47 protein-coding genes and 4 tRNA genes are annotated in these 54,043 nt (G+C 64.3%); 35 read left to right on the top strand and 16 right to left on the bottom strand.

Annotation, left to right across the window (positions count from 1 at the left end):
- The coding region (locus Q1Y33_RS04575) for a DUF5043 domain-containing protein (protein ID WP_300798574.1) at window positions 1-697 on the top strand (697 nt) is incomplete at its 5' end.
- A 173-nt stretch (window positions 698-870) separates the two neighbouring features.
- Here the strand turns inward: Q1Y33_RS04575 and Q1Y33_RS04580 are convergent.
- Window positions 871-1,599 (bottom strand): biotin--[acetyl-CoA-carboxylase] ligase, encoded by a 729-nt coding sequence (locus tag Q1Y33_RS04580; protein WP_300798575.1) that lies wholly within the window; start codon window positions 1,597-1,599, stop codon window positions 871-873.
- Window positions 1,600-1,606: 7 nt separating this feature from the next.
- A complete protein-coding gene (locus Q1Y33_RS04585; protein ID WP_300798576.1) occupies window positions 1,607-2,434 on the bottom strand; it encodes a 2,3,4,5-tetrahydropyridine-2,6-dicarboxylate N-succinyltransferase in 828 nt (275 codons plus the stop codon).
- Between the two features lie 168 nt (window positions 2,435-2,602).
- Between Q1Y33_RS04585 and Q1Y33_RS04590 the strand changes: the two genes are divergently transcribed.
- A complete protein-coding gene (locus Q1Y33_RS04590) occupies window positions 2,603-4,738 on the top strand; it encodes a prolyl oligopeptidase family serine peptidase (protein ID WP_300798577.1) in 2,136 nt (711 codons plus the stop codon).
- A 91-nt stretch (window positions 4,739-4,829) separates the two neighbouring features.
- Window positions 4,830-6,086 (top strand): aspartate kinase, encoded by a 1,257-nt coding sequence (locus Q1Y33_RS04595; protein WP_300798578.1) that lies wholly within the window; start codon window positions 4,830-4,832, stop codon window positions 6,084-6,086.
- Between the two features lie 227 nt (window positions 6,087-6,313).
- Here Q1Y33_RS04595 and Q1Y33_RS04600 read toward each other — a convergent pair whose 3' ends face one another.
- Window positions 6,314-7,399, bottom strand: coding sequence for a DUF4435 domain-containing protein (locus Q1Y33_RS04600; RefSeq protein WP_300798579.1), 1,086 nt, complete (start codon window positions 7,397-7,399; stop codon window positions 6,314-6,316).
- A gap of 106 nt (window positions 7,400-7,505) precedes the next feature.
- On the opposite strand from Q1Y33_RS04600, the gene Q1Y33_RS04605 reads away from it, so the two are divergent.
- The 4 genes from Q1Y33_RS04605 (at window position 7,506) to Q1Y33_RS04620 (ending at window position 14,332) form a co-directional block, all read left to right on the top strand.
- Window positions 7,506-7,853, top strand: coding sequence for a translation initiation factor (locus tag Q1Y33_RS04605; protein WP_300798580.1), 348 nt, complete (start codon window positions 7,506-7,508; stop codon window positions 7,851-7,853).
- A gap of 1 nt (window position 7,854) precedes the next feature.
- On the top strand, window positions 7,855-10,806 hold the full coding sequence (locus Q1Y33_RS04610) for a hypothetical protein (RefSeq protein WP_300798581.1): 2,952 nt from the start codon (window positions 7,855-7,857) through the stop codon (window positions 10,804-10,806).
- Window positions 10,807-10,840: 34 nt separating this feature from the next.
- Complete coding sequence (locus Q1Y33_RS04615) at window positions 10,841-13,258, top strand: transglycosylase domain-containing protein (RefSeq protein ID WP_300798582.1); 2,418 nt, start codon at window positions 10,841-10,843, stop codon at window positions 13,256-13,258.
- A gap of 81 nt (window positions 13,259-13,339) precedes the next feature.
- Window positions 13,340-14,332 carry an aspartate-semialdehyde dehydrogenase gene (locus Q1Y33_RS04620; RefSeq protein ID WP_300798583.1) on the top strand — a complete coding sequence of 331 codons (993 nt, stop codon included), beginning with the start codon at window positions 13,340-13,342 and terminating at the stop codon, window positions 14,330-14,332.
- Window positions 14,333-14,441: 109 nt separating this feature from the next.
- Here the strand turns inward: Q1Y33_RS04620 and Q1Y33_RS04625 are convergent, their stop codons facing one another.
- Window positions 14,442-15,818, bottom strand: coding sequence for a tryptophanase (locus Q1Y33_RS04625; RefSeq protein ID WP_300798584.1), 1,377 nt, complete (start codon window positions 15,816-15,818; stop codon window positions 14,442-14,444).
- Between the two features lie 179 nt (window positions 15,819-15,997).
- Here Q1Y33_RS04625 and Q1Y33_RS04630 point away from each other — a divergent pair, with 179 nt between their 5' ends.
- The 12 genes from Q1Y33_RS04630 to Q1Y33_RS04685 all read left to right on the top strand — a co-directional run bounded on the left by Q1Y33_RS04630 (window position 15,998) and on the right by Q1Y33_RS04685 (window position 27,093).
- Entirely contained in the window at window positions 15,998-16,606 is a 609-nt protein-coding gene (locus Q1Y33_RS04630) for a superoxide dismutase (protein WP_300798585.1), read from the top strand.
- Between the two features lie 203 nt (window positions 16,607-16,809).
- The gene (locus Q1Y33_RS04635) at window positions 16,810-17,151 is read left to right on the top strand and encodes a hypothetical protein (protein WP_300798586.1); all 342 of its coding nucleotides are present in this window, start codon (window positions 16,810-16,812) and stop codon (window positions 17,149-17,151) included.
- A gap of 109 nt (window positions 17,152-17,260) precedes the next feature.
- Window positions 17,261-17,611, top strand: a complete 351-nt coding sequence (locus tag Q1Y33_RS04640) for an NADH-quinone oxidoreductase subunit A (RefSeq protein WP_295907063.1) — start codon at window positions 17,261-17,263, stop codon at window positions 17,609-17,611.
- Entirely contained in the window at window positions 17,602-18,258 is a 657-nt protein-coding gene (locus tag Q1Y33_RS04645; protein ID WP_300798587.1) for an NADH-quinone oxidoreductase subunit B, read from the top strand. The genes Q1Y33_RS04640 and Q1Y33_RS04645 overlap by 10 nt, the downstream gene beginning before the upstream one ends.
- Window positions 18,251-19,870, top strand: coding sequence for an NADH-quinone oxidoreductase subunit C (locus tag Q1Y33_RS04650; protein ID WP_300798588.1), 1,620 nt, complete (start codon window positions 18,251-18,253; stop codon window positions 19,868-19,870). Before Q1Y33_RS04645 ends, Q1Y33_RS04650 begins: the two co-directional genes overlap by 8 nt.
- A 17-nt stretch (window positions 19,871-19,887) precedes the next feature.
- A complete protein-coding gene (nuoH, locus tag Q1Y33_RS04655; RefSeq protein ID WP_300798589.1) occupies window positions 19,888-20,964 on the top strand; it encodes an NADH-quinone oxidoreductase subunit NuoH in 1,077 nt (358 codons plus the stop codon).
- Window positions 20,965-20,966: 2 nt separating this feature from the next.
- Complete coding sequence (locus Q1Y33_RS04660) at window positions 20,967-21,404, top strand: NADH-quinone oxidoreductase subunit I (protein WP_300798590.1); 438 nt, start codon at window positions 20,967-20,969, stop codon at window positions 21,402-21,404.
- 3 nt (window positions 21,405-21,407) lie between these two features.
- On the top strand, window positions 21,408-21,917 hold the full coding sequence (locus Q1Y33_RS04665; RefSeq protein WP_300798591.1) for an NADH-quinone oxidoreductase subunit J: 510 nt from the start codon (window positions 21,408-21,410) through the stop codon (window positions 21,915-21,917).
- A gap of 14 nt (window positions 21,918-21,931) precedes the next feature.
- Window positions 21,932-22,240 (top strand): NADH-quinone oxidoreductase subunit NuoK, encoded by a 309-nt coding sequence (gene nuoK, locus Q1Y33_RS04670; RefSeq protein ID WP_300798592.1) that lies wholly within the window; start codon window positions 21,932-21,934, stop codon window positions 22,238-22,240.
- 24 nt (window positions 22,241-22,264) lie between these two features.
- Window positions 22,265-24,160 (top strand): NADH-quinone oxidoreductase subunit L, encoded by a 1,896-nt coding sequence (gene nuoL / locus Q1Y33_RS04675; RefSeq protein ID WP_300798593.1) that lies wholly within the window; start codon window positions 22,265-22,267, stop codon window positions 24,158-24,160.
- Window positions 24,161-24,173: 13 nt separating this feature from the next.
- Window positions 24,174-25,658, top strand: coding sequence for an NADH-quinone oxidoreductase subunit M (locus Q1Y33_RS04680; RefSeq protein ID WP_300798594.1), 1,485 nt, complete (start codon window positions 24,174-24,176; stop codon window positions 25,656-25,658).
- 7 nt (window positions 25,659-25,665) lie between these two features.
- The gene (locus Q1Y33_RS04685) at window positions 25,666-27,093 is read left to right on the top strand and encodes an NADH-quinone oxidoreductase subunit N (RefSeq protein ID WP_300798595.1); all 1,428 of its coding nucleotides are present in this window, start codon (window positions 25,666-25,668) and stop codon (window positions 27,091-27,093) included.
- 103 nt (window positions 27,094-27,196) lie between these two features.
- Here the strand turns inward: Q1Y33_RS04685 and Q1Y33_RS04690 are convergent, their stop codons facing one another.
- From Q1Y33_RS04690 to Q1Y33_RS04700, 3 genes are all read right to left on the bottom strand, one after another.
- Window positions 27,197-29,284 carry a S9 family peptidase gene (locus Q1Y33_RS04690; protein ID WP_300798617.1) on the bottom strand — a complete coding sequence of 696 codons (2,088 nt, stop codon included), beginning with the start codon at window positions 29,282-29,284 and terminating at the stop codon, window positions 27,197-27,199.
- 119 nt (window positions 29,285-29,403) lie between these two features.
- Window positions 29,404-30,090, bottom strand: coding sequence for a hypothetical protein (locus tag Q1Y33_RS04695; RefSeq protein ID WP_300798596.1), 687 nt, complete (start codon window positions 30,088-30,090; stop codon window positions 29,404-29,406).
- A 25-nt stretch (window positions 30,091-30,115) separates the two neighbouring features.
- Entirely contained in the window at window positions 30,116-31,117 is a 1,002-nt protein-coding gene (locus Q1Y33_RS04700) for a glucosaminidase domain-containing protein (protein ID WP_300798597.1), read from the bottom strand.
- 122 nt (window positions 31,118-31,239) lie between these two features.
- Here Q1Y33_RS04700 and Q1Y33_RS04705 point away from each other — a divergent pair, with 122 nt between their 5' ends.
- Both Q1Y33_RS04705 and Q1Y33_RS04710 read left to right on the top strand, forming a co-directional pair.
- Window positions 31,240-31,845 (top strand): DUF4254 domain-containing protein, encoded by a 606-nt coding sequence (locus tag Q1Y33_RS04705; RefSeq protein WP_300798598.1) that lies wholly within the window; start codon window positions 31,240-31,242, stop codon window positions 31,843-31,845.
- Complete coding sequence (locus Q1Y33_RS04710) at window positions 31,829-32,863, top strand: glycosyltransferase family 9 protein (protein ID WP_300798599.1); 1,035 nt, start codon at window positions 31,829-31,831, stop codon at window positions 32,861-32,863. The genes Q1Y33_RS04705 and Q1Y33_RS04710 overlap by 17 nt, the downstream gene beginning before the upstream one ends.
- A gap of 92 nt (window positions 32,864-32,955) precedes the next feature.
- Here the strand turns inward: Q1Y33_RS04710 and Q1Y33_RS04715 are convergent, their stop codons facing one another.
- The 4 genes from Q1Y33_RS04715 to Q1Y33_RS04730 all read right to left on the bottom strand — a co-directional run bounded on the left by Q1Y33_RS04715 (window position 32,956) and on the right by Q1Y33_RS04730 (window position 37,047).
- On the bottom strand, window positions 32,956-33,522 hold the full coding sequence (locus Q1Y33_RS04715; protein ID WP_300798600.1) for a lipocalin family protein: 567 nt from the start codon (window positions 33,520-33,522) through the stop codon (window positions 32,956-32,958).
- 12 nt (window positions 33,523-33,534) lie between these two features.
- Window positions 33,535-34,923, bottom strand: a complete 1,389-nt coding sequence (gene gltA / locus Q1Y33_RS04720; protein ID WP_300798601.1) for an NADPH-dependent glutamate synthase — start codon at window positions 34,921-34,923, stop codon at window positions 33,535-33,537.
- 3 nt (window positions 34,924-34,926) lie between these two features.
- Entirely contained in the window at window positions 34,927-35,808 is an 882-nt protein-coding gene (locus tag Q1Y33_RS04725) for a sulfide/dihydroorotate dehydrogenase-like FAD/NAD-binding protein (RefSeq protein WP_300798602.1), read from the bottom strand.
- A 165-nt stretch (window positions 35,809-35,973) separates the two neighbouring features.
- Entirely contained in the window at window positions 35,974-37,047 is a 1,074-nt protein-coding gene (locus tag Q1Y33_RS04730; protein ID WP_300798603.1) for a DUF1573 domain-containing protein, read from the bottom strand.
- Window positions 37,048-37,179: 132 nt separating this feature from the next.
- Between Q1Y33_RS04730 and Q1Y33_RS04735 the strand changes: the two genes are divergently transcribed.
- The 4 genes from Q1Y33_RS04735 (at window position 37,180) to Q1Y33_RS04750 (ending at window position 37,737) form a co-directional block, all read left to right on the top strand.
- Window positions 37,180-37,253: transfer RNA gene (locus Q1Y33_RS04735), tRNA-Asn, on the top strand.
- A gap of 112 nt (window positions 37,254-37,365) precedes the next feature.
- A tRNA-Val gene (locus tag Q1Y33_RS04740) sits at window positions 37,366-37,440 on the top strand.
- An 86-nt stretch (window positions 37,441-37,526) separates the two neighbouring features.
- A tRNA-Val gene (locus Q1Y33_RS04745) sits at window positions 37,527-37,601 on the top strand.
- Window positions 37,602-37,662: 61 nt separating this feature from the next.
- Window positions 37,663-37,737, top strand: a tRNA-Val gene (locus tag Q1Y33_RS04750).
- 114 nt (window positions 37,738-37,851) lie between these two features.
- Here Q1Y33_RS04750 and Q1Y33_RS04755 read toward each other — a convergent pair.
- Window positions 37,852-38,388: a GNAT family protein gene (locus tag Q1Y33_RS04755; protein WP_300798604.1), complete on the bottom strand. Its 537-nt coding sequence runs from the start codon at window positions 38,386-38,388 to the stop codon at window positions 37,852-37,854.
- 1 nt (window position 38,389) lies between these two features.
- Entirely contained in the window at window positions 38,390-39,091 is a 702-nt protein-coding gene (locus tag Q1Y33_RS04760; protein WP_300798605.1) for a nitroreductase family protein, read from the bottom strand.
- A 161-nt stretch (window positions 39,092-39,252) separates the two neighbouring features.
- Between Q1Y33_RS04760 and Q1Y33_RS04765 the strand changes: the two genes are divergently transcribed.
- Entirely contained in the window at window positions 39,253-41,394 is a 2,142-nt protein-coding gene (locus Q1Y33_RS04765; protein ID WP_300798606.1) for a Tex family protein, read from the top strand.
- Window positions 41,395-41,438: 44 nt separating this feature from the next.
- Window positions 41,439-43,805 carry a TonB-dependent receptor gene (locus Q1Y33_RS04770; protein WP_300798618.1) on the top strand — a complete coding sequence of 789 codons (2,367 nt, stop codon included), beginning with the start codon at window positions 41,439-41,441 and terminating at the stop codon, window positions 43,803-43,805.
- A gap of 602 nt (window positions 43,806-44,407) precedes the next feature.
- Here the strand turns inward: Q1Y33_RS04770 and Q1Y33_RS04775 are convergent.
- Entirely contained in the window at window positions 44,408-44,731 is a 324-nt protein-coding gene (locus Q1Y33_RS04775; protein ID WP_300798607.1) for a DUF3784 domain-containing protein, read from the bottom strand.
- A 24-nt stretch (window positions 44,732-44,755) separates the two neighbouring features.
- On the bottom strand, window positions 44,756-46,114 hold the full coding sequence (gene purB, locus Q1Y33_RS04780) for an adenylosuccinate lyase (protein ID WP_300798608.1): 1,359 nt from the start codon (window positions 46,112-46,114) through the stop codon (window positions 44,756-44,758).
- Between the two features lie 106 nt (window positions 46,115-46,220).
- Between purB and Q1Y33_RS04785 the strand changes: the two genes are divergently transcribed.
- From Q1Y33_RS04785 to gap, 4 genes are all read left to right on the top strand, one after another.
- A complete protein-coding gene (locus Q1Y33_RS04785; protein ID WP_300798609.1) occupies window positions 46,221-46,661 on the top strand; it encodes a DUF4834 domain-containing protein in 441 nt (146 codons plus the stop codon).
- Between the two features lie 2 nt (window positions 46,662-46,663).
- A complete protein-coding gene (locus Q1Y33_RS04790) occupies window positions 46,664-47,407 on the top strand; it encodes an ABC transporter permease (RefSeq protein WP_300798610.1) in 744 nt (247 codons plus the stop codon).
- A complete protein-coding gene (locus Q1Y33_RS04795; protein ID WP_300798611.1) occupies window positions 47,404-48,156 on the top strand; it encodes an ATP-binding cassette domain-containing protein in 753 nt (250 codons plus the stop codon). The genes Q1Y33_RS04790 and Q1Y33_RS04795 overlap by 4 nt, the downstream gene beginning before the upstream one ends.
- Window positions 48,157-48,480: 324 nt before the next feature.
- Window positions 48,481-49,497 (top strand): type I glyceraldehyde-3-phosphate dehydrogenase, encoded by a 1,017-nt coding sequence (gap, locus tag Q1Y33_RS04800; protein ID WP_300798612.1) that lies wholly within the window; start codon window positions 48,481-48,483, stop codon window positions 49,495-49,497.
- 475 nt (window positions 49,498-49,972) lie between these two features.
- On the opposite strand, the gene Q1Y33_RS04805 is transcribed toward gap, so the two are convergent.
- The gene (locus tag Q1Y33_RS04805) at window positions 49,973-50,377 is read right to left on the bottom strand and encodes a hypothetical protein (RefSeq protein WP_300798613.1); all 405 of its coding nucleotides are present in this window, start codon (window positions 50,375-50,377) and stop codon (window positions 49,973-49,975) included.
- Between the two features lie 210 nt (window positions 50,378-50,587).
- Here Q1Y33_RS04805 and Q1Y33_RS04810 point away from each other — a divergent pair, with 210 nt between their 5' ends.
- The 4 genes from Q1Y33_RS04810 to Q1Y33_RS04825 all read left to right on the top strand — a co-directional run bounded on the left by Q1Y33_RS04810 (window position 50,588) and on the right by Q1Y33_RS04825 (window position 53,540).
- Window positions 50,588-51,178: a DUF177 domain-containing protein gene (locus tag Q1Y33_RS04810; RefSeq protein ID WP_300798614.1), complete on the top strand. Its 591-nt coding sequence runs from the start codon at window positions 50,588-50,590 to the stop codon at window positions 51,176-51,178.
- 42 nt (window positions 51,179-51,220) lie between these two features.
- Window positions 51,221-51,406 (top strand): 50S ribosomal protein L32, encoded by a 186-nt coding sequence (gene rpmF, locus Q1Y33_RS04815; protein ID WP_019131261.1) that lies wholly within the window; start codon window positions 51,221-51,223, stop codon window positions 51,404-51,406.
- Window positions 51,407-51,528: 122 nt separating this feature from the next.
- On the top strand, window positions 51,529-52,476 hold the full coding sequence (gene plsX / locus Q1Y33_RS04820; protein ID WP_300798615.1) for a phosphate acyltransferase PlsX: 948 nt from the start codon (window positions 51,529-51,531) through the stop codon (window positions 52,474-52,476).
- A 26-nt stretch (window positions 52,477-52,502) separates the two neighbouring features.
- Window positions 52,503-53,540, top strand: a complete 1,038-nt coding sequence (locus tag Q1Y33_RS04825) for a beta-ketoacyl-ACP synthase III (protein ID WP_300798616.1) — start codon at window positions 52,503-52,505, stop codon at window positions 53,538-53,540.
- Window positions 53,541-54,043: the final 503 nt, after the last annotated feature.

Consider the following 54,043-nt stretch of genomic DNA (forward strand, 5'->3'; position numbering starts at 1 on the left):
GAATAGAAACGTTGAACCGCAACCACATACGGACATGAAAAGATTGGTTATTTTGTGCGGCCTGCTGCTTGCTGTGGCGGGTTACGGCCAGACGCCGGATCCGGTGACGAACTACTATGCGAAGGATGGCACCGTTAGTGCGACGGACGGAACCGTTTATTGCATCGATGGGGCGGATTCTCCGACCATTACCATCTGCAATGCTGAAAATCGCTACACGGCGGCAGATGCGTCTTCCTCTCTTTATTACAAGGATGGTCGGAGGTTGGAGACCTTGGAAGAGTATGGTCGTGTGGACGGAGCGGTGGCGGATCAAGAGGCCTTTACCCGGATATTCCGGGATATGTTTACCGATGAGCAGATCGTCGCGCTGCGCAACCTGCGCCTGCCGTTGGCGGTTGGATGTGCGGTGAATCCGGAGGATGGTGTCCAGTTGGAAGTGTCGTTCGTTATTGGAAACTATCCGGAACTGACATCGCTGTCGCCCGACTTCTATCGGACGCTCGAGAAACGGCTGAAAGAGGAGGTTCGGTGGAATGTCAATGATTTTGCGAAACAGCTGAAATATATGTTTGGGTTGACTGTTTTGAATTTCAGGAAGCTGCCTCTGACGAGCGAGCTCCATCAGATCAAGCCGGGGCTCGGACGAAATGATCGGAACCTCAATCAGGGCGAGGATGTCGGATCGTTTCACTGACAGAAGAAGGACTGGCCGCGGGTGACGCGGACCGATATAACAAGGAGGACCGGCGGCAGTTCCGTCGGTCCTCCTTTGTGCTGTGGCCCGCAACGGGTGCGGGTCGGATCGTTGCGTATTCCCGCGGCGGGGTATCGGTCGGGCTTTTGTGTGACCTCGCGGCGGGTTGTCGGTCAGCCCTTTGCGGCGATGACGAACTCCACTTCGCGGAAGAGGTATTCGCCGAGCGAGCCGTCCGTGCGGCGCAGCAGCAGCGCTCCCGAGGGGCGGACCCCCTCGATGGCGGCCTCGAAGAGAGTGCCGTCGGGCAGCCGGTAGGGGTGGCGCTCCCCGAGGCGGTACATCCGCAGCCGGTAGTCGTGCTGGATTGCCTCCTTCTCGCCACGCTCCAGCTGGGCGTAGCGCGCTATGAACAGCTCGTGGAAGCGGCCGAGCACCTCCTCGCGGTTGAACGTGCGGCCCGTGGCCGTGGCCATCGACACGGGGTTCGGCAGCGAGGGGTCGAACCGGGTCTGGTTGACGTTGATGCCGATGCCGGCAAGCGTGCGTGCCAGCCGCCCGCCCGCAAGGTCGTGCTCGATGAGCATGCCCACCAGTTTGCGGTCACCCGTGTAGATGTCGTTCGTCCACTTGATGCGCGTGTCGATGCCGTAGCGGTCGAAGAGCTCCGTGAGGGCCAGCGTCACGATCTCCGAGAGCAGGAACTGCTCGCCCGCGGGCAGGAAGTGCGGTTCGAGTACCAGCGTGAAGGTGATATTCTCGCCCTTGGGGCTGAGCCACGTGTGGCCCCGCTGCCCGCGGCCGGCGGTCTGCCGCTCGGCCCAGACGATGTCGCCGTGGCGGTAGCGCGCGTCGCGGGCGTCGTCGTTCGTCGAGGTGGTTTCGTCGATGCGGTAGATCATGGCCGGATCAGATCGAGACGCCGAAGTCGCGCAGGGCGTCGTTGAGCGAGGTTTTCTTGTCGGTGGACTCCTTGCGGCGGCCGATGATCAGGGCGCACGAGACGCTGTATTCGCCCGCCGGGAACTGCTTGCGGTAGCTGCCCGGCACGACCACCGAGCGGGCCGGGACGTAACCCTTGTAGGTGACGGGCTCCGGTCCCGTGACGTCGATGATGTGCGTCGAGCCGGTGATGACGGTGTTCGAGCCGAGGACCGCCTCGCGGCAGACGTGCGCCCCCTCGACGACGATCGAGCGCGAGCCGATGAAGCAGTTGTCCTCGATGATGACCGGCGCCGCCTGCACGGGCTCCAGCACGCCGCCGATGCCCACGCCGCCCGAGAGGTGAACGTGGCGTCCGATCTGGGCGCACGAACCGACCGTGGCCCACGTGTCGACCATCGTGCCCGTGTCGACGTAGGCCCCGATGTTGACATACGACGGCATGAGGATCGCCCCCGGGGCGATGTAGGCGCCGTAGCGGGCCACGGCGTGCGGCACGGCGCGCACGCCCAGCTCCTCGTAGCCGTGCTTGAGCTCCATCTTGTCGTACCACTCCAGTTCGCCGGCCTCCATCCTGCGCATGGGGCGGATCGGGAAGTAGAGGATGATGGCCTTCTTGACCCATTCGTTGACCCGCCACTCGCTGGCGGCCTCATCGACGGGCTCCGCCGTGCGGAGCTCGCCGCGGTCCACGAGTGCGACGACGCGCTCGATGGCCTCGCGCACCTGCTTCTTTTCGAGCAGCGTGCGGTCCTCCCACGCCTGCCCGATTATCGTTTCGAGTTCGCTGTACATTTTTTTGTCGTGTTTGGGCAGCCGCACCTGCGGGCCGGACGGCCGGGGCGCGCCGGGCGCTTCGGCCTGCTCCGCCGGCGGCGGGCTGAAAGTTTGTTCCGGACAAAGGTATGCAAAATCGCTTATTTTTCCTAACTTTGCCCCGACCATAACCCAAAAGGTACGCGTATGAAACACTCATTCACCACCGCCGCCCTGCTCGCGGGCATGGCGGCCCTTGCAGCATCCTGCAGCGACATGAAGCAGATAAAACGGATGCCCTACCCCGAAACCGAGCGCGGCGGGGTCGTGGACAACTATTTCGGCACCGAGGTGCCCGATCCCTACCGCTGGCTCGAGGACGACAATTCGGAGGCGACGGCTGCCTGGGTGGCGGCCGAGAATGCCGTGACGGAGAACTACCTCTCGCAGATCCCCTTCCGCGGTGCGATCCGCGAGCGGCTGACCGAACTGTGGAACTATCCCAAGGAGGGGGCGCCGGTCAAGCACGGCGACTGGTGGTACTACTATTATAACGACGGCCTGCAGAACCAGGCGGTGCTCTACCGCACGCAGCAGCCGGGCACGCCGGGCGAGGTCTTCCTCGATCCGAACACCCTTTCGGAGGACGGGACGGTGGCGCTGGCCGCGGCGTCGTTCTCGAAGGACGGGCGCTACTTTGCCTATGCGGCCGCCGCATCGGGTTCGGACTGGGTCGAGATCCGCGTCAAGGACACCGCGACGGGTGAGCTGACCACCGACAAAATCAACTGGGTGAAGAACTCCGGCGCCGAGTGGGCTCCCGACTCCAAAGGCTTCTACTACAGCGGCTATGAGGCTCCCGACGGAAGCGTCTATTCGTCGCAGAACCAGTATCAGAAGGTCTACTACCATGCGCTGGGCACGCCGCAGTCGGCCGACCGCCTCGTCTACGAGGACCGCGAGCACCCGCTGCGCTACTTCTGGGCCTGGCCCTCGGAGGACGGCAAGTGGCTCTTCGTCCTTGCGTCGGAGGGTACCTCCGGCACGGAGGTGCTCTATCGCCGAAGCTCCGAGACGCAGTTCCGCACGCTGCTCAAGGGCTTCGATGCCGACTATGCCCCCGTCACGGTGAAGGACGACGCCCTCTACTACGTGACCAACCGCGACGCCATGAACTATGCCCTCTGCCGCATCGACCTGAACAGCCCGAAGCGGATCGAGACCGTCATCCCGGAGCATGAGACGACGCTGCTCGAAGGGGTCTCGTCGGTCGGCGGCTACCTCTTTGCCTCGTACCTCGAGAATGCGCAGGACAAGATCGTGCAGTTCGACTTCGACGGCCGCCGCGTGCGCGACGTGCAGCTCCCGGCCATCGGCACCGTCGGCGGCTTCTCCGGCGACGACGAGACGACCGAACTCTACTACACGCTCACGAACTATACCTCTCCCGCGACCGTCTACCATTACGACGTCGCCTCGGCGGAGTCGACCCTCTACAAGGCTCCGGAGGTGAACTTCGACCCGTCGCTCTTCGTCACCGAGCAGGTCTTCTACCCCTCGAAGGACGGAACGCGCGTGCCGATGTTCATCACCCACCGCAAGGACATGAAGCTCGACGGCCAGAACCCCTGCCTGCTCTACGGGTACGGCGGCTTCCAGATCAACCTCACGCCGGGCTTCAGCCCCTCGGCGCTGATGTTCGTCGAGCAGGGCGGCATCTACTGCGTGGCTAACCTGCGCGGCGGCTCGGAGTACGGCGAGGCCTGGCACCGCGCCGGCATGCTCGAGAAGAAGCAGAACGTCTTTGACGACTTCATCGCCGCGGCCGAGTACCTCATCGCCGGGAAGTACACCTCGTCGGAGCGCCTGGCCATCAACGGCGGCTCAAACGGCGGTCTGCTCGTCGGCGCCTGCGAGGTGCAGCGTCCCGACCTCTTCGCCGTCTGCCTGCCGCAGGTCGGCGTGATGGACATGCTGCGCTACCACAAATTCACCATCGGCTGGGGATGGGTCGTGGAGTACGGCTCGTCGGACAACGCCGAGCAGTTCCCCTACATCTACGCCTACTCGCCCGTGCACAACATCCGCGAGGGTGTGAAGTATCCCGCCACGCTGGTGATGACGGCCGACCACGACGACCGCGTCGTTCCGGCCCACTCGTTCAAGTTTGCCGCACAGATGCAGCACTGCCAGGCGGGCGACGCCCCGGTGCTGATCCGCATCGAGTCAAAGGCGGGTCACGGCGCCGGCAAGCCGACGTCGAAGCGTATCGACGAGGCGGCCGACATGTACGCCTTCCTCTTCCAGAACATCGGCGTGCCGTACCGTCCGGTCGGGAAGTAGGACTCTCATGAAATCCGCGGGACTGGCGGGCCACCGCTTCGGCGGCGGCTCCGCTGCCCGATGTAAAGATGGTTAGGTTAACAGAAAAAATATGAAGGTATACAAATTCGGAGGTGCCTCGGTGCGCAACGCCGACGGCGTGAGAAACCTGCGCAAGATCATCGACGACGAGCAGCACCTCTTCATCATCGTCTCGGCCATGGGCAAGACGACGAACGCCCTGGAGCGGGTCTTCGCCGGGCTGCAGCAGGACGACCGCGAGGCGGCGCTGGGCGAGGTGGCCGCGCTGCGCAGCTACCATGCGGAGATCATCGACGACCTGTGGCACGGCCACAGGCGCCTTGAGCGGGTCGATGCGCTCTTCGACGAGCTGGAGCATGTCGTCACCGGGACGGCCTACCGTCCGGAGGATGCCGAGCTGCGCTACGACGAGATCGTCGCCTACGGCGAACTGGTCTCGACGACGATCATCTCCGAGTACCTGAACCATGCCGGTGTCGCGAACCGCTGGATCGACATGCGCCGCTGCCTGCTGACGGAGCAGCGCCACAAGGATGCCGGCGTCGACATCGAGGCCTCGACGCCCCGCCTGCGCGCCGCGCTGGCCGGTTGTGGGGAGACGATCTTCATCGGGCAGGGCTTCATCGGCGGAGCGCCCGATGGCACGACCACGACGCTCGGCCGCGAGGGCTCGGACTACTCGGCGGCCGTTGTGGCCAACATCCTCGACGCCGAGTCGATGTCGGTGTGGAAGGATGTCGACGGCATCCTGAACGCCGATCCGAAGATCTTTCCCGACGCCGTGCAGATTGCCGAGCTGAATTACCTCGATACGATCGAACTGGCCTACAGCGGCGCGCAGATCATCCACCCGAAGACGATCAAGCCGTTGCAGAACAAGAATATCCCGCTCTATGTCCGTCCCTTCGGCGACAAGCGCAAGCCCGGCACGGTGATCCGCGCCATGTCGGCGCCGGTCGACGTGCCGATCCTGATCCTCAAGAAGGACCAGGTGCTGCTGACGATCCGTTCGCGCGACTTCTCGTTCGTGCTCGAGGAGAAGTTCGCCACGATCTTCTCGCTGCTCGAGCGCTTCCGCATCAAGGCCAACCTGATCCACAATTCGGCCGTGAATCTGAGTCTCTGCGTCGACAAGTCGTGGCATATCGACGAGGCGGTCGGTGCGCTGCGCGAGGCGGGATTCGACGTGATGCGTTCCGACAACATGGAGCTGCTCACCGTGCGCGGCTACACCGACGAGCTGTGGCGGCGCTATGCCCGCGGCCCGCAGGTCTTCATCCGGCAGGCCACGCAGGCGACCGTGCGCGTGGTCCGCAAGCGCGGCTGACGGACGGTTTTCCTTCATGCCCGGTCCCGGAACCGGGACTTGGCAACAACAAAGCGGCGGCCCTTCCGAAGAGGGGCCGCCGCTGTTTTTTTGCCGCCGGGGTTACCGCTGGGGTTGCTGCCGGGGTTGCCGCCGCCGGGGCCGCAGCGTGTTTCCGCTGCCGTTTTTCCGCCGCCGTCCCTGCCGCGGGGCCAACATCCCTGCGGCGGTCGATATGCCGCCGGGCGTCAGCGCTGGACCTCGCGCAGGTTGCGCAGCACGGTGAGGTAGGAGTCGCCCTGGATCTCGCCGCGGCGCTTCATGTCGAGGATCGTGCGCGTGATGTAGCGCGTGATGTCACGCTGCAGCCGCTTGTAGAGCGGGCAGCGGACGTAGTTCTCGTTGTCGAGCAGCACGTCGCGGATCGAGCGCAGCGAGTTGGTGTAGTTCGACATCTCGTTCTTGAGCGCCACGCCCCGCTTGTCGGAGGCCGTGATGCGGGCGATGGACATCTGCCGCAGCTTCTCGCACACGGAGTTGAGCATGACGAGCACGACGTTGTCCATGAGCGTGTGGCCGTGCATGAAGAGGTAGGTGTTCCCGGGCGTGAGGCCCCGGTCGCGGAGCTGTGCCTCAAAGGTCTTCATCGGCTCGAGCATCTTCGGGTTGCGCTGCTCGAGCAGCCGCTCGCGCTTGGCGACGTTGCGCCGCAGCCATTCGATCGTCTTCGCGCCGTTTTCGGCGAGGTCGAGGTAGCCGAGGCGCACCGACGACTTGAAGTCGATGAGCGGAAAGACGTTCTCCGACGCGAGCTGCGCCGAGAAGGCGTACCAGACGAAGAGCGGGTAGATCGTGCACGAGTATTCGTGCATGAACTTCACGAAGTCGAAGATGCGCGTGTCGTTCTTCGTGGCCTTGACGCAGACGTTGTGCAGCGAGGGGGCGTAGCAGAGGTAGTTTTCGGTGGCGTAGGCGTAGGTGTGGAACATGAACTTCGCGTCGTTGACCTCGCGCGACTGCTCCGTGCGCCCGGCAAAGAGGTAGTCGAAGTCCGAGTCGACGCACAGCAGCATCTCCTCGCCTGCCTGGGGGATCATCGAGAGGAGCACCTTCTTGCCCTTGGGCAGGTCGCCCCGGTCGGGCACCGAGATTTCGAAGCGCAGGTAGGGGTTATGGAAGTGGTCGAAGATGCCGCGCCAGAAGGCCACGTCCTCGTACCCCTCGACGTAGACCTTCACCAGCCGCTGGTCGGGGTTGGCCGGCAGCGGGCGCGGCAGTTCGTCGAGTGTCGGCTGCCGCGCGAAAGGATTGAGTTTGCGCAGTTTTTCTCGCATCTTCATCGCCTGTTACGCAAACAAAGATAATAATTTATTATTTTTGTGCAAAATATCGCGTCCGACCGGGCGTTAGGATTCCGACATAAGCAACCAAACTGAAGAGATGGCAGACAACGATTGGAAATCGCGTCTGGGAATGGTCTATTCGACCGATCCCGACTACAAATACGTGACCGACGAGGAGCCGGAGGCGGAGACGCTGCCCCCGGCGCGGCAGCAGCTGCGCGTGTGGCTCGACCGCAAGCAGCGCGCGGGCAAGGTTGTGACGCTCGTGCGGGGCTTCGTGGGCCGCGAGGCCGACCTCGCGGAGCTGGCGCGCCTGCTCAAGACCCGCTGCGGCGTGGGCGGCGCGGCCAAGCAGGGCGAGATCATCATCCAGGGCGACCACCGCGACCGCGTGGTCGCGATACTCACGGCGGCCGGCTACGGCTGCAAGAAAGCCGGCTGCTGACGTGCGACGCCTGTTGTTTGCCCTGATCCTTGTCTGGGCGCTGTGTGCGGCGGAGCGCGCGGCGGCCCAGTACTACACGTGGGGTTCGGACGCCCCGCAGAAGTGGTCGACGATCCGCACGCCCGACGTGCGGATGATCTATCCCGACACGGTGGCGGGGGTGGCCGCACGCACGCTCTTCTACATCCGCACCGTGCAGCCCGACATCTCCTACGGATTCCGCCACGGCCCGATGCGCATCCCCTTCGTCATGCACCCCGAGAACTTCCTCTCGAACGGACTGGTCATGTACCTGCCGAAGCGCGTGGAGTTCCTCACCTCGCCGGCCATCGAATCCTATTCGATGCCGTGGTACAAGCAGCTCGTGGCGCATGAGTACCGCCACGCCGTGCAGTACAACAACCTCGACCGGGGGCTGATCCGCGTGTTGAGCTACCTGCTCGGACAGCAGGGCTCGACCGTCGGCCTGCTCTTCATGCCGCTGTGGGCCATCGAGGGCGATGCCGTGATGTCGGAGACGATGATGTCGTCGTTCGGCCGCGGGCTGCAGCCCTCCTTCTCGATGGGTTACCGCGCCATGGGAAAGGTGGGGTATGAGCGGGGCCGCCGCCGGCGCAACATCGACAAGTGGTTCTGCGGCTCCTACCGCGACTACATCCCCGACCATTACGAGCTGGGCTACCAGATATGCTCCTATGCCTGGGAGCGCTACGGCGAGAACATCTGGGACAAGGTGGCGTGGTACAGCTCGCGCAACCCCTACATGATTTTCACGACGAGCATCGCCCTGGAGAAGTTCTACGATACGGATGGCGACCGGCTCTTCCACGAGACGTTCGACACGCTGGAACGCTTCTGGGCGGCGCTGCCGCCCGTCGAGGAGCGCACCGCGACGCTGACGCCGCTGCCCGACGGAAACTATACGACCTACCGGTGGCCGCTGCGGCTCGACGACGGCTCGGTGCTGGCCCTCAAGAGCGATTACGACCGTCCGTCGCGCTTCGTGCGCATCGACCCCCGGACGGGTGCGGAGCGTGTGGTGGCCTACACGGGCAACGTCTCGACGCGCCCGACGCTCCGCGGCGACAGCGTCTGGTGGACCGAGTACCGGCGTTCGGCGCTCTTCGAGCAGCGGGTCAATTCGCAGCTGTGCGCCATGTCGCTCGCGCAGGAGCGCCCGCGCACCGTCGCCGGCGCACGGCGCGTGCTCTATCCGACCGCGGCCGAGGGAGCCTTCGGCTGGGTGGAGTACAATCCCGACGGGTCGTATGCCGTCGTGGTGCGGTCGGAGGGCGGTGAACTCCGCCGCACGCCGGCCCCCGCCCGGGCCGAGCTGCACGGGCTGGCGTGGGACAATGCGACGCGCGGCTGGTACGTGCTGGTGACCGACGACTCGGGCATGTGGCTCGGCCGCGTCACGCGGGAGGGGGTTGAACCCCTGACGCAGGGGGCCTACATCACGCTCTCGGACCTGCGGGCCGCCGACGGACGCCTCTACTTCGGGTCGATCGCCTCGGGCCGCGACGAGGCGCACTGTTACGACCTGGCCACGGGACGCGAATACCGCATCACCGAATCGGAATACGGCTCCTTCTCGCCCGTGCCCGGCGGCGAGGGGGTGCTGGTGACCTCCTACGACCGGCACGGCTACCGTGTGGCGACGCAATCCGTCGCGGACAGCCTTTTGACGCCCGTCGCGCCGTCGCGCCTGCCGCGCAACCTGGTCAACCCGCCGCGCCGCCGCTGGGATGTCGTCAACCTCGACACGGTGCGCTTCACGGCGGCCGACTCGCTGCGGCAGCGGGCAGATTTCCGCGAGAAGCGCTACCGCAAGCTGCCCAATCTGGTCAACGTCCACAGCTGGATGCCCGTGGCGTTCGACCCCTTCCTGGCGGTCGACGAGCAGATCATCGACCTGAACCTCGGCGTGACGTTCCTCTCGCAGAACCTCCTGTCGAACACCGAGGCCTACGCCTCCTACGGCTGGAACCGCAACGAAGGTTCGTTGTTCAACCTCGGCGTGCGTTATTTCGGGCTGGGGCTGCGTTTCGACCTCGACGCCTCGTTCGGCGGCAACCAGCTCATCTACTCGCTGGCGCAGTATGATCCCGAGACGGGCAATCCGGTCTATCAGGAGCGGCCCGCCCCCGACAAGTACTACTCCGTGGGGCTGACGGCCTCGCTGCCGCTCTACCTCCAGCGCGGCTACCATACGCGGCAGCTCTCCCTCTCGGCCGGGTGGAACTACTCGAACGGCATGGTCGCCAACCTCAACCGCATCGAGTGGGGCGAGGACGGCTGGATTTCGAACATGCAGCGCATCGGCTTCCGCCGCGGCCTGCACAAACTCTCGTTCGGTGCGGGCTTCTCGGACCAGGTGGCCCTCGCGCACCGCGACTTCGCACCCCGCTGGGGCTACGTTGTGAGCACCTCCTACACGTTCAATCCGGCGGATGCGTACTTCAGCGACCTCGTCTCGTTCTACGGACAGGCCTACCTGCCGGGCGTGGCGCCGCACCACTCGCTGCAGCTGGCCGCGACCTACCAGACCTCGATCGGCGGCTACAAGTTCCCGTCGGGCTATGCGCCGTTGAGCTACCGCTCGACGCGCCTCATCCCGCGCGGCTTCACCTCGTCGGATATCGTGGCGAACAGCTACACGGGCCTCTCGGCCGACTACCAGCTGCCGGTGTGGTATCCCGAGGGGGGCATCGGCTCGGTGCTCTACGTCAAGCGCGTGCGGCTGAACGTCGGCGGCGACTATGCGCAGTTCCGCGACATCGCCCGCGTGGGGATGGACTGGCGGCGCATCTGGTCCGTGGGCGGCGACCTGCTCTTCGACATCAACCTCTTCCGGCAGCCGGCGTCGGCTACCACGACCGTGAAACTCTCGCTTTACCATCCTTCGAGCGGCGGGGTGTGGTTTACCGCCTCGCTGGGGCTGCCATTCTGATATTTTTCGTACCTTTGTCCCAAATTCCGGTTTTATGACACAGCGCAAAACGTCGGGCATCGGCCCGAAAACGATAAGATGGATCTGGGTGGTGGCCTTCGCCCCCTTCGTGCTCGTGGGCGTGATGCTGCTGCTCACGGCCTTCGGGGTCTTCGGCCGCATGCCCTCGTTCGAGGAGCTGGAGAACCCCCGCAGCAACCTCGCCACGGAGATTTATTCCGAGGACGGCAAGGTGCTGGGCACCTTCTTCGTGCAGAACCGCTCCTACGTGCAGTATGCCGACCTCTTCCCGTCGGACTCGACGCTCCACATCCGGCTCGACGGCCACGACGTGCCGCCGATTGTCGCGGCGCTCGTCGCCACGGAGGACGTGCGCTTCCGCAGCCATTCGGGCATCGACATCCCGTCGCTGGCCCGCGTGGCGGTGAAGACCGTGCTGCTGCAGAACACCTCGCAGGGCGGCGGCTCGACCATCACGCAGCAGCTGGCCAAGAACCTCTTTCCGCGCGACACGGCCCGCAACCGCAGCCGCGTGGCCCGCATGGCGAAACTCGTGACGGCGAAATTCAAGGAGTGGATCACGGCCCTGAAGCTCGAATACAACTACACGAAGGAGGAGATCGCCGCCATGTACCTCAATACGGTCGAATACGGCTCGAACGCCTACGGCATCAAGGCCGCGGCCCACACCTTCTTCAACAAGGAGCCCGACGAGCTGAACGTGCAGGAGGCCGCCGTGCTCGTGGGCGTGGTCAATGCGCCGACGCGCTACTCGCCCGTGCGCAATCCCGACAATGCGCTGGCGCGCCGCAACCTTGTCCTCTCGCGCATGGCCGAGGCCGGGGCGCTGACGCGGGGGCAGTGCGACTCGATTTCGGCACTCCCGATTGTGCTCAACTACAAGCCCGTGTCGCATAACGAGGGCATCGCGACCTACTTCCGCGAGATGCTCCGCCTGGTGATGAACGCCGACCGCCCGAAGCGCAGCCAGTTCTACACGCAATGGGACTACGAGCAGGCGGTGCGCGAGTATGAGGAGAACCCGCTCTACGGCTGGTGCCGCAAGAACGTCAAGGCCGACGGCACGCCCTACAACATCTACCGCGACGGCCTGAAGATTTATACGACAATCAACTCCTCGATGCAGCGCTACGCCGAGCAGGCCGTGCAGAAGCAGCTCGAGACGGTGATCCAGCCCGCGATGGACGCGCAGTACCGGCGCACGAAGGTGCTCTTCGTGGATGCCGACCGCGAGGAGCGCGAGCGGATCATGCGCCACGCCATCCGCTATTCGGACCGCTACCGCGAGATGAAGAACGCCGGGGCCAGTGCGCGGGAGATCGAGGCGGCGTTCGACCGCCCCTGCTCGATGAAGGTCTTTACGTTCAAGGGCGACCGCGACACGCTGATGACGCCGCGCGACTCGATCCTCCACCACAAGCGCATCATGCGCGCCGCCTTCGTGGCGATGGACCCCCGCACGGGCTACGTGAAGGCCTATGTCGGCGGCCCGAACTTCCGCTACTTCAAGTATGACATGGCCAAGCAGGGCAAGCGGCAGATCGGTTCGACGATCAAGCCCTTCGTCTACACGTTCGCCATCGACCACCTCGGCATGACCCCCTGCACGATGGTGCCCAACCTGCCGACGACTATCGAGACGGCCAACGGCACGGCCTGGTCGCCCAAGGAGGCCGGGAAGGTCGAGTACGACGGTGTGCTGCACCCGTTGAGCTGGGGCCTGGCCCGCAGCCGCAACAACTACTCGGCCTGGATCATGAAGCAGGCCAAGCAGCCCGAGGCCGTCGCCGACTTCATCCACAACATGGGCATCCGCAGCTACATCGACCCCGTGCCGGCGCTCTGCCTCGGCACCTCCGAGTCGAACGTCTACGAACTGGTGAGCGCCTTCTCGACCTTCGCGAACGAGGGCGTGCACAACGACCCGATTTTCGTCACGCGCATCGAGGACCGGCAGGGCAACCTCATCGCCAGCTTCATCCCGCAGTCGCAGGACGCCATCAGCGAGCGCACGGCCTACACGATGCTGACGATGCTGCAGGGCGTCGTCAAGTCGGGCACGGCCGGACGCCTCAACTGGATGTACAACATGAAGGATGTCGAGCTGGGCGGCAAGACCGGCACGTCGAACAAGAACCGCGACGCCTGGTTCATGTGCGTGGCCCCGCGGCTGGTGGCCGGTGCGTGGGTCGGCGGCGAGGACCAGTCGGTGCACCTGCTCGCGCGCGGCGAGGGCAGCGTCGTGGCGCTGCCCATCGTGGGCGACTTCCTGCAGCGGGTCTACGACGACGGACGCCTCGGCGTGACGCGCGAGGACCGCTTCGTGCGCCCGACGCTCATGCCGCAGTACGACTGCGACGAGGAGGGCGAGCCGGACGACCGCCGCGCCTCGGAAACGGGCATCGACGAGGACGACGCCTTCTTCGACTGACGGGCCGCGGCCCGCACGGCGGGACCTCGGGCATCGGATTTGCCACAACAGGAAACCGTAACATAATATTGTATTGAAAAGATGAAAATTGCAATCGTGGGGGCCAGCGGAGCCGTTGGCCAGGAGTTTCTGAAGATTCTGGAGGAGCGTGCGCTGCCGATCGACGAACTGCTGCTGTTCGGGTCGGAGCGCAGCGCCGGCCGATCCTATACGTTCCGCGGCAGGGAGATCAAGGTCCGCCTGCTGCAGCACAACGACGACTTCCGCGGGGTCGACTACGCCCTGACGTCGGCCGGGGCCGGCACGTCGCGCGAGTTCGCGGAGACAATTACCAGGTACGGCGCCGTGATGATCGACAACTCGAGCGCCTTCCGCATGGATGCCGACGTGCCGCTGGTCGTGCCGGAGGTCAATCCCGAGGATGCGAAGAACGCCCCGCGGCGGATCATCGCCAACCCCAACTGCACGACCATTCAGATGGTCGTGGCGCTGAACGCCATCGAACGGCTCTCGCACATCACGCGCGTGCATGTATCGACCTACCAGTCGGCCAGCGGCGCGGGTGCCGCGGCGATGGCCGAACTCGAGACGCAGCATGCCGAGCTGTGCGCCGGCAAGGAGCCGACGGTCAGCAAGTTCGCCTTCCAGCTCGCCTACAACGTCATCCCGCATATCGACGTCTTCACCGAAAACGATTACACGAAGGAGGAGATGAAGATGTACAACGAGACGCGCAAGATCATGCACTCGGATGTCCGCGTCTCGGCGACCTGCGTGCGCGTGCCCGTCATGCGGGCCCACTCGGAGAGCATCTGGCTCGAGACCGAGCGTCCCGTCACGGTCGGGGAGGCCCGTGCGGCCTTCGCCGCGGCGCCCGGCGTGGTGCTCATGGACGATCCCGCCGCCAAGGTCTATCCGATGCCGCTCTTCATCGCCGGCAAGGACCCCGTCTACGTGGGCCGCATCCGCCGCGACCTGACCTCGGACAACGGACTGACCTTCTGGTGCGTGAGCGACCAGATCAAGAAGGGCGCGGCGCTCAATGCCGTGCAGATTCTCGAGACGCTCCTCTGACGGCGGAGCCCCGGAAAATGAAAAGGGCCGGAGAAGACTCTCCGGCCCTTTTGTCGTATGCGGCGGGGACCCTGCCAAAGCCCCCCGTCATTAGAACGCCCCGCGGGCGTCAGATTTTTTCGAGCTCCACGGTGAAGTGGCGCAGGATCGGTGCCTCGAACGAGATGCGGTAGCCCGTGGTAATCTCGTTGCGGCGCTCGTAGATGTTGCGGCACGCGGCGGCAATCACGCGGATGTGGTTGTCCGTGTAGACGCGGCGCGGGATGGCCAGGCGCAGCAGCTCGAGGGCCGGGTAGCGGTTCTCGTGCGTCTCGGGATCGCGGTCCGCGAGAATCGAGCCGATCTCCACGCCGCGGATGCCTGCCTCGATGTAGAGCTCCACACCCAGCGTCTGGGCGATGAACTGCTCCTTCGGGAGGTTCGGCAGCACCTTCTTGGCGTCGATGAAGATGGCGTGTCCGCCCGCCGGACGCTGGTACGGCACGCCGTACTCGTCGAGCAGGTCGCCCAGCAGCTTCACCTGGCGGATGCGGGCGTCGAGCTGCTCGAACTCCGTATTTTCGTCCAGACCCACGGCCAGGGCATCCATGTCACGGCCCGACATGCCGCCGTAGGTGACGTAACCCTCGAACATGATGTTGAACGACATGGCCTTGCGGTAGAGCTCCTCGGAGCGCATTGCCACGAAGCCGCCCATGTTCACCACGCCGTCCTTCTTGGCCGAGATGGTCATGATGTCGGCATAGGTGTAGATCTCGCGCACGATCTCCTTGATGCTCTTGTCGGCGTAGCCCTCCTCGCGCGTCTTGATGAAGTAGGCGTTCTCGGCGAAGCGCGCCGAATCGAGCAGCAGGGGCACGCCGTAGCGGCGGCACACCTCGGCCGTCTCGCGGATGTTGCGCATCGATACGGGCTGTCCGCCGGCCGTGTTGTTGGTGATCGTCAGCACGACGCACGGCACCTTTTCGCGGGGGTTCTCCTTGAGTATCTTCTCCAGCTTCGCCGTGTCCATCTCGCCCTTGAAGGGAATTTCGAGTTGCGTGTCGGCTGCGGCGTCGATCGTGCAGTCGACGGCATGGCAGCGGCGGAACTCGATGTGGCCCTTCGTGGTGTCGAAGTGCGAGTTGCCCGGGACGATGTCGCCCTCCTTGAGCAGTGCCGAAAAGATCACGTTCTCGGCGGCGCGGCCCTGGTGCGTGGGCAGGAAGTAGGGCATGCCGAAGATGCGCTCGATGGTCTGCTTCAGACGGAAGAACGACGACGCGCCCGCGTAGCTCTCGTCGCCGGTCATCATGGCCGCCCACTGCCGGTCGGACATCGAGCCCGTGCCGGAGTCGGTCAGCAGGTCGATCGTCACCTGGTCGGCGCGCAGCTTGAAGAGGTTGTAGTGCGCCTCGCGGATCCAGGCTTCGCGCTCCTCGCGCGTCGAGGTGCGGATGGCCTCGGTCATCTTGATCTTGTAGGGTTCACAATAAGGAAGTGTCATAGAAATGGTTTTTTAGGTTATGGATTGTTACTCTTTCCGGTAAAATTACAAAAAATATTTCAGATTTCCGCTTCGGGCATCCTATTTGTTTCTCATAACGAAGAATTTTGATTCCGGGAAACCGCTTTTTTCTTATCTTTATGCAACCATTGATCGTTTCACTTCTAATTCTTTCGTTTATGGCAAACGATTCGACATCCGGGGCCCGTTTCACCGTGCGTGAACTGCCCTATGCCTACGACGCCCTGGCGCCGCAGCTCTCCGAAGAGACGCTCCGCTACCACCACGACAAGCACTATGCGGGCTACGTGGCCAAACTCAACGAACTGATCCTCGATACGCCGTTCGCCCGGCAGCCCCTCGAGGACATCGTCCTCGCGGCCGACGGCGCCGTCTACAACAACGCCGCACAGGCCTGGAACCACGAATTCTATTTCGAAGAGCTCTCACCGAACCCGCAGACGGCCCCGACGGGCGCCCTGCTCGATGCCGTTGTCCGCACGTTCGGATCGGTCGATGCGCTCAAGGAGCGGATGAACCGTGAGGCCGTCGGACTGTTCGGTTCGGGGTGGGTGTGGCTTGCGGCCGACCGCCAGGGCGATCTTGTGATCGTCGCAACGCCCAATGCGGGCAACCCCCTGCGGCAGGGGCTCGTGCCGCTGCTGTGCCTCGACGTCTGGGAGCACGCCTACTACATCGACTACCGCAACCGCCGGGCCGATGCCGTTGCGGCGCTGTGGGACCGCATCGACTGGAAGACGGTCGGCGAGCGTTATGCAAGACGCTGATCCGGCAACGGATCGTGCGGCGGGGAGCGGACTTCGGGTCCGCTCCCCGCTTTGTTTTTGGGCGGTTTCGGAGCCGGAGATGGTCAAAATCGGAATTCCGTTGTGTTTTTTGGCCCGGAATGTGTCCGTTTTTGCCGGAAAGAGTGTATCTTCGCGGCGCAGAGATGTGGTAACCCAAAATGATGGTCAGGATTCAATATCTATTGTCCGTACTGCTTTTCGTCGTGCTGGCGACCGTCGAACCCGCAACCCCCGCCCCGTGCGGCGGTTGTCCCGATGCGTCCGTCTCCGCCTGCGGAGGCAGCACCCTGCACCTGCCCGACAGGACCTGCGGCTGCATCGTGGCGGCCTTCGATACGGCGATCGTGCCCGAAACGCTGGACCGCCTTCCCGAGGCAAAACTCGCTGGGGCCGCCGATTCCGCCGCCCGCACTGCCGCCTGCTTTGCCGCTGCGGCGTCGCTGCCCTCCCGCCTGCCCGCCTGCGGCTACCATCCCCGTCCCAAGGACCTCTATGTCTATGCGCTGGGGCGGATCGTGATTTAGCCCCGCAGGGCCGTAACGGCCCCTCGCATCCGTGCCGGCATGTCCGGTGCAGCCTGCGCACGCGACGCGTGCGCCGAGACCGATTCCGTAAAACAAACTAGACATATCCATGTATTTTACCCTGTTGGTGGTCGTGATCCTTACGGCCATTGCGCTGGTGGCCGTGGCTCTGGGCATCGCCCGGGCGATTTCGCCCCGCTCCTACAACTCGCAGAAGGGCGAGGCCTACGAGTGCGGCATCCCCACGCGCGGAAAGTCCTGGATGCAGTTCAAGGTAGGCTACTACCTCTTTGCCATCCTTTTTCTGATGTTCGACGTCGAGACCGTCTTCCTCTTCTCGTGGGCCGTCGTGGTGCAGGAGCTGGGCGTCTACGGTCTGGTGAGCATCCTCTTTTTCCTGGTCGTACTGATTTTGGGCCTGGCCTATGCCTGGCGGAAAGGAGCACTGGAATGGAAGTGAAAATGCCCCGTATCAAGTCGATGAAATACGAGGATTTCAACGACAACGAGTACCTCGAGAAGATGGCCGCCGAGCTGCGTGCCAACAACGTGAACGTCATCGTCGGGTGCCTCGACAACCTGATCGAGTGGGGCCGCAGCAACAGCCTCTGGCCGCTGACCTTCGCCACGAGCTGCTGCGGCATCGAGTTCATGGCCGTGGGCGCCGCGCGCTACGATTTTGCCCGGTTCGGGTTTGAAGTGGCCCGCGCCTCCCCGCGCCAGGCCGACTTCATCATGGTCGCCGGAACGATCACCCACAAGATGGCCCCCGTGCTGCGGCGCCTCTACGACCAGATGGCCGACCCGAAGTACGTGATCGCCGTGGGCGGCTGCGCCATCAGCGGCGGCCCCTTCAAGCGGTCGTACCACGTCGTCGACGGCGTGGACAAGATACTGCCCGTCGACGTCTACATCCCGGGCTGCCCGCCGCGTCCCGAGGCGATGCTCTACGGACTGATGCAGCTGCAGCGCAAGGTGCGCCTGCAGCGCTTCTTCGGCGACGTCAACCGGCAGATCGACGAGAAGGAGTACGAGGAGCTGATGCGGCGCGACCTGACGGCCGAAAAGAACGATTTGAACGTGGAAAGAGCTGACAAACATGAATGATACGCTGAAAGAGAAGATGACGGCCTGGGAACCCGCGGCCGTCGCGTGCGAACAGGGCGACGGATATTTCGCCGTGCCGCCCGAGCGGCTGCACGCGCTGGCCGAGCGGCTGCATGCCGGGGGATTCGACTTCCTGCGCAGCCTCACGGGCATGGACTGGGGCGAGGAGGGCCTCGGCGCCGTCTACCATATCGAATCCACCGCCACGGGCGAGAACATCGTCCTGCGCACGGTGACGCCCGACCGCGTGCGGCCCGTGCTGCCGTCGGTCTGCGACATCTGGCGCGCCGCGGAGCTCAACGAACGCGAAGTCTTCGACTACTTCGGCGTCCGTTTCCTGAACCATCCCGACATGCGGCGCCTCTACCTGCGCGACGACTGGGTGGGACACCCCCTGCGCAAGGACTACGATCCGTCGCTCAACCCCCTGCGCATGAGCAACGAGGTCTCGCGCGACGATACGCCGAGCTACGAGCTGCTGCCCGACGGCAGCTACATCCGCAAGCGCACGCCGATCTTCGACGAGGACGAATACGTCATCAACATCGGCCCCCAGCACCCGGCCACGCACGGCGTGCTGCGCTTCCGCGTCTCGCTCGAGGGCGAGATCATCCGCAAGCTCGACGTGCACTGCGGCTACATCCACCGCGGCATCGAGAAGATGTGCGAGGAGCTGACCTATCCGCAGACCCTTTCGCTCACGGACCGGCTCGACTACCTCGGGGCCTCGCAGAACCGCCACGCACTGTGCATGTGCATCGAGCGGGCGATGGGGGTCGAGGTCACCGAGCGCGTGCAGTACATCCGCACGATCATGGACGAGCTGCAGCGCATCGACTCGCACCTGCTCTTCTTCTCGTGCCTCTGCATGGACATGGGCGCCCTGACGGCCTTCTTCTACGGCTTCCGCGACCGCGAGAAGGTGCTCGACATCCTCGAGCAGACGACCGGAGGCCGCCTGATCCAGACCTACAACACGATCGGCGGCGTGCAGGCCGACATCCATCCCGACTTCGTGCGCAAGGTCAAGGAGCTGATCGCCTACCTGCGCCCCACACTGCGCGAGTACCACGAGATCTTCACGGGCAACGTCATCGCCCGCGAGCGGTTGGCGGGTACGGGCGTGCTGTCGCGCGCCGACGCCATCTCGTTCGGTGCCACGGGCGGTACGGGACGTGCCTCGGGCTGGGCCTGCGACGTGCGCAAGCGCCACCCCTACGCCATGTACGGCAAGGTCGACTTCGAGGAGGTGCTCTTCACGGAGGGCGACTGCATGGCCCGCTACATGGTCCGCATGCGCGAGATCGAAGAGAGCCTGCGCATCATCGAGCAGCTCATCGACAACATCCCCGAGGGGGCCTGCCAGCTGAAGATGAAGCCCGTGATCCGCATCCCCGAAGGCAGCTACTACGCCGCCGTCGAGGGGAGCCGCGGCGAGTTCGGCGTCTTCATCGAGAGCCGCGGCGAGAAGTCGCCCTACCGCATGAAGTTCCGCTCGACGGGCCTGCCGCTCGTCTCCTGCATGGAGACCATCGTCCGCGGGGCGAAGATCGCCGACCTGATCGCCATCGGCGGCACGCTCGACTACGTCGTGCCCGACATTGACCGTTAAACGCCAAATAGAAGACTATGTTTGATTTCGGTATCATTACGAGCTGGATTCACGAACTGCTCACCTCGGTCATGCCCGTCGGACTGGCCGTCTTCATCGAGTGCGTCGTTGTCGGCGTCTGCCTGCTGCTGCTCTACGCCGTGATCGCCATCCTGATGATTTTCATGGAGCGCAAGGTCTGTGCGGCGTTCCAGTGCCGCCTGGGCCCCGTGCGCGTGGGACCGTGGGGCACGCTGCAGGTCCTGGGCGACGTCTTCAAGATGCTCACCAAGGAGATCATCGCCATCCGCCACTCGGACCGCCTGCTCTACAACCTCGCCCCCTATCTGGTAATCCTCGCCTCGGTGCTCGCCTTCGCCTGCCTGCCGATCAGCCGCGGACTGGAGATTCTCGACTTCAACGTCGGCGTCTTCTTCCTGATGGCCGCCTCGTCGATCGGCGTGGTCGGCATCCTGCTGGCCGGCTGGAGCTCCAACAACAAGTATTCGCTCATCGGCGCCATGCGCAGCGGCGCGCAGATGATCTCCTACGAGCTGTCAATCGGCCTGTCGATCCTCACGATCATCGTCCTGACCGATACGATGCAGTTTTCGGAGATTGTCCTGCGCCAGGCCGACGGATGGTTCATCTTCAAGGGCCACATCCCCGCCGTCATCGCCTTCGTCATCTACCTGATTGCCGGCAACGCCGAGGTCAACCGCGGGCCGTTCGACCTGCCCGAGGCCGAGTCGGAGCTCACGGCCGGATACCATACCGAGTATTCGGGCATGCACTTCGGTCTGTTCTACGTCGCCGAGTTCGTCAACCTGTTCATCATCGCCGGTGTCGCCGCCACGATTTTCCTCGGCGGCTGGATGCCGCTGCACATCCCCGGCTGGGAGGGCTTCAACGCCGTCATGGACTGGATTCCGGGCTTCGTGTGGTTCTTCGGCAAGGCCTTCTTCGTCGTCTGGCTCCTGATGTGGATCAAGTGGACCTTCCCGCGCCTGCGCATCGACCAGATTCTGACGCTCGAATGGAAATACCTCGTGCCCATCGGCCTGGCGAACCTGCTGTTGATGGTCATCGTCGTTGTCTTTAACCTGCATTTTTAGTCATGAGCAACTATGTAAAAGGGCTCTTCGGCGGCGTGCATTCGCTGCTCACGGGCATGAAGGTCACCCTGCGCGAGTTCTTCACGCCCAAAGTCACCGAACAGTACCCCGAGAACCGCGCCACGCTGAAGATGTTTGACCGCTACTGCGGCGAACTGACCATGCCCCGCGACGCCGAGGGACACAACAAGTGCATCGCCTGCGGGCTCTGCCAGAACAACTGCCCCAACGGCACAATCCGCATCACGACCGAGACGGTCACCGACCCCGAGACGGGCAAGTCGCGCAAGCGGCTCGTGCGCTACGAGTATGACCTCGGCTCGTGCATGTTCTGCCACCTGTGCGTCAACGCCTGCCCGACGGGGGCAATCCGCTTCGCCCCGACGTTCGAGCATGCCGTCTATACGCGTGAAAAACTCGTCAAAACACTGAACGAATAAGCCATGGAGATCACACTCGAACTGATCGTCTTCACCGTCCTGGCGCTCTTCATCACGGTGAGCGCCGTGCTGGCCGTCACCACGCGGCGTATCCTGCGTGCGGCCACCTGCCTGCTGTTCGTGCTCTTCGGCACGGCGGCCATCTACTTCCAGCTCAACTACTCGTTCCTGGGTGCCGTGCAGCTGCTCATCTACGCCGGCGGCATCACGGTGCTCTACGTCTTCTCGATTCTGCTGACCTCGAGCGAGGGCGACCGCTCGGAGGACCTGCGCGGCTACAAACTCGTCGTGGGCCTGCTGGCCACGCTCGCCGGGCTGGGCGTCTGCCTCTGGATTACGCTCCGTCACAAGTTCATGCCGTCGGTCTTCGAACACGGCGAGCTGCACGTCAGCCGCATCGGCCATGCGCTGATGAGCAGCGACAAGTACGGCTACGTCCTGCCGTTCGAGGTCATCAGCCTGCTGCTGCTGGCCTGCATCGTCGGCGGCATCATGATCGCCCGCAAACGCTGAAAAACATCCGGACTATGATACACATGGAATACTACCTGATCGTCTCCACGATCATGATGTTCGTGGGAATCTACGGATTCGTCACGCGCCGCAACCTGCTGGCGATGCTCATCTCCGTCGAGCTGATCCTCAACTCGGTGGACATCAACTTCGTCGTCTTCAACCGCTTCCTCTTCCCGGGCGAACTCGAGGGATTCTTCTTCACGCTCTTCGCCATCGGGATCAGCGCCGCCGAGACGGCCGTGGCCATCGCCATCATCATCAACATCTACCGCAACCTGCGCAACATCCACGTCAAGAGTCTGCGCGAAATGAAGTGGTAAAAACGCCGTAAACAAACGTCGCTTATGGAATATACGATTCTTCTGCTCGTGCTGCCCTTCGTGAGCTTCCTGCTGCTCGGCCTCTTCGGCATGAAGATGCGTCCGAAGACGGCCGGGCTCATCGGCACGGCCGTCGTGGCCGTCGTGGCCGCGGTGAGCTACGTGACCGCCTGGGAGTACTTCTTCGTGCAGGGGCGCGACGCCGCGGGCCTCTATCCGACGACGATCCCGTGGAACACGCTCTGGCTGCCCATCGGCGGGACGCTGCACATCGACCTGGGCATCCTGCTCGACCCCATCTCGGTGATGATGCTCGTCGTCATCTCGACCGTCTCGCTCATGGTCCACATCTACTCGTTCGGATACATGAAGGGCGAGCGGGGCTTCCAGCGCTACTACGCCTTCCTGTCGCTCTTCACGATGAGCATGCTGGGGCTGGTCGTCGCCACGAACATCTTTCAGATGTACCTCTTCTGGGAGCTGGTGGGCGTAAGCTCCTACCTGCTCATCGGCTTCTACTACACGAAGAAGGAGGCGATCGCCGCCTCGAAAAAGGCCTTCATCGTCACGCGCTTCGCCGACCTGGGCTTTCTGGTCGGCATCCTCTTCTACGGCTTCTACGCCGGGACCTTCTCCTTCACGCCCGATGCGCGGGCGCTGGCTTCGGCCGGGGCGATGATTCCGCTGGCGCTCGGGCTGATGTTCATCGGCGGCGCCGGCAAGAGCGCCATGTTCCCGCTGCACATCTGGCTGCCCGACGCCATGGAGGGCCCGACGCCTGTCTCGGCGCTGATCCATGCCGCGACGATGGTCGTCGCGGGCGTCTACCTCGTGGCGCGCATGTTCCCGCTCTTCATAGGCTACGCTCCCGAAGTGCTCCACTGGACGGCCTATATCGGCGCCTTCACGGCGCTCTACGCCGCCGTCGTGGCCTGCGTGCAGAGCGACATCAAGCGCGTGCTGGCCTTCAGCACCATCTCGCAAATCGGCTTCATGATTGTCTCGCTCGGGGTCTGCACCTCGGCCGATCCCCACGCCGGCGGGCTGGGCTACATGGCCTCGATGTTCCACCTCTTCACGCACGCGATGTTCAAGGCGCTGCTCTTCCTCGGGGCCGGCTGCATCATCCACGCCGTGCACTCGAACGAGATGTCGGCCATGGGCGGCCTGCGCCGCTACATGCCGCTGACGCACGCGACGTTCCTCGTGGCGTGCCTGGCCATCGCCGGAATCTGGCCCTTGAGCGGCTTCTTCTCGAAGGACGAGATACTCACCGCCGCCTTCGCCTTCAGCCCCGTGATGGGGTGGGTAATGACGGCCATCGCCGCCCTGACGGCCTTCTACATGTTCCGCCTCTACTTCAACATCTTCTGGGGGCGTGAGAACCGCGAGCTCCACGCCGCGCACACGCCCCACGAGGCGCCCCTCACGATGACGCTGCCGCTTTTGCTGCTGGCTCTGGTGACCCTCGTGGCGGGATGGATCCCCTTCGGGGAGTTCGTCTCGAGCAACGGCGAGGCCTATGCGATCCACATCGACCGCGGCGTGGCGGCCGTGAGCCTCTGCGTGGCCCTGGCGGCCATCGCCCTCGCCACGTGGATGTACGCCCGTCCGCAGCAGCCCGTGGCCGAGCGCCTGGCCCGCACCTTTGCGGGGCTGCACCGCGCGGCCTACCGCCGCTTCTACATCGACGAGGTCTACCAGTTCATCACCCACCGCGTGATCTTCGCCTGCATCTCGACGCCGATCGCCTGGTTCGACCGCCATGTCGTCGACGGCTTCTTCAACGCGCTGGCCGCGGCGACGAACGCCGTGGCGGAGTGGATCCGCGAAATCCAGAGCGGCAGCGTGCAGCGCTACTGCATCTGGATGTTGAGCGGCGCGCTGGGCCTCACGATCCTCATCCTGTTAATCTGTTAATCCGGAAACCGCCATGAATATGTTATCCCTGTTCCCCCTCATCCCGCTGGTGATGATGCTGGGACTCTGGCTCGCGAAGTCCACGCGGCAGATACACGCCGTGATGGCGACCGGCTCGGCCGCACTGCTCGTGCTGGCCGTGGTGCTGGTCGTGCGCTTCCTGGGCCTGCGCGAAGCGGGCGAGACGGCCGCGATGCTCTTTACCGACAGCCACGTCTGGTACGCTCCGCTCAACATCCACTACGCCGTCGGCGTCGACGGCATCTCGGTGGCCATGCTCCTCCTGTCGGCCATCATCGTCTTCACGGGCACGTTCGCCTCGTGGCGCATGCAGGAGCAGGTCAAGGAGTATTTCCTCTGGTTCTCGCTGTTGAGCGTCGGGGTTTTCGGATTCTTCGTCTCGGTGGACCTCTTCACGATGTTCCTCTTCTACGAGGTGGCCCTCATCCCGATGTACCTGCTCATCGGCGTCTGGGGCAGCGGCCGCAAGGAGTATGCCGCCATGAAGCTCACGCTGATGCTCATGGGCGGTTCGGCGCTGCTGCTCATCGGCATCCTGGGCATCTACTTCGGCTCGGGTGCCACGACGATGAACGTGCTGGAGATCGCGCAGCTGCACAACATCCCCGTCGCGCAGCAGCGCATCTGGTTCCCGCTTGTCTTCGTCGGCTTCGGCATCCTCGGCGCCCTCTTCCCGTTCCACACGTGGAGCCCCGACGGCCACGCCTCGGCCCCGACGGCCGTGTCGATGCTCCACGCCGGCGTGCTGATGAAGCTCGGCGGCTACGGCTGCTTCCGCGTGGCGATGTACCTGCTGCCCGAGGCGGCGCAGGAGCTCGACTGGATATTCATCATCCTGACGACGATCTCGGTGGTCTACGGCGCCTTCTCGGCCTGCGTGCAGACCGATCTGAAGTACATCAACGCCTATTCGTCGGTTTCGCACTGCGGACTGGTGCTCTTCGCCATCCTGATGATGAACACCGCAGCCGGCACGGGCGCCATTCTCCAGATGTTGAGCCACGGCCTGATGACGGCGCTCTTCTTCGCGCTGATCGGCATGATCTACGGCCGCACCCACACGCGCGACGTGCGCGAATTGAGCGGCCTGATGAAGATCATGCCCTTCCTGGCGGTCGGCTACGTCATTGCGGGTCTGGCGAACCTCGGTCTGCCCGGCCTGAGCGGCTTCGTCGCCGAGATGACGATCTTCAACGGCGCCTTCGCGCATGCCGACGCCTTCCACCGCACGGTGACGATCATCGCCTGCACGTCGATCGTCATCACGGCGGTCTACATCCTGCGCGTCGTGGGCCGCATCCTCTACGGCACGTGCGGCAACCCCGCGCACCTCAAGCTCACGGACGCCACGTGGGACGAGCGCCTCTCGGTCATCTGCCTCATCGTCGCCATCGCCGGCATGGGCCTCGCCCCGTTGTGGGTGAGCGACCTGGTCCGCGAGGGGGTCTCGACGGTCATTACCCACCTGATGAATTAACGCGGCTATGGATTACGCAAACATATTCCTCTACATGCGCGCCGAGGTGACGCTCACCGCGGTGCTCGTCCTGATCTTCCTGTTCGACCTCTTCGCTCCGGAGCGGATGCGCCGCCACTTCTCCGCCGTGGCATGCGGGCTGCTTGTCGTGCAGCTGCTGGTGAACCTCGTGCCGCACGAGGCCGGCGTGCTCTTCGGCGGGATGTTCCGCTACGAACCCATGCACGGCGTGGTGAAGAGCATCCTCACCATCGGCACGCTGCTCGTCTTCCTGCAGGCCGACACGTGGCTGCACCGCGACGATACGCGCCACAAGCAGGGCGAATTCTACATCCTGACGCTCTCGACGCTGCTCGGGCTCTTCTTCATGATCGGCGCCGACAACTTCCTGCTCTTCTTCATCGGCATGGAGCTGGCGTCGGTGCCGATGGCCTGCCTGGTGGCCTTCGACAAGTACAAGGGCCACTCGGCCGAGGCGGGCGCCAAGTTCATCCTCTGCGCCCTGTTCGCCAGCGGACTGATGCTCTACGGCATCTCGTTCCTCTACGGCACGACCGGCACGCTCTACTTCGACGACATGGCCGCCCGCATCGACGGCTCGCCGCTGCAGGTGCTCTCGCTCGTCTTCTTCTTCGCCGGGCTCGGGTTCAAGCTCTCGCTCGTGCCGTTCCACCTCTGGACGGCCGACGCCTACCAGGGCGCCCCGACCGTGGTGACCGGATACCTCTCGGTCGTCTCGAAGGCCGCCGCGGCCTTTGCGCTGATGACCGTGCTGATGAAGGTCTTTGCCCCGATGATCGAGGAGTGGCAGACGATGCTCTGGATCGTCATCGTGCTGAGCATCACCGTGGCCAACCTCTTCGCCATCCGGCAGCAGCACCTCAAGCGCTTCCTCGCCTTCTCGTCCATCTCGCAGGCCGGGTACATCATGCTCGCCGTCATCGGCGGCAGCAGCTTCGGCATGACGTCGCTCATCTTCTACCTGCTGGTCTACCTGGCGGCGAACCTTGCGGCTTTCGGCGTCATCGCGACCATCGAGCAGCACACCGGCGGCAAGGTGCGCCGCGACGACTACAACGGCCTCTACCGCACCAACCCGCGGCTGGCCCTCGTCATGACCCTTGCGCTCTTTTCGCTGGCGGGCATCCCGCCCTTCGCGGGCTTCTTCTCGAAGTTCTTTGTCTTCGCGTCGGCATTCCGCGACGGCTTCCCCGTGCTGGTCTTCATCGCGCTGCTCAACACGGTCATCTCGCTCTACTACTACCTGCTGGTGGTCAAGGCGATGTACATCACGCCCAACGACGCCCCCATCGCGCCGTTCCGCAGCGACCGCATGACGCGCATCAGCCTCGTGCTCTGCCTGGCGGGCGTCGTGCTGCTGGGACTGGTCAGCGCCGTGTACGACGGCATCAACCTCTACGCGTTCGGGCTCTGACGCCCGGCGTCTCCGCATACGGCAAGGGCGGCACGGATCACCGTGCCGCCCTTGTTGTCTTGCGGTCCTTCGTGTGGAAGCTGCCTGCCGCCGCGTTCCCGCGTCAGAGGTTGCGCAGCGTGTAGTCGATCATCTTCTGCCGCACGTGCGAGGTGGCGTCGGGCAGCATCGAGTGGTTCTGGTCCGGATAGACCATCATGTCGTACTGCTTGCCGAAGCGGTTGAGGGCGCGCGTCATCTCGACGGTGTTCTGGAAGTGCACGTTGTCGTCGGCCGTGCCGTGGATGATGAGCAGACGCGTCTTCCGGTCGTCCAACATCTGCGCGAAGTTGATCGGCGAGTTGTCGTCGTAGCCCGCGGCGTTGTACTGCGGGAGGTTGTTGTAGATCTCCGTGTAGATCGTGTCGTAGTAGCGCCACGAGGTGACGGGCGCCACGGCGATCGCCATCTTGAAGAGCCCGTGCCCCTTCAGGGCGCAGTTCAGGGCCATGAAGCCGCCGTAGGACCAGCCGTAGATGCCGATGCGGGAGGCGTCGACCCACGGCTGGGCGGCCATGTGGCGCGCCAGCGAGAGCTGGTCCTCGGTTTCGAGGGCCCCGAGGCGTCCGTAGGTCTGTTTCTTGAAGCGTTCGCCGCGGAAGCCCGTGCCGCGGCCGTCGGTGCAGACGACGATGTAGCCCAGTTCGGCGAGCGCGTCCTCCCAGTCGAGCGTCCAGCGGTCGACGACCTGCTGCGAACCCGGGCCCGAGTACTGCGTCAGCAGCACGGGGTAGCGCTCCGCGGGGTCGAAGTCGCGCGGCTTGACGATGTAGGCGTTGAGCTCGTCGCCGCGCTCCGTGCGGAAGGTGAAGAACTCCTTGGCGGGGCGGTTGGCGACCATCAGCCGGATGCGCAGGTCGCGATTGTCGCAGAGCGTGCGGATCGTGTTCCCCGCAGCGTCGCACACCTCCACGCGGTTGGGCGTCCGGGTGTTCGAGAAGGTCGTGATAAAGTATTTCATGCCGCGGCTCGGGACGACCGTGTAGTACCCTTCGCCCTCCGTCAGGCGCCGCTTGTCCCGGCCGTCGAGCCGCACGCTGTAGAGGTTGCGGCGCAGCGGCGAGGTCTCGGTCGAGAGGTACCAGACGCGCTCGCCGTCGGTTCCGACGACCTGCGTGACCTCCCATTCGCCGCCGGTCACCTGCGCGAGGCGCCCGCGGCGGATGCTGTACAGGTAGAGGTGCATGTAGCCCGAGTAGCTCTCCTGCCGCACGAGGAAGCGGTCCTTGTCGACGAAGGTCACCGTGCCGTCGTCCACGCGCTCGACATACTGCTGCGTGCGCTCCTCGTAGATCGTGCGCTGCGCGCCGTGGGGCTCGCAGAGGATCATCTCGAAGACGTTTTGCCGGCGGTTGATGCGGTGGAACCACAGCCGTCCGTCGGGCGTGAAGCCGATGCGCGGGATGTACTGGTCGGTTTCGGACCCCGTGTCGATGCGCTCCCTGCGGCCCGTCGCCAGGTCGGTGACCCACAGCTGCACGACGGAGTTCGGCTCGCCCGCCTTGGGGTACTTGAAGGTGTAGGCCTCGTTGTAGAGCCGTCCGTCGAAACGCATCATCTCCATGAGGGGCACCTCCGTCTCGTCGAAGCGCAGGTAGGCCAGGCGCGTGCCGTCGGGCGAGAAGGCGTAGGCGCGCGTCGAGCCGAACTCCTCCTCGTAGACCCAGTCGGTCGTGCCGTTGATGACCTCGTTCCAGGCGCCGTCGGTCGTGATGCGGCGCGTCGAGCCCGAGGCGATGTCGTAGACGTAGAGGTCGTTGCGGTCCGAATAGGCGATGCGCGTGCCGTCGGGCGAGAACGAAGCGTCGCGCGGCGCGTGGGCTTCGCGCAGGATCGGCTGCACGCTGCCGTTGGCGGCGAGGTAGTACTGCGTGGTGTAGGAGTGGCGGTAGATCGGCGTGCGTCCGCAGGCGAGCAGGATCGACCGCTCGTCGGGCGAGAGGGCGTAGTCGGTGATCGTGAGCTGGGCCGCCGCCGCGGGCAGCAGCTTGACGCCCTCCTCGTCCGAGGCGTAGGCGTAGCGCAGGACGTTGTTCCCCTCAAGGGTCGTGTAGTGTTCGCCGTCGGCCATCGAACGGATGCCCTGCACGCTGCGGTTCATCGCCTTGAGTTCGGCGATCGCGGCGTATTCGTTCTGTGCGGCCGCTGTCATGCAGAGCACGAGCAGCGCCGGGGTAAGCAAAGATTTCAGCACGGTGGAGTGAAAAAAGGGTGAATGGTCGGAAATGAAGGGGCGGGGCGGCCCTTGTGTCGGCCGCTCCGCCCGCGGGGTCAGATGTCGTCGGTCTCGAAGTCGTAGCCGAGGCGCTTGCCCGTGACGAATTTCGAGTTGTCCATCTTGGTGTTGAACTGGTCGACGGTCACGCGCTTGAGCTCGGCGTAGGGCGGCATCAGCAGGTCGAAGTTCAGCGAGAAGTCGATCGCCGCCTCGAGGATCGCCACGAGCGCCTCGCGGTCGATCTCCGCCTCGCCGAAATGCTCGGCGCGCAGCGACCGCTGCTGCTTGCCTTCGGCGAAGTAGCGGCGCTCGCGGTTGATGAAGATGCGCCCGATGAGGTAGCCCTCGTCGGCGTTGCGGTTGAACTTGAACGAGTCGGAGAGGAAGTTGTAGATGTTCACGACGCCGCAGTAGGAGTTGTCCGGATCGGCCTTGACGTAGGGCGTCTCGCGGATCGGGTGCGTCGGGTCGAATTCGAAGACGTCGGTGTGCATCTGGAAGATCAGCAGGTCGTTGGCCACCTGGAGCTGCGCCTCGAACTTGCCGCGGTCACGGTATTCGAGCCTTACGCGCCGGTCGAGCTTGCCGTCGAGCGCGTCGTCCATCTCCGATGCCATCTCCAGCAGGGTTTCCTTCAGCAGGTTGAACGCCGCGAAGGTGTTGTCGAAGACCTTTTGCTTGAGCGTCGATTTGCGGATGATCGTTTCGAGAATCCTGTTCCTCAAAGGGGTTGTTTCCATAGAACGGTATAGGTCGTTGTTGGTTTTACTTGATGCGTATCTGCTGTCCGGCCGCGATCTGTTCGCCGCGCTTCAGGCGGTTCATCTTCTCGACCGACCGCGTGCGGATGGCGTAGGACTGACCCACGGCATAGGCCGTCTCGCCCTCGCGGGCGATATGGTGGCGCGAGTTGCCCTCCCAGTGCTTCTTCTTGCGCTCGATGTAGACCACCTCGCCCGTCATCGGCTGTGCGCGCTTGTCCTTCAGGTCGTTGAACTTGCGCAGGTTGCGCGGCGAGAGGCGGAAGAGCTGCCCGATGTGCTCGAACGTGTCGTTCTCCTTGGCCAGCACGTAGTGCACGCCGTTGGTCATGTAGACGTTGTAGCCCGCGTGGGCGTTGATCGTCACGCGGTAGTCGTCCGGGTCGACCGCCGTCTCGGTGCGGGCGTCCGCCACGCTGCTCTGCGAGGCGAACCACTGTTCGGGATCGGCCACCGAGCCCGTGCGCGAGGCCCACAGCCGCATGCCGTCCGGGCGGTCGAGCAGGTAGAGTTGCGTCTCCTCGATGATGCGGATCAGCCGCTGCGCGTAGTCCGGGGCGGTGGCGTAGCCCGCCGCCTTCAGTCCGCGGGCCCAGCTGCGGTAGTCGGTCGCGTCGTAGGCGAAGAGCGAGTCGTAGCGGGGCTGCGTGTCGAGAAACTCCGCATGGTCGCGGTACGAGGCCTCGACCGAGGGGTAGGCGCGGAAGCATTCGCCTTTGGCGTCGTCGTCGTGGTAGACCTTGCGGCCGGTCCAGCCGCGCTTGCACTTGATGCCGAAGTGGTTGTTCGACTGCATCGACAGCAGGCTGTTGCCGCAGTCCGATTCGAGGATGCCCTGCGCCATGGTGATGCTCGCCGGGATGCCGTAGCGCTCCATCTGCGCCACGGCGATGTGCTTGTAGCGGTCGACGTACTCCTCGCGCGTGAGCCGCACCTGGGCCCGGGCGCCGAAGGCGGTCGCGAGCACGAAGGCGGCGAGGGCTATTGCTTTCTTGGAAATAATCATTATCTTTGTTTTGCTTAAGGGCAAAGGTATAACTTTCCCGCGAGAATAGCAACGGGAAAGACAACATTACGCAACGAGTCCGCCGCGCGGGCGGGCCATGATACTAAAACCGCTGAAAACCTATGTTTACCGAAAACGCCAACCGCATTTTCAACGAAGCGATCGAGGAGTACCACCGCTGGGACGACGTCGATCATCCGGTGTCGAACCCCTATGCCGCGGGGACGATCGACCACCTGCTCTACGAGAAGAACTGGATCGACACGGTGCAGTGGCACCTCGAGGATATCATCCGCGACCCGCAGATCGATCCCGTCGAGGCGCTGAAGATCAAGCGCCGCATCGACCGCTCGAACCAGGAGCGCACGGACATGGTCGAGTACATCGACTCCTACCTGCTGGACAAGTACCGGGAGGTGGTGCCGGCGGCGGATGCGCGGCTCAACACGGAGACCCCGGCGTGGGCCATCGACCGCCTGTCGATCCTCGCGCTGAAGATCTACCACATGCGCGTCGAGACGCTGCGTGAGGATGTCGGCGAGGCGCACCGCGAGGCGTGCCGGAAGAAGCTCGACGTGCTGCTCACGCAGCAGGTCGACCTCTCGCGCGCCATCGAGGAGTTGATCGAGGACATCGAAGCCGGACGCAAGTACATGAAGACCTACAAGCAGATGAAGATGTACAACGACCCGGCGTTGAATCCGGTGCTCTATGCCCAGAAAAAATAGGGCGCTGCCGCGCCACCTGCTCGTGCTGCGGACCTCGGCCATGGGCGACGTGGCGATGCTGCCGCATGCGCTGCGGGCGCTGATGACGGCCTACCCCGACCTGCGGGTCACGGTGGCCTCGCAGGCGATGTTCCGCCCCTTCTTCGCGGGGCTGGAGGTGGGGTGGCTCGACGTCGACGTCCGGGGCCGCCACCACTCGCTGCGCGGCATGTGGAAGCTGGCGGCCGAAGCGCGCCGGATGGGTGTCGACGCCGTGGCCGACGTCCACGACGTGCTGCGCTCGCAGGCCTTCGATCTGGCGATGCGGCTGCACGGCATCCGCGTGGCCCGCATCCGCAAGGGGCGTGCCGGGAAGCGCCGCTTCATCCGCTGCGGCGGCCGCGGCATGGCGCCCCTGCGTCACACGGTGCTGCGCTACTGCGACGTCTTCCGCCACTTGGGCTTCGTCTTCGACGACCCGGCGCCCGTACCCCACGCCGTGCGTCCCAACCCCTTCGGGGAGAAACACGGGGTGTGGGTCGGCTTCGCCCCCTTTTCGGCCCACCGGGGCAAGACCTGCCCCGAGCCGCAGCGCCGCGAGGTGGTGCGGCTGCTCGCCGCACGCTGCGAGCGGCTCTTCATCCACAGCGGAGGCGGCGACGAGGCGGCCTTCGCCGAAGAGATGGAGCGCACGTACCCGAACGTCACGGCTCTCTGGGGCAAGGTGCGCTTCGCGGGCGAGATCGACCTGATCGCCAACCTGGACTGCGTCGTCACGATGGATTCGCTGGTGATGCACCTCGCGGCGCTCGTCGGCACGCGGTGCGTCTCGCTGTGGGGCGCCACGCATCCCGGGCTGGGGTTCCTCGGATACGGCGCCCCGGAGGAGGGGATTCTGCAGACCGACCTGCCGTGCCGCCCCTGCTCGGTCTTCGGGGCGCGCCCCTGCCGGCTGGGCGACTACCGCTGTCTTACGGCACTGACGCCCGAACGGGTGGTCGAGCGGGTCGAACGGTTGATCGCGGCGCCGAAGCCCTGACAGACTGACGGGCGGATGCGCGCCCGGGACAGCTACGAAAAACACGAGGCCTCCGGATTTCCGGAGGCCTCGTTGCGTGAGCGCGGAGGGGGCTACTCGGCCTTGGTGTAGACCTGTCCGGTGCCCTCGATCGTGAGGTAGCGCCGTCCGTCGGCATCCTTCGAGAGGATGCCCGTCTGGGTGAAGTCGATCGTCTGGCCGTTGCCGATGCTCTGCCCCTTGAGCAGGATGCGGTCTGCTTCGCCCTGCAGCTCCCAGACCGTGTAGACGAGCGTTGCCATGCCAATCGACGCCGCTTCGCCCTCGACGCCGAGGTCGATGCCCATGACCTGGTCCGGGGCAATCGGGTCAGCCGTGGTCCAGCGGCCCACGGCGGCGGCATAGGTCGGGTCGGTGGCCACCTTGACCGCCTCGGCGCCCTTGCCGAGCCGTCCGTGGTAGTCGACGATGACCGGTGCGCCGACGAGCAGCCCGTTGGCCTCGCTCATGTCGGCTCCGTCGGTCGGGAAGGTGTAGGTCTCCTCGCTCGAGAGGCTGCGCACTGTGACGGTGCCTGTCGTGGCGTCGGCGATGTAGCCCGTGAAGACCTCGGGGCTCTTCTTCGCGCAGGCTGCCGCGCAGAGCGCCGCGGCGGCCAGCATGTATCGGATGTTTTTCATGCGAAACGGTGGTTATTTCCGGTTGCGGATGTATTCGTCGATGGCTTTGGCGGCGGTGCGCCCGGCCCCCATGGCCAGGATCACCGTGGCGGCGCCCGTCACGGCGTCACCGCCCGCGAAGACACCTTCGCGGGTCGTCGTGCCCTGCGCGTCGGCCACGATGCAGCCGCGGCGCGAGGTTTCGAGCCCGGCGGTCGTCGCGGGGATCAGCGGGTTGGGCGAGGTACCCAGCGCCATGATGACCACGTCGCACGCGATGTCGAACTCCGAGCCGGGCTTCACGACGGGCGAGCGGCGGCCGCTCTCGTCGGGCTCGCCCAGCTCCATCTCCACGCAGCGCACGCCGCGTACCCAGCCCTTCTCGTCGCCCAGCACCTCGACGGGGTTGGTCAGCATGCGGAAGCAGATGCCCTCCTCGCGGGCGTGGTGCACCTCTTCGGCGCGCGCCGGGAGCTCCTTCTCGGAGCGGCGGTAGACGATCGTCGCCTCGGCGCCGAGCCGCTTGGCCGTGCGCACGGCATCCATCGCCACGTTGCCGCCGCCGACCACCACGACGCGCTGTCCGACGTAGATCGGCGTGTCGTAGCTCTGGTCATAGGCGTGCATGAGGTTCGTGCGCGTGAGAAACTCGTTGGCCGAGACCACGCCGTTGAGGTTCTCGCCCGGGATGCCCATGAAGCGGGGCAGGCCGGCGCCCGAGCCGATGAAGACCGCCTCGTAGCCCTCCTCGTCGAGCAGCGAGTCGACGGTGAGCGTGCGGCCCACGATGACGTCGGTCTCGATTTCGACGCCCAGCTTGCGGACCTCCTCGATCTCGCGCGCCACGATGCGCTCCTTCGGCAGGCGGAACTCCGGAATGCCGTAGACCAGCACGCCGCCCACCTTGTGCAGCGCCTCGAAAATCTTGACCTCGTATCCCATACGGGCCAGATCGCTGGCGCAGGCCAGACCGGCCGGGCCGCTGCCCACGACGGCGACGCGGTGGCCGTTGCGGGGCGTCGGGGCGACGGTCGGAGCGCCGTGTTCGAGTTTCCAGTCGCCGACGAAGCGCTCGAGCTTGCCGATGGCTACCGGCTCGCCCTTGACGCCCAGCACGCAGGCGCCCTCGCACTGCGTCTCCTGCGGGCAGACGCGCCCGCAGACCGACGGCAGCGAACTGTCGCGCGCGATCGTGTCGGCGGCACCCTGCAGGTCGCCGGCGTGGAGCGCCGCGATGAACTCCGGGATGGAGATGCCCACCGGGCACGCGGCCACGCAGCGGGGATTCTTGCAGTGCAGGCAGCGCGACGCTTCGAGCGTCGCCTCCTCGAGGTTGTATCCGTAGCAGACCTCCTCGAAGTTGGTCGCACGGAGCGCCGGATCCTGTTCGCGCACCGGCACGCGCGGTATTCTGTTTGCCATGGCTTATTTGTCCAATCCGATTCTACATACGTGTCCCGCGGCGCGCTCGGTCTCGATGGCCGCCCGCCGCTGCTCCTCGCTGCGGTACATGCCCTGCCGGCGCATCGCCTCGTCGAAGTCCACCTCGTGGGCGTCAAACTCCGGGCCGTCGACGCACGTGAAGCGCGTCTTGCCGCCGACCGTTACGCGGCAGGCGCCGCACATGCCCGTGCCGTCGACCATCAGGGCGTTGAGCGAGACGGTGGTCTTCAGCGCGTATTTCTTCGTCGTGAGGGCCACGAACTTCATCATGACCATCGGACCGATGGCCACGCACTCGTCGTAGCGGCGCCCCTCGGCGATGAGCTTCTCGAGCAGCTGCGTCACCAGCCCGTGGAATCCCTCCGAACCGTCGTCCGTGGCGATGTGGAGCTCCGAGGCCACGGCGCGCATGGCATCCGTGTAGATGAGCATGTCGCGCGTCTTGGCGCCGATGATGACTTCGGCCTTGACGCCGTGCTCGTGCAGCCACTTGACCTGCGGGTAGACCGGGGCCGTGCCCACGCCGCCCGCAATGAAGATGAAGCGCTTGCGCCGCAGCTCCTCGAGCGGTGCGGAGACGAACTCCGAGGGGCGTCCGAGCGGCCCGGCCAGGTCCGCGAGCGCGTCGCCCGCGCCGAGGGCGCAGATCTTGCGCGTCGAGACGCCGATGGCCTGCGTTACGATCGTGACGCTGCCCTCCGCAGCGTCGAAATCCGAAATGGTCAGCGGTACGCGCTCGCCGTGTTCATCGGCGCGCACGATGACGAACTGTCCGGGCTGTGCCGAGCGTGCGACACGCGGGGCGAGGACCTTCATCAGGTAGATGCCTTCCGCGAGGCACCGTTTTTCAAGAATGGGGTACATTGTTTTCTATGTCTGTTTCTGTTTGTATGTCTCTTTTTTCGGGGCCCGCCGCCATGCGGCGCGGGCGGCTCCGCCTACTATAAGCGCGCTCACTTTCCGCTCTCTCCGCTCTCTTGGCTCACTTCCCGCTCACTCTCTCTTCGCTCTCTCTCTCGCGCGCTCCGCTCACTCCTCGATTACGGCCGCGATGCGCAGGCGGCGCATCGGCCGCACGGGGTCGTTCGTAATCAGCAGGAGGTGGGCGGTGAAGACGCCGTAGGGCAGCTCCTTCGGGTCGAGCGTCACCTCGGCCGTTAGTTTGCCGCCGGCGGGAATCCGGTCGCCGGGGCGGAGCGACACCTCGAAGCGTCCGTCGCACTCCACGGCGCGGACGATCAGCTCGCCGCGTCCCGTGTTGTCGATCTCGAACGGACGCGACACGACTGCCGAGGCGTGTTTCACGTTGCCAAATTTAATGATATTTTGGGATATTTCACACTTCGGGGCCTGCGTTTCGGACATGGCGGAGGGATTGTCCACGGCGATGCCGTGTGCGACGAGCAGCGAGCCGTTGCCTGTGCCGTCGACCTCGATCTGCAGGACGTCGCGCAGCGTGCCGTAGCGGGGCGCGTCGTCGGAGTTCAGGTAGGCGAGGTTGATCTCGGCGCGTTCGCCCGGTCCCAGTTCGTGCGGATAGGTGATCGACAGCAGCCCGCTCTGCTCCTGCGGGCGGAGGTAGAGCCGGACCTTCCGGTCGGAGGTGTTGACCGCCCCGATGGCGCTCTGCATCCGCTGCCCCTTATATATATAGGCGAAGGCGGCCATCGTCGTCGAGAAGCGCACGCCGCCGCCCGCATCGAACGGGTAGAGCTCCTCGATGCTCCGGGGCCGCGGCGTCACGGCACCCCGCACGGTCAGCGACGCGACCTTGCGCCGCTCCGAGGAGTAGACGCCCAGCTCCTTGGAGAAGGTGCCCGGGCGGTTGGCGGGGTCGAACGTCACGGTGATCTGCGTCTTCTCGCCCGGCAGGATGGGTTTGCGTGAGAACGCCGGAACCGTGCAGCCGCACGAGGTCACCACGTCGAGGATCACCAGCGGCCGGTCCGTGCGGTTCTCGCCGGTGAAGGTGTGGCTCACGGGCCCCTCCTCCTCGCGGATCGTACCGAAGTCCCACGCGTCGGGCGTGAAGACGAGCGGCTCCTGCGCTGCGGCCGTAAGTGCACATATCGAGCAGATAATGAGAATGATGACCCTTTTCATAACAGTCTCAAGTCATGGAATATTCCATGCAAAGTTACATTTTTTGTGAAAAATCGTGCAAATAATTTTGCAGGATTGAAAATTCGGTGTATATTTGCACACCGAAAACGAAATAAGAGACGTTTTCGAAATGCCTGAATAGCTCAGTTGGTTAGAGCACATGACTGTTAATCATGGGGTCCTAGGTTCAAGTCCTTGTTCAGGCGCTGATGCGCGAGGGTTGCGCAAGGGTTCTTTCGGATGAAAGCCTGTCAACAGGTGCGGGGCCTTGAAAAGGCCGTTCCGGAAGCCGCTTTGGCAGTCCCAAGCCATTTTTAGGGGAGCTTAGCTCAGCTGGTTCAGAGCGTCTGCCTTACAAGCAGAGGGTCGGGGGTTCGAATCCCTCAGCTCCCACAAGCCGCCGATACGAGGTGGCTTTTTTGTCGGCCGTATGGCCGCTTACATATTGTCCGATTCCCCCCCCCTCGGGGGAACCTTTCGGGAGCTTAGCTCAGCTGGTTCAGAGCGTCTGCCTTACAAGCAGAGGGTCGGGGGTTCGAATCCCTCAGCTCCCACGACGGAACGGGCCGCTTACAGGGATGCGAGTGGCCCGGTTTTGTAGGGAAAAAGACAAATGGGGGTATAGCTCAGTTGGTTCAGAGCGCCTGCTTGACAGGCAGGAGGTCTGCGGTTCAAATCCGCATGCTCCTACAACGTTGGAAACGAGCGGTTCGCAGTGATGCGGACCGCTCGTTTCGGCTTTTGCAGGGAGCGGGGACGGAAGAAGCGGAGTCGGATCGGCGGCTGCCGTCCGGGGCGGCCGGATTACCCGATTGCTGGGGCGTCGCCGGGGGCGCACTCTTCGCGCAGCAGCTCGTAGCAGTGGCAGTCGACGAAGCGGCCGTTCTTGAAGCAGGCCTTGCGCCGGATGCCGCAGCGGCGGAACCCCGCCTTCTCGAGCACGCGCATCGAGGCCCGGTTGCCGGCATAGACATTGGCTTCGATCCGCACGGTGTCGGTCCGGCGGAAATGGTCGGCGACGGCCGCCTGCAGCGCCTGCGTCATGATGCCCCGGCCCCACAGGTGCTCGGCCAGCCAGTAGCCCGTCTCGGCGTTGAACCGTTCGACGTCGCAGCCCGGCGTGAAGTTGATGTTCCCGACCGCCTCCCCGTCCATTTCGATGCAGTAGTTGTTCGGTTGCACGTCACTTGCCGTGGCGCGGATGAAGCGTTCGGCATCCTCCTCCGTATAGGGGTGCGGCAGGGCGTCGCGGCAGTTGTCCCAGATGCGTTTGTTGTTGAGGTGCCGGGCCAGCGCCTCGCGGTCCGCTGCACGCCAGCTTCGGATGATCGGCCTGTCCATGTCACAAGGATCGTGTGGTGGCGGTTTCCGTTGTCTGCGCGGATGCCGCTTCCGGCTCCCGATTCCCGAGCAGCAGTTCTTCGAGCGGGAGTTTCGGGACGCAGTGCACCCCGTCGCGGCGGTAGTAGGCGAGGCTCTCGCCCGCATGGGCCGGTACGAGTTCGATCCGCTCGGCACCCCGCCCGACGGCCACGAGCAGCAGCGGCTCGAGCTCCAGCGCGAGGGCCTCCCGGACCGCCGCGCGGTCGAAGGCCCCGATGGCGATGCCGTTCAGCCCGATTTCGGTCGCCTGCAGGAGCATGCTCTGCACCGAGATGCCGAGGTCGATATCGACGTAGCGGTCCTCCGGGATGGTGGCGCAGACGACGATGAAGGCGTTGGGCTCGGTGCCGGGTAGCGGCAGGTGCAGCTCGGGCAGGGCGCCGCCGAGGCGGATGTGGGGCAGGATGAGGGGCGCCTCGTCCGCCAGCACGGGGCGAAAGCGCAGCACCTGCCGGTTCATCGCCGACGGGAGCAGCGTGTTGACCTCGATGATGCGCAGCAGCTGGTCGCGGCGCACGAGAAAGTGCGGGTCGTACCCGCGGTAGCTGCGGTTGCGGAGAAGCAGCCGCCGGAGCGTGGCCGCCGGACGTTGCGGGCGGGGCCCTGCGGCCTGCCGGGCCCGGTACTCCTCCATCTTGCGGCCCAGATAGTCGTCTGCCATGGTCGTGGGGTTTTGGTGCAGCGCGCGGCTGCCTGTTTCGGTACAAAAATAGTAAAAATGTGCCGATCTGCCGCATCGCTCGTCTCAAATCCCCGTCGGAGACGCCGGCAGCGTCCACCGGGCGGGAATTCTTCGTATCTTTGCAGGCAAAGCATACACCGATGATCGAAGAAGTCATAGCGCGGCAACTGCAACTGCCGCTGCCGCATGTGCAGGGGGCGGTCCGCCTGCTGCGCGACGGCGCCACCGTGCCCTTCATCAGCCGTTACCGCAAGGAGGCGACCGGCTCGATGGACGAGGTGCAGGTCGGCGCGGTGAAGGAGGCGCTCGAACGCCTCACGGCGCTGGAGGCCCGGCGCGCCACGGTTCTCGAGACGATCGACGTGCAGGGGCTGCTGACGGACGAGCTGCGCCGCCGCATCGGGGCGTGCTGGGACCCCGTGGAGCTGGAGGATATCTATCTGCCCTATCGGCCCAAGCGGCGCACACGCGCCGCGGTGGCCCGCGAACGGGGGCTCGAACCGCTGGCGGAGCTGCTGCTCGCGCAGCGCACGGCGGATGTGGCGGGTGCGGCGCGGCGGTTCGTCACGGCCGAGGTGCCCGACGTCGGGGCGGCGCTGGCCGGGGCTTCGGACATCGTCGCCGAGCGTATCGCCGAGGACGAGCGCTTCCGCAACGAGCTGCGCCGCACGTTCCGCCGCGAGGGCATCGTCCGCTCGAAGGTCATCCGGGGCAAGGAGGCCGAGGGGGCGAAGTACGCCGACTATTTCGATGCCGCGTCGCCCCTGCGCTCGATCTCCTCGCACCGCTACCTGGCCATGCGCCGCGGCGAGGAGGAGGGTTTCCTCCGCGTCGGGATCGACGTGGATGCCGAGCGGTGCATCGCGTCGCTGCAGCGCCGTGTGGTGCGCCCCGGATCGCCGACGCGCCGCTGGCTGGAGGCCGCGGCGGCGGATGCCTTCAGGCGGCTGCTGCGCCCCTCGATCGAGAGCGAGCAGCTCGCGGCGGCGAAGGAACGGGCCGACGACGAGGCGATCGGCATCTTCGCCGGGAACCTCCGGCAACTGCTGCTGGCCCCGCCCCTCGGGCAGAAGCGCGTCATCGCCCTTGACCCGGGCTACCGCACCGGCTGCAAGGTCGTCGTGCTCGATTCGCAGGGCTCGCTGCTCGACCATACGGCCATCTTCCCCCACGCCCCGCAGCACCGCCGCGACGAGGCCGTCGCCGTGCTGCGCGATCTGGTCCGCCGCTACGCTCCGGAGGCCTTCGCCGTCGGGGACGGCACGGCCGGGCGCGAAACCGAGGAGCTGGTGCGCAGCGTGGCGCCCGAAGGGATGGCCGTTTACGCCGTCAGCGAGGACGGCGCGTCGGTCTACTCGGCGTCGGCCGTGGCCCGCGAGGAGTTTCCCGACTGCGACGTCACGGTGCGCGGCGCCGTGAGCATCGGCCGCCGGCTGATCGACCCTCTCTCGGAGCTGGTCAAGATCGAACCCCGGTCGATCGGTGTCGGGCAGTACCAGCACAGCGTCGACCAGACGAAGCTCCGGGCGCGCCTCGCTACGGTGGTCGAGAGCTGCGTCAACAGCGTGGGCGTCAACATCAACACGGCGTCGAAGCACATCCTCGCCTACGTCTCGGGGCTGGGGCCCGCCCTCGCCGCGAACATCGTCGCCTACCGCACCGCGCACGGGGGCTTCCGCACGCGGCGCGAGCTGCTGCGCGTGCCGCGCCTCGGAGCCCGGGCCTATGAGCAGGCCGCGGGGTTCCTGCGGGTCGTGGGCGGGGAGAATCCGCTGGACAACAGTGCCGTGCATCCTGAATCCTACGGCATCGTCGAACGCATGGCCGCCGACGTCGGCGTGAGCGTCGACCGCCTGCTTGCGGACGGGGCGCTGCGCCGCACGCTCCGCCCGGAGCGCTACGTCGGCGGCGGAGTCGGGCTGCCGACCGTGACCGACATCCTGGAGGCACTCGACAAGCGGGGCCTCGATCCGCGCGAGCAGCTGCACGTCTTCTCGTTCGCGCCCGACATCCATACGATCGACGACCTGCGCGAGGGGATGCGCCTGCCGGGAATCGTCACCAATATCACGGCTTTCGGCGCCTTTGTCGACATCGGCATCAAGCAGGACGGGCTGGTACACGTTTCGCAGCTTGCCGACCGCTACGTGGCGTCGCCCGCCGAGGTTGTGCGCCTCGGCCAGCAGGTCGAGGTGCGCGTCGTGGGGATTGACCTCGCGCGCGGCCGCATCGCCCTCACGATGCGCCGCGGGGAGGCTCCGGCAAAAGAATCGAAACAATAAGAGAAGAAGATATGGAACGCAACTTCCGGATGATTCGGTTTTTGATGCTGGCGCTGCTGCTGTGTGCGGCCGCCGGTCTTCGGGCGCAGCAGCGCGTCGCGGGGTATCCCGTCAGCGGGCGGGTGATCGACCGCCTGACGCGCGAGCCGGTGCCCTATGCCGCCGTGGTGGTCGCGGGGCAGGAGCAGCGCGGCGCCTCGACCGACTCGCTCGGGCGCTTCCGCATCGAGCGCGTGCAGCCGGGCATCTCGCGCCTGCAGGTCTCGTCGGTGGGCTACCGCACGACCTTCACGCCCGAATACCTCGTCTCGGCCTCGACGCCCTTCATCGAGATCGAGGTCGACGAGGATGCCACGCAGCTCGAGGCCGTCACGGTGCGGCCGACCCCTTTCCGCACCTCGGTCGAGGTGCCCGTGGGGATGCAGGTCATCGGCGTGCGCGAAATCGAGAAGAGCCCCGGCGCCAACCGCGACGTCTCGCGCATCGTCCGCTCCTACCCGGGTGTCGCCTTCTCGCCCGTGGGCTACCGCAACGACCTCATCGTGCGCGGCGGCGGCCCGTCGGAAAACAAGTTCTACATGGACGGCATCGAGATTCCGAACATCAACCACTTCGCCACGCAGGGCGCCACGGGCGGCCCGGTGAGCATCGTCAACGCCGACCTCGTGCGCGAAATCAACTTCTACACGGGGGCCTTCCCGGCCGACCGCTCCGGGGCGTTGAGCTCCGTGCTGGACTTCAGCCTGCGCGACGGCGACCCCGAGAAGCAGAACTTCAAGGCGACGCTCGGCGCCTCGGAGGTGGGCGTGAGCGGCAACGGCCACATCGGGCGCAGGACCACCTACCTCTTTTCGCTCCGGCAGTCCTACCTGCAGCTGCTCTTCAAGCTGCTGGGGCTGCCCTTCCTGCCCAACTACATCGACGGACAGGTGAAGGTCAAGACGCGCCTCTCGGAGCATGACGAACTGACGTTCCATGCGCTGGCGGGCTTCGACAACATGCGGCTCAATGTCGACGAGGAGGGCGAGGAGGCGGAGTATCTGTTGAGCTACCTGCCCCGCATCCGGCAGGAGACCTTCACCCTCGGGGCGTCGTGGCGCCACTACGCCGGGCGGCACGTGCAGACCCTCTCGTTGAGCCATAACTACCTGAACAACCGCAACCTCAAGTACCGCAACAACGACTCCTCGACCGAGGAGAACCTCATCCTGCGGCTGCGCGGCGTGGAGCAGAAGAGCGCGCTGCGCTTCGAGAACCGCACCTATGCCGGGCGGTGGACGCTGCGCGAGGGGGCCGAGCTCACGTGGACGCACTATGCGAACGACACGCGCCAGCGGCTCTATACCGACGAGGCGCTCCTTACGGAGTACTCCACGCGGCTGGGCATCGTCGGCTGGGGCCTCTTCGCCGGGGCGGACTACGCCTCGGCCGACAAGCGCCTCACCGCCTCGGCCGGCCTGCGCGCCGACGGCTGCGACTACTCGGCCCGCATGGCGCAGCAGTGGCACCAGCTCTCGCCCCGGGCGTCGGTGCGCTACTCGTTCGACGAGAGTTGGTCGGTGAGCGGCAGCGCGGGGCTCTACTGGCAGCTGCCACCCCTGACGGCCCTCGGGTTCAAGCAGGAGGGGCGGCTGGTCAACGAGTCGCTCGGCTACCTGCATGTCTGGCAGTTCGGGGCCGGAGGCGAATGGCGTCTGCGCGACCGGCTGGCCGTCTCGGTCACGGGGTTCTACAAGCTCTACGGCGACGTGCCGACATCGCTCGCCGACGGCATCCCGCTCCTGTGCAAGGGCGACGACTACGGCGTGGTGGGCAACGAAGCCCTTGTCCCGACGGCCGAGGGGCGCGCCTACGGCGTGGAGGCGCTGGCCCGCTGGCAGGTGCCCGGGCGGCTCAATGTCGTGGGGTCGGTGACGCTCTACCGCAGCGAGTACCGCGCCGACCGCTCGTCGCCGTATCTCCCTTCGGCGTGGGACAACCGTTTCGTCGTGAACGTCAGCGGCACCTGGGACCTGCCCCGCAACTGGAGCGTCGGCATGCGGTTGAGCGCCGTGGGCGGCTCGCCCTATACACCCTACGACGAGGAGAAGTCGTCGCTTGTCGAGGCGTGGGATGTGCAGGGACGCCCCTATTACGACTATACGCAGTACAATGCCCGGCGGCTCGACGCCTTTGCGCAGCTCGACGTGCGGGTCGACAAGACCTTCTATTTCCGGCGGTGCATGCTCGGCTTCTACATCGACCTGCAGAATGTCACCGTGAGCAAGCTCCGCCAGCCGGATGTCCTCATGTCAACGGGCGTCGTCGAGAACCCCGAAGCACCCCTTGCCGAGCAGCGCTACCGCATGAAGCGCATCGCGCAGGTGAGCGGCACGCTGCTGCCCACGCTCGGCATCACGGTGGAGTTCTGACCGGCGCGGCGGACGGTCTGCCGCCCGGAGAATTGGCCGGGGGGGGGTGACCGAGGGGAATCGCCGGGAGAATTGGCCCGAGGAAATTGGTCGGGAGAATCGACCCGGGGGAATTGGCCGGGGGAATTGGCCCGGGGCGGTCCGGGGATATGCTTCGGCGGCTCCGGTCCGGGTTTCCGGTTTCGGGCGTGAGCATCCGGAGCCGCCGGGTTGTGACCGGGCGGTGACTGGGGTGTATGGGCGCGGCGGCAGGTCCGGCGCCGACCCCTTCCTCCTTCTTCCCGGTGTCCCGGCCGGTACGTCGTCGGGTGCGGACAAAAAAACAGCAGGGAATCTCGCGACTGCCTGCTGTCCCCGGAGGTTGCCCTCCTAAAACTACTAACCCAAACTTAAATAAATGAAGAAACCTCACTGCGGTTGCTGTGCCGCAGTTGCTTCGGTAAGGTGCAAAGTGCATGCCACGACAAAGCCCGCAATCACCGTGATCGCGGGCTTTGTCCGTTTGTGTCGGAAAGAGGACCGGGCGGGGCGTTTTTCGGGAAAGGACCGGCCGCCCCGGCTGACTTTTCACTTTTTACTTTTCACCTTTCACCTTTCACCTTTCACCTTTTCAGAAAGCGTCCTCCCGTGTTGGCATAGATCACCGCCCCGACGGCTCCGATCGGCAGCCAGATGGCGGCAACGAGCCACAGACCCCGGTCGGGCCAGTACTCGTCGGCCGCCATGAGCAGGATGCATGCGGCGAAGAAGAACATCAGGTTTCCCATGAACCGGCATAGGGCCCGTTTGTCGTAGCGTTCGCGTTCGGCCTTCGGCATCGTGTTGTACCCGGCGATGAGCCATGCCCCGCGTCCCGAGCGCAGCAGGAAGCCCAGCAGGACGACAGCCGCACCCACGAGGGTCAGTACGATGCACGCCCGGTTCATTCCTCTCCCGTTACCTTTTACTTTTCACTTTTCACCTTTCCCGAACACACCGGTGTAGGTCGAGGGCGAGAGGGCGCGCAGCTCGGCCTTCACCGCCTCGGAGACGTTGAGCGTCTCGATGAACGCCGCGATCGCCTCGCGCGTGATGTGGGTGTTGGTGCGTGTCAGGGCCTTCAGCACCTCGTAGGGCTTCGGGTAGCCCTCGCGCCGCAGGATCGTCTGGATGCCCTCGGCCACGACGGCCCAGTTCTGCTCCAGGTCGCGCTCGAGCGCCTCGCGGTGGAGGATCACCTTGTTGAGCCCCTTCAGGAGCGAGCGCAGCGCAATGACCGAATGGGCCATCGGTACGCCGATGTTGCGCAGCACGGTCGAGTCCGTCAGGTCGCGCTGCAGGCGCGAGACGGGCAGCTTGCGCGAGAGGTGCTCGTAGACGGCGTTGGCGATGCCGAAGTTGCCCTCGGCATTCTCGAAGTCGATCGGGTTGACCTTGTGCGGCATGGCGCTCGAGCCGACCTCCCCGGCCTTGATCTGCTGCTTGAAGTACTCCTCGGAGATGTACATCCACATGTCGCGCGCAAGGTCTATCAGGATCGTGTCGATGCGCTTGAGGTTGTCGAAGATCGCCGCGAGGTTGTCGTAGTGCTCGATCTGCGTCGTGTACTGCGAGCGGTTCAGTCCGAGCGTCTCGCCCACGAAGCGGTTGGCGAAGGCCACCCAGTCGATTGCGGGGTAGGCCGCATGGTGGGCGTTGAAGTTGCCCGTCGCACCGCCGAACTTCGCCGGCACGGCGATGTCGTGCAGCATCGAGAGCTGCTTCTCGAGCCGCTCGACGTAGACCATGAACTCCTTGCCGAGCATCGTGGGCGAGGCGGGCTGCCCGTGCGTGCGGGCCAGCATCGGGATGTCGCGCCACTCGTCGGCCAGCGCCGCCAGCTTGTCGCGCACCTCCTCGACGAGCGGGTAGTAGACCCCCGTGAGGGCCTCCTTGAGCGAGAGCGGGATGGCCGTGTTGTTGATGTCCTGCGACGTGAGGCCGAAGTGCACGAACTCCTTGTACTGTCCGAGGCCCAGCGCGTCCATCTTCTCCTTGAGGATGTACTCGACGGCCTTGACGTCGTGGTTCGTCACCGACTCGATCTCCTTGACGCGCGCGGCGTCGGAGGCGCTGAACTCCTCGTAGAGCGACCGCAGGGCGTGCAGCGCCGCGGGGTTGATGCCCGCGAGCTGCGGCAGCGGCAGCTCCGCCAGGGCGATGAAATACTCCACCTCGACGCGGATGCGGTAGCGGATGAGTGCCTGTTCCGAAAAATAATCGGCCAGTTTTTCCGTTGTATTGCGGTAACGGCCGTCGACGGGCGAAATGGCGGTGAGCGGTGTCAACATGGTATGATTGAGATTTGATTTCCGAGGCCAAATTTACGACAATTAATCGAATTACGCATATTTTTCCTACCTTTGTGAGGTTCAAAACCGAAAACGAACGATTCAGATGAAATTCCTGACAGCCATCATAGACGCTCTGGCAGACTTTGTGCGGCGCAACCCGCTGACGACGCTCATCATCGTAATCCTGCCGCTGGTGGCCCCGGCTTTGCTCAAGGGCATTGCCGCCTTCGTCCTCTACTTCCTGCTGGGGATTGTGGTCTTCGCCCTGGTCATGGGGCTGTGGCTGCGCTGGCGCATCGCGCAGGCCCGCCGCCGCATGGAGGAGCAGTTCGGCGAACAGTTCGGTGACGGCACACCCTTCGGTTCCGCGGACCCCTTCGGTGGCGCCGCCCGCGGCGGGGATGCCTTCGGCGGCCGCCGTGCGCGGAACCCGCGCGAGGGTGAGGTGAAGGTGCACGTCACCTCCGAGACCCCCGAAAAACGCGTGGCCAGCGATGTCGGCGACTACGTCGACTTCGAGGAGACGAAAACGAAAAAACAGTAGCCATGCTGAAGATATTTTCACTCATAGGCCGCTACTTCATCCTGATGGGAAAGGTCTTTTCCCGTCCGGAGAAGGCCTCGATCTACCGCCGGCGCATCATCTACGAGATGGAGGCGCTCGGCATCGACTCGATCGGCCTGACGGCCCTCATCTCGATCTTCATCGGCGCGGTCATCACCCTGCAGATGTGCATCAACCTCGACTCGCCGTTCATCCCCCGCTCGCTCGTCGGCTACGCCACGCGCGAGACGATGATCCTGGAGTTCTCGTCGGCCGTCGTGGCGCTGATCCTCGCCGGAAAGGTCGGGTCGAGCATCGCCTCCGAGATCGGCACCATGCGCATCACCGAGCAGATCGACGCCCTCGAGATCATGGGCGTCAACTCGGCGTCGTACCTCATCCTGCCGAAGATCGTCGCCGCGATGATCTTCTTCCCGTTCCTGACGATCCTCTCGATTCTGATTGGCATCCTCGGCGGATGGCTCATCGCCGCCGCCACGGGCATCATGATCCCCGCGGAGTATGTCGACGGCCTGCTCATGGACTTCCGTCCCTATTCGATCACCTACACGCTCATCAAGACCGTCTTCTTCGCCTACATCATCACCTCGATCTCGGCCTTCTACGGCTACAACGCCCGCGGCAACTCGCTCGAGGTGGGCGCCGCATCGACGCGCGCCGTGGTGGTGAGCTGCGTGGTGATCCTGCTCTTCGACCTTATCCTGACTCAAGTGCTGCTGATATGATACGTGCCGAACACATCGTCAAGTCGTTCGACGGCCGGGTCGTGCTCGACGACATCTCGATCGAGTTCGAGACCGGCAAGACGAACCTCATCATCGGACGCAGCGGCTCGGGCAAGACCGTGCTGCTCAAGACCCTCGTGGGACTGCACGAACCCGACTCGGGCGACGTGTGGTACGACGACGTGAACTTCACGGCGCTGGGCTTCCGCGAGCGCAAGGCCATCCGCAAGGATATCGGCATGATCTTCCAGGGCGGAGCGCTGCTCGACTCCTCGACCGTCGAGGAGAACGTCAAGCTGCCGCTCGACCTCTTCACCACGCAGAGCGAGCGGGAGAAGATGGAGCGCGTGAACTTCTGCCTGCAGCGCGTGCGGCTCGAGGATGCCAACCGCCTCTACCCGGCCGAGCTGTCGGGCGGCATGATCAAGCGCGTGGCCATCGCGCGGGCCATCGTGCTCAACCCGCGTTACCTGTTCTGCGACGAACCCAACTCGGGTCTCGACCCGCAGACCTCGATCGTCATCGACAACCTGATTCACGAAATCACGCAGGAGTACAACATCACGACGATTGTCAATACGCACGACATGAACTCCGTGATGGAAATCGGCGAGAAGATCGTCTACATCCACGAGGGCCGCAAGTGGTGGGAGGGCACCAAGGAGAGCATCCTGCATGCCGACAACCGCGAGCTGAACGACTTTGTCTTCGCCTCGGCGATGGCCAAGCGCGCCAAGGGGATCAAATGAGCCCCCCCCTCGGAGGCGGAGTGGAACGGTTGCCGGTCATCGAACAATTTTTCCGGCTCCGCACAAAACTTTTTCCGGGGTTTTACGTATATTATTAATGACGGGACATACGGAGCGGCGCCCTGTGGCCGAAGCTCCGGAAAACCGCTGGTTCGCAGCCTCCGGCCGTCGGCCGCGGCATCCCGGAAATCGCATGGAATTAGCCTGCTGCGGGGGTACTGAAAAAATTTTAATAATTTATTTGCGTAAACAACGGAAAGTATGTACTTTTGTGCTGTGAAAAAAATAACGCAATTTTTTACCAACAAATAATTCATTCACATTATGGCAACTATCAAAATTGGTATCAACGGTTTCGGCCGTATCGGCCGTCTGGTGTTCCGTGCCGCCTGCACGAACGAAAACATCGAGGTTGTAGGCATCAACGACCTGGTTTCCGTGGACTACATGGCTTACATGCTCAAGTATGACACGATGCACGGCAAGTTCCAGGGTACGGTGGACTACGACCTGGAGAAGAACCAGCTGATCGTTAACGGCAAGGCCATCCGCGTAACCGCCGAGAAGGACCCCGCCAACCTGAAGTGGAACGAGGTCGGCGCCGAGTACGTCGTAGAGTCGACCGGTCTGTTCCTGACCAAGGAGAAGGCTCAGGCCCACATCGCCGCAGGTGCCAAGTACGTTGTTATGTCGGCTCCCTCGAAGGACGACACGCCGATGTTCGTATGCGGTGTCAACACCGACACCTATGCCGGCCAGACGATCGTTTCGAACGCTTCGTGCACGACGAACTGCCTCGCCCCGATTGCCAAGGTCCTCAACGACAAGTTCGGCATCACGGACGGTCTGATGACCACCGTTCACTCGACCACCGCAACGCAGAAGACCGTGGACGGTCCCTCGATGAAGGACTGGCGCGGCGGCCGTGCCGCTTCGGGCAACATCATCCCCTCGTCGACGGGTGCCGCAAAGGCCGTAGGCAAGGTAATTCCCTCGCTGAACGGTAAGCTGACGGGTATGTCGATGCGCGTGCCGACCCTCGACGTATCGGTTGTCGACCTGACCGTCAACCTGGCAAAGCCTGCCAAGTACGATGAGATCTGCGCTGCCATGAAGGAGGCTTCGGAGGGCGAACTCAAGGGCATCCTGGGCTACACCGAGGAGGCTGTCGTTTCGTCGGACTTCCTGGGCGACCCCCGCACCTCGATCTTCGACAAGGCTGCCGGTATCGCACTGACCGACACCTTCGTAAAGGTCGTTTCGTGGTACGACAACGAGTGGGGATACTCGAACAAGGTCCTCATGCTCATCGAGAAGATGTACGCTTACAACAACAAGTAATCGTCATCCCAACGATTGACACGGCGGTTCGGAACTTCGGTTCCGGACCGCTTTTTTTATGTGAGAGGTGAAAGGTAAAAGGTGAAAGGAGGAAGGCGGGGACAGAGCGTGATGGCGGAGCGGCCCGGGTGGCATCGGAGCGGCGCCGGGTCGATGGCCAGGCATGGCGGCAGGGTGGTGAACCAAGATGGCGGAACGGAGTGGCCCGGAGTGATGCAGGTGCTCTGGAACGGGGTGACGGAGCGGGGTAGTGGCCCGGGTGGCGTCGGAGTGGCGCCGGGTCGATGGCCAGGCATGGCGGCAGGCGGCGAACCGGGATGGCGAACCAAGATGGCGGAACGGGAGCAGCCCCGGGTCGGCCCGAACTGTGGAACGGGGTGACGGAGCAGGGTAGTGGCCCGGGCGGCATCGTCGCGGCGCCGGGCGGTAGGAAGAATCGGGGTGTGGTGTTGGTCTCGGGCCGGTTCCGGGGCGGTCAGGCGCGGTCGATGCGCAGCTCGAGCGAGATGCCCGACCACTGGTTGATGGCGTAGCGCTCCGCGCGCAACCGCCGCCCGGCGAAGGAGACCTTCAGGTCGAGGTCGAACGGCCGGGTCGCGTCGATGTCATTGCCCGTCGGCAGCGTGTGCGGAATCACGTAGACGTAAAGCATCAGGTGGTCGCATGCCGGGGCCGCGAGCGTCACGCGGCGGTCGGAGGGCAGGTCGGCGGGCCGCTCGCGGAGATTTGCACCCACGTCGGCGACGGTTGAGGAGGCCGTGGCGAAGTCGGTGCGGTTGCCGGCCGCATCGAAACAACCGCACATCAGCGCCGCATTGTAGCGCCACCACCCCTCGTAGCGGCTCGAAATCTCGATGGTGAATCCTTTGTTGTCGCTCATGACGGCAAAGATAACGCATCGGGGGCGCACTGCCAAATTTATTTGCGGACGGCGGTGCGGCGGCCCGTTTCCGGTCTGTTTCCGGTCCCTTCCGGTGCCGTGCCGGGGCCGCGTGCGGACCCCTTTCGTGCCGCGTATGGGTGCTAAATATCTGCGTTTTCTTTGCAATTGTTCTATTTTTTAGTAACTTTGCGCACTAAATGCGTACAAATGGAGGTCGCGAAAACATATTCGATCCCTTACAAAGGGCTGAAAATCGGCACGCACGACTTTGATTTCAAGGTCGGGCGGGAGCTTTTCGAGTCCTTCTCCGCCCAGGATATCAAGGACGGCGCGTGCGACGTGCACGTGCATCTGGAGCGTGCCGAAACGCAGCTCGTGATCGACGTGCGCATCACGGGGCATGTCGTCGTGGAGTGCGACCGCTGCCTCGAGGAGTGCAGCATCCCGATCGACTACGACGGCCGGCTGCTGGTCCGTTTCTCGGACGAGGTCCGCGAATACGACGGCGACGTGATGTGGATTTCGCCCGTGGAGGACGAGGTCGACCTCACGCAGTATGTCTACGAGAGCATCGTGTTGTCGCTGCCCTACCAGCGGGTGCATCCCGACGGGGAGTGCAATCCCGAAATGCTGCGGCGGTTCCGCATCGTCTCGGGAGAGGAGTTCGCCGACATCGAGGCCCGCGCCGGGCAGGAGGCCGAAGGGGCCATCCCGGCCGGCGAAATGTCGAAACTCGCGGCGCTGAAGGCGGAAATGGAGGCCGGAGCGCAGTCCGACGGCGAACACGAAGGAGAATGAAAAAGAAACTGATATACGTTGAACTTATAATTCTTTTGTAAAATGGCACATCCTAAACACAAAATCTCGTCGACCCGACGTGATAAGAGAAGAACTCACTACAAGGCCGTTGTCCCGACGGTGGTTACCTGCTCGAACTGCGGTGCAGCCGTGCTGTATCACCGCGTATGCCCCGAGTGCGGCTTCTATCGCGGCAAACTGGCCATCGAGAAGAAGGCTGCCGAATAGCGGCCTCCGAGAAGAGTGCATCCCGGCGGGAGTGCCTCTTTTTGATTTTATGCAGTTCCCGGGACCCCGCGCATGCAAGTGCGGTTGCGGGGCGGGGACGATAACCACCAAATCGCACGAATATGTTAAAGATTGGTATTGATGCCATGGGCGGCGATTTCGCTCCCGAGGCGGCGGTCAAGGGTGCCGTCATGGCGCTTGAGGCCGTAGGGCCCGACAGCCGGATCGTGCTGTTCGGCGACGAGCGGCGTATCCGCGAAGTGCTGGCTGCCGAAGGGTGCCCGGCCGAGCGTTTCGACATCGTGCCCACGACGGAGGTCATCGAGATGGGCGACCATCCGGCCAAGGCGTTTCAGGCCAAGACCGATTCGAGCATCACGGTAGGTTTTGCCCATCTGGCCAAGGGCGCTGTCGACGGTTTCGCAAGCGCCGGCTCCACGGGCGCCATGATGGTCGGTTCGATGTATGCCGTCAAGCCGATTGAGGGTGTTATCCGCCCGACAATCTCGTCCGTCGTGCCTACGGCCTCCGGACGTCCCTCCCTGCTGCTGGATGTGGGACTGAATGTCGACTGCAAACCCGAAGTGCTGGCCCAGTACGGCCTCATCGGGTCGATTTATGCCGAATCGGTGCTGGGCATCGAGCGTCCGCGTGTCGCCGTGCTCAATATCGGCGAGGAGGAGACCAAGGGCAATGCCCAGGCCAAGGCGACCTACGAACTGCTCAAGGCCGACAACCGCATCCGCTTCGTCGGCAACGTCGAGGGGTCGCACATCTTCTCCGGAAAAATCGCCGACGTGATTGTCTGCGACGGTTTCGTGGGCAATACGGTGCTGAAGATGGCCGAGGGCCTCTACCGCATCAACAAGGCGCTGGGCGGCGGAAACGCCTTCTGGGACGCCATGAATTATGAGAATATCGGAGGTACGCCCGTGCTGGGTGTCAACGCTCCGGTCATCATCGGTCACGGGTGCTCTTCGCCCAAGGCCATCCGAAGCATGATTCTTTCGACCGAGCAGGTCATCCGCGCCGGTCTGACTGCCAAGTTGCAGCATGCCTTCCAAAATTAACAAGTCAAATCAGGAAAAGAAAAAGAATGGGTAAAATAACAGCTGCGATAACGGGTGTCGGAGAGTATCTCCCCGATTACATCCTGACCAACGACGAATTGAGCCGCATGGTCGATACGACCGACGAGTGGATCATGTCGCACGTCGGCATCAAGACGCGTCACATCCTCAAGGGCGAGGGTATCGGCACCTCCTACATGGGAGCACGTGCCGTGCTGAACTTGCTCGACAAGACGGGTGTCGATCCGATGGAGATCGATGCCGTAATCTGCGCCACGGTGACCCCCGACATGTTCTTCCCCTCGACGGGCAACCTGATTGCCGACCAGGCCGGTTGCAAGAACGCCTTTGCCTACGACGTCTCGGCTGCCTGCAGCGGTTTCCTCTTCGCCCTGACCACGGGTGCGAAGTTCATCGAGGCCGGTACGAGCAAGAAGGTCATCGTCGTGGGTGCCGACAAGATGTCGGCAATCGTCGACTATACGGACCGCACGACCTGCCCGATTTTCGGTGACGGCGCCGCGGCCGTGCTGCTCGAGCCCAATACGGAGGGCTACGGTGTCATCGACTCGATTCTCCATTCGGACGGCTCGGGCGAGTTGCAGCTCTACATGAAGGCGGGCGGTTCGCGTTACCCCGCATCGCTCGAGACGGTGCAGAACAACTGGCACACCATCACCTGGGACGGACACGCCGTATTCAAGGCTGCCGTATCGAAGATGGCCGACGTCTCGGTCGAGATGATGGAGCGCCACCACCTGACGGGCGACGATATCCGTTATCTGGTTCCCCACCAGGCCAACCTGCGCATCATCGACGCCACGGCGCGCCGCATGGGCATCACGAGCGACAAGTGCATGATCAACATCGACCGGAACGGAAATACGACCGCTGCGACGATTCCCTCGTGTCTGTACGACTACGAGCAGGAGCTGCGTCCGGGCGACAACCTCATCCTGTCGGCCTTCGGCGGCGGATACACGTGGGGTGCCATCTACGTGAAGTGGCTCTACGACGGTTCGAAGAGCTGCCAGGTCAAGCCCGCGGCTCCCGCACAGGAGTAATTCCCGGGGACCGGCGGCAGCCGGAGCGAAACATCGGAAAAAAGGTCGTGCGACACGGTTCGCGCGGCCTTTTTTCGTTTTCCGGGGTTTCTTTCCGCTCTCCGCAGGGCCGTTTTTCTCTCTTAAGCGGCAGGCGGTTTCCCCATTTTTTCCCTCCATCGCGGCAACCGGGCTGGCGGGTGCGGGCGGGCGGTGTCGGGCATTTTCCGGCCGGAGCGTCCGCCCGTTTTCGGAGGCTGGGAAAAATCCGTGCCGAACGGCTCTTTTGCCCCGACTTTTCCAATTTTTGGAAAAGACAGGAGGCGGTTCGGCATGGCCAAACCAAAAAACTTCGTTTTCGTTTGCCTCTGCACTCACCTTTCGCTATATTTGTTGTAATCAGGTAGGTTTTATTTGACTATCAACAGATTGGATAAAACTCGCACGAGAACGGGCAATGGATAAGAAAAAGCCGGACTGTTCCGAACCGCCATATTTCTCATGCTTTCAAATAACTCTTTATC

It is taken from the genome of uncultured Alistipes sp. (assembly GCF_949296715.1).
Taxonomy (GTDB): Bacteria; Bacteroidota; Bacteroidia; order Bacteroidales; family Rikenellaceae; genus Alistipes.

Excerpts from the sequence above, each read along its gene's own strand:
- Q1Y33_RS04760 (WP_300798605.1), bottom strand. The coding sequence starts at position 39,091 with ATGGCAGACGACTATCTGGGCCGCAAGATGGAGGAGTACCGGGCCCGG.
- Q1Y33_RS04625 (WP_300798584.1), bottom strand. The coding sequence starts at position 15,818 with ATGACACTTCCTTATTGTGAACCCTACAAGATCAAGATGACCGAGGCC.
- nuoK (WP_300798592.1), top strand. The coding sequence starts at position 21,932 with ATGATACACATGGAATACTACCTGATCGTCTCCACGATCATGATGTTC.
- Q1Y33_RS04755 (WP_300798604.1), bottom strand. The coding sequence starts at position 38,388 with ATGGACAGGCCGATCATCCGAAGCTGGCGTGCAGCGGACCGCGAGGCG.
- Q1Y33_RS04660 (WP_300798590.1), top strand. The coding sequence starts at position 20,967 with ATGAGCAACTATGTAAAAGGGCTCTTCGGCGGCGTGCATTCGCTGCTC.
- Q1Y33_RS04795 (WP_300798611.1), top strand. The coding sequence starts at position 47,404 with ATGATACGTGCCGAACACATCGTCAAGTCGTTCGACGGCCGGGTCGTG.
- Q1Y33_RS04805 (WP_300798613.1), bottom strand. The coding sequence starts at position 50,377 with ATGAGCGACAACAAAGGATTCACCATCGAGATTTCGAGCCGCTACGAG.
- Q1Y33_RS04640 (WP_295907063.1), top strand. The coding sequence starts at position 17,261 with ATGTATTTTACCCTGTTGGTGGTCGTGATCCTTACGGCCATTGCGCTG.
- Q1Y33_RS04695 (WP_300798596.1), bottom strand. The coding sequence starts at position 30,090 with ATGGAAACAACCCCTTTGAGGAACAGGATTCTCGAAACGATCATCCGC.
- plsX (WP_300798615.1), top strand. The coding sequence starts at position 51,529 with ATGTTAAAGATTGGTATTGATGCCATGGGCGGCGATTTCGCTCCCGAG.
- Q1Y33_RS04705 (WP_300798598.1), top strand. The coding sequence starts at position 31,240 with ATGTTTACCGAAAACGCCAACCGCATTTTCAACGAAGCGATCGAGGAG.
- rpmF (WP_019131261.1), top strand. The coding sequence starts at position 51,221 with ATGGCACATCCTAAACACAAAATCTCGTCGACCCGACGTGATAAGAGA.
- Q1Y33_RS04680 (WP_300798594.1), top strand. The coding sequence starts at position 24,174 with ATGAATATGTTATCCCTGTTCCCCCTCATCCCGCTGGTGATGATGCTG.
- nuoL (WP_300798593.1), top strand. The coding sequence starts at position 22,265 with ATGGAATATACGATTCTTCTGCTCGTGCTGCCCTTCGTGAGCTTCCTG.
- Q1Y33_RS04585 (WP_300798576.1), bottom strand. The coding sequence starts at position 2,434 with ATGTACAGCGAACTCGAAACGATAATCGGGCAGGCGTGGGAGGACCGC.
- Q1Y33_RS04615 (WP_300798582.1), top strand. The coding sequence starts at position 10,841 with ATGACACAGCGCAAAACGTCGGGCATCGGCCCGAAAACGATAAGATGG.
- Q1Y33_RS04770 (WP_300798618.1), top strand. The coding sequence starts at position 41,439 with ATGCTGGCGCTGCTGCTGTGTGCGGCCGCCGGTCTTCGGGCGCAGCAG.
- Q1Y33_RS04700 (WP_300798597.1), bottom strand. The coding sequence starts at position 31,117 with ATGATTATTTCCAAGAAAGCAATAGCCCTCGCCGCCTTCGTGCTCGCG.
- Q1Y33_RS04790 (WP_300798610.1), top strand. The coding sequence starts at position 46,664 with ATGCTGAAGATATTTTCACTCATAGGCCGCTACTTCATCCTGATGGGA.
- nuoH (WP_300798589.1), top strand. The coding sequence starts at position 19,888 with ATGTTTGATTTCGGTATCATTACGAGCTGGATTCACGAACTGCTCACC.
- Q1Y33_RS04710 (WP_300798599.1), top strand. The coding sequence starts at position 31,829 with ATGCCCAGAAAAAATAGGGCGCTGCCGCGCCACCTGCTCGTGCTGCGG.
- Q1Y33_RS04730 (WP_300798603.1), bottom strand. The coding sequence starts at position 37,047 with ATGAAAAGGGTCATCATTCTCATTATCTGCTCGATATGTGCACTTACG.
- Q1Y33_RS04765 (WP_300798606.1), top strand. The coding sequence starts at position 39,253 with ATGATCGAAGAAGTCATAGCGCGGCAACTGCAACTGCCGCTGCCGCAT.
- Q1Y33_RS04630 (WP_300798585.1), top strand. The coding sequence starts at position 15,998 with ATGGCAAACGATTCGACATCCGGGGCCCGTTTCACCGTGCGTGAACTG.
- Q1Y33_RS04785 (WP_300798609.1), top strand. The coding sequence starts at position 46,221 with ATGAAATTCCTGACAGCCATCATAGACGCTCTGGCAGACTTTGTGCGG.
- Q1Y33_RS04650 (WP_300798588.1), top strand. The coding sequence starts at position 18,251 with ATGAATGATACGCTGAAAGAGAAGATGACGGCCTGGGAACCCGCGGCC.
- Q1Y33_RS04725 (WP_300798602.1), bottom strand. The coding sequence starts at position 35,808 with ATGTACCCCATTCTTGAAAAACGGTGCCTCGCGGAAGGCATCTACCTG.
- Q1Y33_RS04775 (WP_300798607.1), bottom strand. The coding sequence starts at position 44,731 with ATGAACCGGGCGTGCATCGTACTGACCCTCGTGGGTGCGGCTGTCGTC.
- Q1Y33_RS04690 (WP_300798617.1), bottom strand. The coding sequence starts at position 29,284 with ATGACAGCGGCCGCACAGAACGAATACGCCGCGATCGCCGAACTCAAG.
- Q1Y33_RS04665 (WP_300798591.1), top strand. The coding sequence starts at position 21,408 with ATGGAGATCACACTCGAACTGATCGTCTTCACCGTCCTGGCGCTCTTC.
- Q1Y33_RS04620 (WP_300798583.1), top strand. The coding sequence starts at position 13,340 with ATGAAAATTGCAATCGTGGGGGCCAGCGGAGCCGTTGGCCAGGAGTTT.
- Q1Y33_RS04825 (WP_300798616.1), top strand. The coding sequence starts at position 52,503 with ATGGGTAAAATAACAGCTGCGATAACGGGTGTCGGAGAGTATCTCCCC.
- Q1Y33_RS04590 (WP_300798577.1), top strand. The coding sequence starts at position 2,603 with ATGAAACACTCATTCACCACCGCCGCCCTGCTCGCGGGCATGGCGGCC.
- Q1Y33_RS04605 (WP_300798580.1), top strand. The coding sequence starts at position 7,506 with ATGGCAGACAACGATTGGAAATCGCGTCTGGGAATGGTCTATTCGACC.
- Q1Y33_RS04685 (WP_300798595.1), top strand. The coding sequence starts at position 25,666 with ATGGATTACGCAAACATATTCCTCTACATGCGCGCCGAGGTGACGCTC.
- gltA (WP_300798601.1), bottom strand. The coding sequence starts at position 34,923 with ATGGCAAACAGAATACCGCGCGTGCCGGTGCGCGAACAGGATCCGGCG.
- Q1Y33_RS04645 (WP_300798587.1), top strand. The coding sequence starts at position 17,602 with ATGGAAGTGAAAATGCCCCGTATCAAGTCGATGAAATACGAGGATTTC.
- Q1Y33_RS04810 (WP_300798614.1), top strand. The coding sequence starts at position 50,588 with ATGGAGGTCGCGAAAACATATTCGATCCCTTACAAAGGGCTGAAAATC.
- Q1Y33_RS04600 (WP_300798579.1), bottom strand. The coding sequence starts at position 7,399 with ATGCGAGAAAAACTGCGCAAACTCAATCCTTTCGCGCGGCAGCCGACA.
- Q1Y33_RS04715 (WP_300798600.1), bottom strand. The coding sequence starts at position 33,522 with ATGAAAAACATCCGATACATGCTGGCCGCCGCGGCGCTCTGCGCGGCA.
- gap (WP_300798612.1), top strand. The coding sequence starts at position 48,481 with ATGGCAACTATCAAAATTGGTATCAACGGTTTCGGCCGTATCGGCCGT.
- Q1Y33_RS04580 (WP_300798575.1), bottom strand. The coding sequence starts at position 1,599 with ATGATCTACCGCATCGACGAAACCACCTCGACGAACGACGACGCCCGC.
- purB (WP_300798608.1), bottom strand. The coding sequence starts at position 46,114 with ATGTTGACACCGCTCACCGCCATTTCGCCCGTCGACGGCCGTTACCGC.
- Q1Y33_RS04595 (WP_300798578.1), top strand. The coding sequence starts at position 4,830 with ATGAAGGTATACAAATTCGGAGGTGCCTCGGTGCGCAACGCCGACGGC.